The organism is Tardiphaga sp. 37S4 (genome assembly GCF_021044645.1).
Taxonomy (GTDB): domain Bacteria; phylum Pseudomonadota; class Alphaproteobacteria; order Rhizobiales; family Xanthobacteraceae; genus Tardiphaga; species Tardiphaga robiniae.
The window spans coordinates 2788818-2844434 of the sequence record NZ_CP088008.1 but is presented as its reverse complement, the minus strand read 5'-3'; the positions used below and the strand labels follow the sequence as shown (position 1 = coordinate 2844434).

The 55617-nt window shown below is 62.0% G+C and carries 56 protein-coding genes and 1 tRNA gene (2 of these 57 running past the window's edge); 37 read left to right on the top strand and 20 right to left on the bottom strand.

Annotated elements, in window-relative coordinates; translation table 11 throughout:
* From LPB73_RS13895 to LPB73_RS13875, 5 genes are all read left to right on the top strand, one after another.
* On the top strand, nucleotides 1–1063 hold the 3' portion of the coding sequence (locus LPB73_RS13895; RefSeq protein ID WP_256461306.1) for a CaiB/BaiF CoA transferase family protein. The gene continues 161 nt to the left of window position 1, outside the view; only the last 1063 of its 1224 coding nucleotides appear in the window; its start codon lies beyond the left edge, outside the window; its stop codon occupies nucleotides 1061–1063.
* 3 nt (nucleotides 1064–1066) lie between these two features.
* Complete coding sequence (locus tag LPB73_RS13890) at nucleotides 1067–2233, top strand: acyl-CoA dehydrogenase family protein (RefSeq protein ID WP_120291106.1); 1167 nt, start codon at nucleotides 1067–1069, stop codon at nucleotides 2231–2233.
* A gap of 187 nt (nucleotides 2234–2420) precedes the next feature.
* On the top strand, nucleotides 2421–3557 hold the full coding sequence (locus tag LPB73_RS13885; protein ID WP_231080899.1) for a thiolase family protein: 1137 nt from the start codon (nucleotides 2421–2423) through the stop codon (nucleotides 3555–3557).
* Entirely contained in the window at nucleotides 3554–3922 is a 369-nt protein-coding gene (locus tag LPB73_RS13880; RefSeq protein ID WP_231080898.1) for a Zn-ribbon domain-containing OB-fold protein, read from the top strand. The genes LPB73_RS13885 and LPB73_RS13880 overlap by 4 nt, the downstream gene beginning before the upstream one ends.
* The gene (locus LPB73_RS13875; protein ID WP_231080897.1) at nucleotides 3919–5997 is read left to right on the top strand and encodes an acetate--CoA ligase family protein; all 2079 of its coding nucleotides are present in this window, start codon (nucleotides 3919–3921) and stop codon (nucleotides 5995–5997) included. The genes LPB73_RS13880 and LPB73_RS13875 overlap by 4 nt, the downstream gene beginning before the upstream one ends.
* A gap of 157 nt (nucleotides 5998–6154) precedes the next feature.
* Here the strand turns inward: LPB73_RS13875 and LPB73_RS13870 are convergent, their stop codons facing one another.
* Nucleotides 6155–7282 carry an S-(hydroxymethyl)glutathione dehydrogenase/class III alcohol dehydrogenase gene (locus LPB73_RS13870; RefSeq protein WP_089267214.1) on the bottom strand — a complete coding sequence of 376 codons (1128 nt, stop codon included), beginning with the start codon at nucleotides 7280–7282 and terminating at the stop codon, nucleotides 6155–6157.
* 101 nt (nucleotides 7283–7383) lie between these two features.
* On the opposite strand from LPB73_RS13870, the gene LPB73_RS13865 reads away from it, so the two are divergent.
* Nucleotides 7384–8304 carry a DMT family transporter gene (locus tag LPB73_RS13865; protein ID WP_231080896.1) on the top strand — a complete coding sequence of 307 codons (921 nt, stop codon included), beginning with the start codon at nucleotides 7384–7386 and terminating at the stop codon, nucleotides 8302–8304.
* A gap of 48 nt (nucleotides 8305–8352) precedes the next feature.
* Here LPB73_RS13865 and LPB73_RS13860 read toward each other — a convergent pair whose 3' ends face one another.
* From LPB73_RS13860 to LPB73_RS13850, 3 genes are all read right to left on the bottom strand, one after another.
* Complete coding sequence (locus tag LPB73_RS13860) at nucleotides 8353–8715, bottom strand: hypothetical protein (RefSeq protein ID WP_068730647.1); 363 nt, start codon at nucleotides 8713–8715, stop codon at nucleotides 8353–8355.
* 74 nt (nucleotides 8716–8789) lie between these two features.
* Nucleotides 8790–10286, bottom strand: coding sequence for a cryptochrome/photolyase family protein (locus LPB73_RS13855; protein ID WP_231080895.1), 1497 nt, complete (start codon nucleotides 10284–10286; stop codon nucleotides 8790–8792).
* A 340-nt stretch (nucleotides 10287–10626) separates the two neighbouring features.
* Nucleotides 10627–11286, bottom strand: a complete 660-nt coding sequence (locus LPB73_RS13850; RefSeq protein WP_089267220.1) for a peroxiredoxin — start codon at nucleotides 11284–11286, stop codon at nucleotides 10627–10629.
* A 67-nt stretch (nucleotides 11287–11353) separates the two neighbouring features.
* Between LPB73_RS13850 and LPB73_RS13845 the strand changes: the two genes are divergently transcribed.
* Together LPB73_RS13845 and LPB73_RS13840 are read left to right on the top strand one after the other, a co-directional pair.
* Entirely contained in the window at nucleotides 11354–11569 is a 216-nt protein-coding gene (locus LPB73_RS13845) for a hypothetical protein (RefSeq protein WP_231080894.1), read from the top strand.
* Between the two features lie 100 nt (nucleotides 11570–11669).
* Complete coding sequence (locus tag LPB73_RS13840; RefSeq protein WP_089267327.1) at nucleotides 11670–12236, top strand: hypothetical protein; 567 nt, start codon at nucleotides 11670–11672, stop codon at nucleotides 12234–12236.
* Nucleotides 12237–12306: 70 nt separating this feature from the next.
* On the opposite strand, the gene LPB73_RS13835 is transcribed toward LPB73_RS13840, so the two are convergent.
* Nucleotides 12307–14136, bottom strand: a complete 1830-nt coding sequence (locus LPB73_RS13835) for an alkaline phosphatase family protein (protein ID WP_231080893.1) — start codon at nucleotides 14134–14136, stop codon at nucleotides 12307–12309.
* A 156-nt stretch (nucleotides 14137–14292) separates the two neighbouring features.
* Between LPB73_RS13835 and LPB73_RS13830 the strand changes: the two genes are divergently transcribed.
* The 3 genes from LPB73_RS13830 to LPB73_RS13820 are packed head-to-tail and all read left to right on the top strand — an operon-like array spanning nucleotide 14293 to nucleotide 17471.
* Entirely contained in the window at nucleotides 14293–16308 is a 2016-nt protein-coding gene (locus LPB73_RS13830; protein WP_231080892.1) for an acetyl-CoA carboxylase biotin carboxylase subunit, read from the top strand.
* Nucleotides 16305–17171: an isocitrate lyase/PEP mutase family protein gene (locus tag LPB73_RS13825; protein ID WP_256461305.1), complete on the top strand. Its 867-nt coding sequence runs from the start codon at nucleotides 16305–16307 to the stop codon at nucleotides 17169–17171. Before LPB73_RS13830 ends, LPB73_RS13825 begins: the two co-directional genes overlap by 4 nt.
* The gene (locus LPB73_RS13820) at nucleotides 17172–17471 is read left to right on the top strand and encodes an acylphosphatase (RefSeq protein ID WP_231080890.1); all 300 of its coding nucleotides are present in this window, start codon (nucleotides 17172–17174) and stop codon (nucleotides 17469–17471) included. It abuts the gene before it with no gap.
* Nucleotides 17472–17486: 15 nt separating this feature from the next.
* Here LPB73_RS13820 and lipB read toward each other — a convergent pair whose 3' ends face one another.
* On the bottom strand, nucleotides 17487–18215 hold the full coding sequence (gene lipB, locus LPB73_RS13815; RefSeq protein WP_175367326.1) for a lipoyl(octanoyl) transferase LipB: 729 nt from the start codon (nucleotides 18213–18215) through the stop codon (nucleotides 17487–17489).
* An 81-nt stretch (nucleotides 18216–18296) separates the two neighbouring features.
* On the opposite strand from lipB, the gene LPB73_RS13810 reads away from it, so the two are divergent.
* The 3 genes from LPB73_RS13810 (at nucleotide 18297) to LPB73_RS13800 (ending at nucleotide 19499) form a co-directional block, all read left to right on the top strand.
* Nucleotides 18297–18539: a FliM/FliN family flagellar motor switch protein gene (locus LPB73_RS13810; RefSeq protein ID WP_068730739.1), complete on the top strand. Its 243-nt coding sequence runs from the start codon at nucleotides 18297–18299 to the stop codon at nucleotides 18537–18539.
* Between the two features lie 101 nt (nucleotides 18540–18640).
* Nucleotides 18641–18725 (top strand) — tRNA-Leu (locus tag LPB73_RS13805).
* Between the two features lie 366 nt (nucleotides 18726–19091).
* Nucleotides 19092–19499: a hypothetical protein gene (locus LPB73_RS13800; protein ID WP_139285848.1), complete on the top strand. Its 408-nt coding sequence runs from the start codon at nucleotides 19092–19094 to the stop codon at nucleotides 19497–19499.
* A gap of 27 nt (nucleotides 19500–19526) precedes the next feature.
* Here the strand turns inward: LPB73_RS13800 and LPB73_RS13795 are convergent, their stop codons facing one another.
* Nucleotides 19527–19955 (bottom strand): hypothetical protein, encoded by a 429-nt coding sequence (locus LPB73_RS13795; protein WP_184515913.1) that lies wholly within the window; start codon nucleotides 19953–19955, stop codon nucleotides 19527–19529.
* 124 nt (nucleotides 19956–20079) lie between these two features.
* Nucleotides 20080–21276 (bottom strand): MFS transporter, encoded by a 1197-nt coding sequence (locus tag LPB73_RS13790; protein WP_231080889.1) that lies wholly within the window; start codon nucleotides 21274–21276, stop codon nucleotides 20080–20082.
* Nucleotides 21277–21725: 449 nt separating this feature from the next.
* On the opposite strand from LPB73_RS13790, the gene LPB73_RS13785 reads away from it, so the two are divergent.
* On the top strand, nucleotides 21726–22097 hold the full coding sequence (locus tag LPB73_RS13785; RefSeq protein ID WP_184515917.1) for a hypothetical protein: 372 nt from the start codon (nucleotides 21726–21728) through the stop codon (nucleotides 22095–22097).
* Between the two features lie 11 nt (nucleotides 22098–22108).
* Here the strand turns inward: LPB73_RS13785 and LPB73_RS13780 are convergent, their stop codons facing one another.
* Nucleotides 22109–23407, bottom strand: coding sequence for a polysaccharide deacetylase family protein (locus tag LPB73_RS13780; protein ID WP_231080888.1), 1299 nt, complete (start codon nucleotides 23405–23407; stop codon nucleotides 22109–22111).
* A gap of 117 nt (nucleotides 23408–23524) precedes the next feature.
* A complete protein-coding gene (locus LPB73_RS13775; protein ID WP_231080887.1) occupies nucleotides 23525–24337 on the bottom strand; it encodes a polysaccharide deacetylase family protein in 813 nt (270 codons plus the stop codon).
* Between the two features lie 136 nt (nucleotides 24338–24473).
* On the opposite strand from LPB73_RS13775, the gene mgtE reads away from it, so the two are divergent.
* Nucleotides 24474–25904, top strand: a complete 1431-nt coding sequence (gene mgtE / locus LPB73_RS13770) for a magnesium transporter (RefSeq protein ID WP_231080886.1) — start codon at nucleotides 24474–24476, stop codon at nucleotides 25902–25904.
* A 248-nt stretch (nucleotides 25905–26152) separates the two neighbouring features.
* Nucleotides 26153–27376, top strand: a complete 1224-nt coding sequence (locus LPB73_RS13765; RefSeq protein ID WP_231080885.1) for a CaiB/BaiF CoA transferase family protein — start codon at nucleotides 26153–26155, stop codon at nucleotides 27374–27376.
* Between the two features lie 209 nt (nucleotides 27377–27585).
* Here the strand turns inward: LPB73_RS13765 and LPB73_RS13760 are convergent, their stop codons facing one another.
* Both LPB73_RS13760 and LPB73_RS13755 read right to left on the bottom strand, forming a co-directional pair.
* A complete protein-coding gene (locus LPB73_RS13760) occupies nucleotides 27586–28443 on the bottom strand; it encodes a hypothetical protein (RefSeq protein WP_231080884.1) in 858 nt (285 codons plus the stop codon).
* 12 nt (nucleotides 28444–28455) lie between these two features.
* The gene (locus LPB73_RS13755) at nucleotides 28456–28752 is read right to left on the bottom strand and encodes a hypothetical protein (RefSeq protein ID WP_231080883.1); all 297 of its coding nucleotides are present in this window, start codon (nucleotides 28750–28752) and stop codon (nucleotides 28456–28458) included.
* A 600-nt stretch (nucleotides 28753–29352) separates the two neighbouring features.
* On the opposite strand from LPB73_RS13755, the gene LPB73_RS13750 reads away from it, so the two are divergent.
* The 5 genes from LPB73_RS13750 to LPB73_RS13730 all read left to right on the top strand — a co-directional run bounded on the left by LPB73_RS13750 (nucleotide 29353) and on the right by LPB73_RS13730 (nucleotide 33104).
* The gene (locus LPB73_RS13750) at nucleotides 29353–29838 is read left to right on the top strand and encodes a lysozyme inhibitor LprI family protein (RefSeq protein ID WP_231080882.1); all 486 of its coding nucleotides are present in this window, start codon (nucleotides 29353–29355) and stop codon (nucleotides 29836–29838) included.
* Between the two features lie 186 nt (nucleotides 29839–30024).
* Nucleotides 30025–30687, top strand: coding sequence for a hypothetical protein (locus LPB73_RS13745; protein WP_231080881.1), 663 nt, complete (start codon nucleotides 30025–30027; stop codon nucleotides 30685–30687).
* Between the two features lie 292 nt (nucleotides 30688–30979).
* Entirely contained in the window at nucleotides 30980–31300 is a 321-nt protein-coding gene (locus tag LPB73_RS13740) for a helix-turn-helix domain-containing protein (RefSeq protein WP_231080880.1), read from the top strand.
* A 95-nt stretch (nucleotides 31301–31395) separates the two neighbouring features.
* Entirely contained in the window at nucleotides 31396–32214 is an 819-nt protein-coding gene (locus LPB73_RS13735; protein ID WP_231080879.1) for an aldo/keto reductase, read from the top strand.
* 86 nt (nucleotides 32215–32300) lie between these two features.
* Complete coding sequence (locus tag LPB73_RS13730) at nucleotides 32301–33104, top strand: YdcF family protein (protein WP_231080878.1); 804 nt, start codon at nucleotides 32301–32303, stop codon at nucleotides 33102–33104.
* A 4-nt stretch (nucleotides 33105–33108) separates the two neighbouring features.
* Here LPB73_RS13730 and LPB73_RS13725 read toward each other — a convergent pair whose 3' ends face one another.
* Nucleotides 33109–33420 (bottom strand): DUF3253 domain-containing protein, encoded by a 312-nt coding sequence (locus LPB73_RS13725; RefSeq protein WP_231080877.1) that lies wholly within the window; start codon nucleotides 33418–33420, stop codon nucleotides 33109–33111.
* A 116-nt stretch (nucleotides 33421–33536) separates the two neighbouring features.
* Here LPB73_RS13725 and LPB73_RS13720 point away from each other — a divergent pair, with 116 nt between their 5' ends.
* Nucleotides 33537–34463 (top strand): hypothetical protein, encoded by a 927-nt coding sequence (locus LPB73_RS13720; protein WP_231080876.1) that lies wholly within the window; start codon nucleotides 33537–33539, stop codon nucleotides 34461–34463.
* Here the strand turns inward: LPB73_RS13720 and LPB73_RS13715 are convergent.
* On the bottom strand, nucleotides 34438–35154 hold the full coding sequence (locus LPB73_RS13715; RefSeq protein ID WP_081421764.1) for a DUF599 domain-containing protein: 717 nt from the start codon (nucleotides 35152–35154) through the stop codon (nucleotides 34438–34440). The genes LPB73_RS13720 and LPB73_RS13715 overlap by 26 nt on opposite strands.
* A 128-nt stretch (nucleotides 35155–35282) precedes the next feature.
* Here LPB73_RS13715 and LPB73_RS13710 point away from each other — a divergent pair, with 128 nt between their 5' ends.
* The 10 genes from LPB73_RS13710 (at nucleotide 35283) to LPB73_RS13665 (ending at nucleotide 44709) form a co-directional block, all read left to right on the top strand.
* Entirely contained in the window at nucleotides 35283–35939 is a 657-nt protein-coding gene (locus LPB73_RS13710) for a glutathione S-transferase family protein (protein WP_120290250.1), read from the top strand.
* A 226-nt stretch (nucleotides 35940–36165) separates the two neighbouring features.
* On the top strand, nucleotides 36166–37119 hold the full coding sequence (locus LPB73_RS13705) for a hypothetical protein (protein WP_231080875.1): 954 nt from the start codon (nucleotides 36166–36168) through the stop codon (nucleotides 37117–37119).
* Between the two features lie 50 nt (nucleotides 37120–37169).
* The gene (locus LPB73_RS13700; protein ID WP_116664113.1) at nucleotides 37170–37607 is read left to right on the top strand and encodes a DUF1489 family protein; all 438 of its coding nucleotides are present in this window, start codon (nucleotides 37170–37172) and stop codon (nucleotides 37605–37607) included.
* Between the two features lie 1030 nt (nucleotides 37608–38637).
* The gene (locus tag LPB73_RS13695; protein ID WP_231080874.1) at nucleotides 38638–39786 is read left to right on the top strand and encodes a thiolase domain-containing protein; all 1149 of its coding nucleotides are present in this window, start codon (nucleotides 38638–38640) and stop codon (nucleotides 39784–39786) included.
* Nucleotides 39786–40172 carry a Zn-ribbon domain-containing OB-fold protein gene (locus tag LPB73_RS13690; protein WP_231080873.1) on the top strand — a complete coding sequence of 129 codons (387 nt, stop codon included), beginning with the start codon at nucleotides 39786–39788 and terminating at the stop codon, nucleotides 40170–40172. Before LPB73_RS13695 ends, LPB73_RS13690 begins: the two co-directional genes overlap by 1 nt.
* Nucleotides 40173–40320: 148 nt before the next feature.
* On the top strand, nucleotides 40321–41181 hold the full coding sequence (locus tag LPB73_RS13685) for a MaoC family dehydratase (protein WP_231080872.1): 861 nt from the start codon (nucleotides 40321–40323) through the stop codon (nucleotides 41179–41181).
* Nucleotides 41182–41373: 192 nt separating this feature from the next.
* On the top strand, nucleotides 41374–42252 hold the full coding sequence (locus LPB73_RS13680; protein ID WP_231080871.1) for an SDR family oxidoreductase: 879 nt from the start codon (nucleotides 41374–41376) through the stop codon (nucleotides 42250–42252).
* 4 nt (nucleotides 42253–42256) lie between these two features.
* The gene (locus LPB73_RS13675; protein ID WP_231080870.1) at nucleotides 42257–42721 is read left to right on the top strand and encodes a GNAT family N-acetyltransferase; all 465 of its coding nucleotides are present in this window, start codon (nucleotides 42257–42259) and stop codon (nucleotides 42719–42721) included.
* A 69-nt stretch (nucleotides 42722–42790) separates the two neighbouring features.
* The gene (locus tag LPB73_RS13670) at nucleotides 42791–43747 is read left to right on the top strand and encodes a dihydrodipicolinate synthase family protein (protein WP_231080869.1); all 957 of its coding nucleotides are present in this window, start codon (nucleotides 42791–42793) and stop codon (nucleotides 43745–43747) included.
* A 161-nt stretch (nucleotides 43748–43908) separates the two neighbouring features.
* Nucleotides 43909–44709: an NUDIX hydrolase gene (locus tag LPB73_RS13665; protein WP_231080868.1), complete on the top strand. Its 801-nt coding sequence runs from the start codon at nucleotides 43909–43911 to the stop codon at nucleotides 44707–44709.
* Between the two features lie 140 nt (nucleotides 44710–44849).
* Here LPB73_RS13665 and LPB73_RS13660 read toward each other — a convergent pair whose 3' ends face one another.
* A complete protein-coding gene (locus LPB73_RS13660) occupies nucleotides 44850–46418 on the bottom strand; it encodes a long-chain-fatty-acid--CoA ligase (protein ID WP_231080867.1) in 1569 nt (522 codons plus the stop codon).
* Between the two features lie 312 nt (nucleotides 46419–46730).
* Between LPB73_RS13660 and LPB73_RS13655 the strand changes: the two genes are divergently transcribed.
* Nucleotides 46731–48842: a PQQ-dependent dehydrogenase, methanol/ethanol family gene (locus LPB73_RS13655; protein ID WP_231080866.1), complete on the top strand. Its 2112-nt coding sequence runs from the start codon at nucleotides 46731–46733 to the stop codon at nucleotides 48840–48842.
* A gap of 102 nt (nucleotides 48843–48944) precedes the next feature.
* A complete protein-coding gene (locus LPB73_RS13650; protein WP_231080865.1) occupies nucleotides 48945–51626 on the top strand; it encodes a PAS domain S-box protein in 2682 nt (893 codons plus the stop codon).
* A gap of 9 nt (nucleotides 51627–51635) precedes the next feature.
* Here the strand turns inward: LPB73_RS13650 and LPB73_RS13645 are convergent, their stop codons facing one another.
* Nucleotides 51636–51995, bottom strand: a complete 360-nt coding sequence (locus tag LPB73_RS13645) for a GrlR family regulatory protein (protein ID WP_089267259.1) — start codon at nucleotides 51993–51995, stop codon at nucleotides 51636–51638.
* Nucleotides 51996–52396: 401 nt separating this feature from the next.
* On the opposite strand from LPB73_RS13645, the gene LPB73_RS13640 reads away from it, so the two are divergent.
* Complete coding sequence (locus tag LPB73_RS13640; RefSeq protein ID WP_089267260.1) at nucleotides 52397–52849, top strand: hypothetical protein; 453 nt, start codon at nucleotides 52397–52399, stop codon at nucleotides 52847–52849.
* A gap of 4 nt (nucleotides 52850–52853) precedes the next feature.
* Here LPB73_RS13640 and LPB73_RS13635 read toward each other — a convergent pair whose 3' ends face one another.
* On the bottom strand, nucleotides 52854–54053 hold the full coding sequence (locus LPB73_RS13635) for an MFS transporter (protein WP_231080864.1): 1200 nt from the start codon (nucleotides 54051–54053) through the stop codon (nucleotides 52854–52856).
* A gap of 496 nt (nucleotides 54054–54549) precedes the next feature.
* Between LPB73_RS13635 and LPB73_RS13630 the strand changes: the two genes are divergently transcribed.
* The gene (locus tag LPB73_RS13630) at nucleotides 54550–54789 is read left to right on the top strand and encodes a hypothetical protein (protein ID WP_231080863.1); all 240 of its coding nucleotides are present in this window, start codon (nucleotides 54550–54552) and stop codon (nucleotides 54787–54789) included.
* Here the strand turns inward: LPB73_RS13630 and LPB73_RS13625 are convergent.
* The 3 genes from LPB73_RS13625 to LPB73_RS13615 form a co-directional block, all read right to left on the bottom strand.
* Nucleotides 54758–55036 carry a hypothetical protein gene (locus LPB73_RS13625; protein ID WP_231080862.1) on the bottom strand — a complete coding sequence of 93 codons (279 nt, stop codon included), beginning with the start codon at nucleotides 55034–55036 and terminating at the stop codon, nucleotides 54758–54760. The two genes, LPB73_RS13630 and LPB73_RS13625, sit on opposite strands and share 32 nt — an antisense overlap.
* A gap of 104 nt (nucleotides 55037–55140) precedes the next feature.
* Nucleotides 55141–55359, bottom strand: a complete 219-nt coding sequence (locus tag LPB73_RS13620) for a hypothetical protein (protein WP_093759133.1) — start codon at nucleotides 55357–55359, stop codon at nucleotides 55141–55143.
* Nucleotides 55360–55518: 159 nt separating this feature from the next.
* Nucleotides 55519–55617: the end of a pilus assembly protein PilZ gene (locus LPB73_RS13615; protein ID WP_089267262.1), read on the bottom strand. Its footprint extends 213 nt past the window's final position; 99 of the gene's 312 nt are visible here — the last part of the coding sequence; its start codon lies beyond the right edge, outside the window — the gene reads right to left on this strand; it ends in the stop codon at nucleotides 55519–55521.

Sequence of the window (55617 nt, the reverse complement as noted above, 5' to 3'; positions counted from 1 at the left end):
CATGGGCCCGATTTTCCTGAATACCAATCGCAGCAAGCGCTGCGTCTGCATCGACCTCAAGAAGGAAGAGGGCCGCGCGGCACTCCTGAAGCTGGTCGAGACCGCCGACGTGCTGGTCTACAATGTCCGCCCGGCGGCGATGGCTCGCCTCAATCTCGGCTATGACGTCATGGCCAAGGTCAATCCACGGCTGATTTATGCGGGCGTGTTCGGCTTCAGCCAGGCCGGCCCCTATGCCGCCAAGCCCGCTTATGACGACCTGATCCAGGGCGCCACCGCGCTGCCCGCGTTGAATGCGCGCATCAGCAGTGACGGTGTGCCGCGCTATGTGCCGAATGCGTTGGTCGACCGTATCGTCGGTCTCACTGCACTGGGCGCCATTCTCGCCAGCGTCGTGCATCGCGACAAGACCGGCGAGGGCCAGCGCGTCGATATCCCGATGTTCGAGACCATGGCGAGCTTCATGATGGGCGACCACATGGGCGGCCTCACTTACGATCCGCCGCTCGACAAGGGCGGCTACGGCCGTCACCTCTCGCCGGACCGCCGGCCGTACCAGACCTCGGACGGCTATATCTGCGCGATGGTCTATAACGACAAGCAGTGGAAGAGCTTCCTCAAGCATGTCGGCCGCGAGGAGCTGTTCGACGATCCGCGCTTCGCGACCTTCCCGCAGCGCATCCAGCATATCGACACGGTGAATGCCGAACTGTCGCGCATCTTCAAGACCAGGACGACGGCGGAATGGGCCAAGCTGCTCGATGACGCCGACGTGCCGTCAACCCCGATGCACACGCTGGAAAGCATGATGCAGGATCCGCATATGCTGGCGACCGACTTCTTCCAGCAGGTCGAGCATCCGACCGAAGGTGCGATCCGCAGCATGAAGGTGTCGGCGACCTGGTCGAAGACCCCGGTCAATCCGACGCGCCTTGCCTCGCATCTCGGCGAACAGAATGCCGAAGTGCTGGCCGAGGTCGGCTATACGGCCGAGCAGATCGAGAAAATGCACGAGGATGGTGTGCTCAGGCAGGCCGCTATCCCAGATACGTCGGAGCTGTAACGCATGGATTTCGCCCTCGACGCCAATCAGGAATCTATCCGCGACGCTATCGAGAAGATCTGCGCGCGCTTCGACGATGCCTACTGGCTGAAGAAGGACAAGGAGGGCGGTTTCCCCATCGACTTCCACAAGGCGATGGCCGATGCCGGCTGGCTCGGCATCTGCATCCCCGAGGAATATGGCGGCTCGGGCTTGGGGATCACCGAGGCCGCGATCATGATGCGGGCGATTTCGGAATCCGGTGCCGGCATGTCGGGTGCGTCAGCCGTGCATATGAATGTGTTCGGCCTCAACCCCGTCGTGGTGTTCGGTACGCCCGAACAGTGCGCGCGCATGCTGCCGCCGATTGTCGATGGCACCGAGAAATCCTGCTTCGCGGTGACCGAGCCCAATACCGGTCTCAACACCACGCAGCTCAAGACCCGTGCCGTGCGCAAGGGCGATCGCTACATCGTCAACGGCCAGAAGGTCTGGATCTCCACCGCGCAGGTCGCCGAAAAAATCCTGCTGCTGGCGCGCACCACGCCGCTGGAAGACGTCAAGAGCCCGACCCACGGCCTCAGTCTGTTCTACACGGATCTCGACCGCTCCAAGATCGCCGTGCACGAGATCGAGAAGCTCGGCCGCAAGGCCGTCGACTCCAACGAGCTGTTCATTGCCGATTTCGAGATTCCGCTGGAGGATCGCATCGGCGAGGAGGGCCACGGCTTCGAATATATCCTGCACGGCATGAACCCCGAGCGCATCCTGATCGCGGCGGAAGCCGTCGGTCTCGGCAAGGCTGCACTGAGGAAGGCGGCCGACTACGCCAAGGTGCGCAACGTGTTCAACCGCCCGATCGGCCAGAACCAGGCGATCCAGCATCCGCTCGCCAAGAACTGGATGGAGCTCGAAGCCGCCTGGCTGATGGTGCTGTCGGCCGGCTGGCAATATGACCAGGGACTGCCCTGTGGCCCCGCCGCGAATTCGGCGAAGTATCTCGCGGGCGAAGCTGGCTATCACGCCTGCGAGCAGGCAGTGATGACCCATGGCGGCTTTGGTTACGCCAAGGAATATCACGTCGAGCGCTATTTGCGGGAGTCGCTGATCCCGCGTATCGCACCGATCAGCCGCGAACTGATCCTGAGCTTCATCGCCGAAAAGGCGCTCGGTTTGCCGAAGTCGTATTGACGATGACGATAGTGGTCGCGTCGCAACACCGGCCTCTCGATTCCCTCCCCCCTTGTGGGGGAGGGTCAGGGAGGGGGGTAACCACAGTCGACGTCATCCGCGGCTACCCCCGCCCCCGACCCGTCGCCGCCTTGCGAAGCTTCGCTTCGCTTGGGGGGAGGGGAGCACTGCTGCCGGAGTGTTTGTCATGAGCTACATCACCGGCGTCGGTCTGCTTCCCTACGGCAAGCACGAGGGCTCATCGACCATCGACCTGATGAGCCGCGCCGCCGAGCTCGCGCTCGCCGATGCTGGCCTCAAACGCGGCGATATCGACGGCTTCCTGTGCGGCTATTCCACCACCATGCCGCATATCATGCTGGCGACCGTGTTCGCCGAGCACTTCGGCATCACGCCATCCTATGCCCATGCGATCCAGGTCGGCGGCGCCACGGGGATGGCGATGGCGATGCTGGCGCATCAGCTGGTCGAGAGCGGCGTCGCCAGACACGTCCTCGTGGTTGGCGGCGAGAACCGGCTCACCGGCCAGAGCCGCGATGCCTCGATCCAGGCGCTGGCCCAAGTCGGCCATCCCACCTATGAAGTGCCGCTCGGCCCGACCATCCCGGCCTATTACGGCCTCGTTGCTAACAGATACATGCACGAATACGGCGTGACGCAGGAAGACCTCGCCGAATTCGCCGTGCTGATGCGCAAGCACGCGCTGACCCATCCCGGTGCGCAGTTTCACGACCCGATCACCGTCGCCGACGTGATGGCATCGAAGACCATCGCAACGCCGCTGAAACTGCTCGACTGCTGTCCGGTGTCCGACGGCGGCGCGGCCTTCGTCGTCAGCTATGAGCCGACCAGCCCAACCAAAATCCGCGTCCGCGGCGCTGCGCAGGCGCATACCCACCAGCACATCACCGCCGCGCCGGCGCTGTCCGAACTCGGCGCCGAGATTGCCATCGCGCGCGCGAAGAGGGCGACGGGCATCGAAATCTCCGACGTGCGCTATGCCGCGGTCTATGACAGCTTCACCATCACACTGGCGATGCTGCTGGAAGATCTCGGTCTCGCCGGCCGCGGCGAGGCAGCGGCGCAAGTGCGTGCCGGCCATTTCGGCCAGCACGGCGCGATGCCGCTCAACACCCACGGCGGTCTTCTGAGCTACGGTCATTGCGGCGTCGGTGGCGCCATGGCGCATCTCGTCGAAACACATCTGCAGATGACAGGCAGGGCCGAGAACCGTCAGGTCAGGGATGCTTCCGTCGCGCTGCTGCACGGTGACGGCGGTGTGCTGTCGTCCCATGTCAGCATGTTCCTGGAGCGCGTGTCATGAGCGAGCTCAAACCCGCTGCCGACTGGACCACCGGCACTGAAGCGATCGGCTATCAGTCCTGCCGTGCCTGCCAATCGATCCAGTATTTCCGCCGCAGCTTTTGCGCCGCCTGCGGGTCGTCCGATCTCGACGACAAAATCGCAAGCGGCGAGGGCACCGTCTATGCGACATCGCTCGTACTGCGCGCTGGGACGCCGGAAGCGCGCGAGCATGTGCCCTATAATATTCTGCTCATCGACACCGCCGAAGGCTTTCGCATGATGGCCCACGGCGCCAACGATCTCGTGATCGGCGACAAGGTAAAAGCCGGCTATCGGCAATTCACCGGCCGCCTCGTACCGTTCTTCGAAAAGACTCCTCAATGAGCCGTCTGCGCTTCGCCCTCGATCCGAAATCCGTGGCCATCATCGGTGCCTCGGAAAATCCCAACAAGGTCGGCGGCCGCCCGGTCCATTATCTCCAGAAGTTTGGCTTCAAGGGCAAGATCTACCCGATCAATCCGTCGCGCACGGAGATCCAGGGCGAGAAGTGCTACAAGAGCCTCGCCGATCTGCCGGAAGCGCCGGAAATGGTGATCGTCGCCGTCGCCGGCGACAATGCCATCGGCGCCGTCGAGGATTGCGCCAAGGCTGGCGTCAAGATCGCACTGGTGATGGCCTCGGGCTTTGGCGAAGTCGATGCGATCGCCGGCAAGGCGAAAGAGCGCCGCATGGTCGCGATCGCGCATAAACACGGCATGCGCATCGTTGGTCCAAATACCCAGGGCCTTGCCAATTTCGGCACCGGCGCCATCGCGTCCTTCTCCACCATGTTCATGGAATTCGAACGCGTTGAAGGCCATGTCGCCATGCTCAGCCAGAGCGGCGCGCTGTCCACCGTGCCCGTCGGCTTCCTCAATCCGCGCGGCATCGGCGTCCGCCACAGCCATGCCACCGGCAATGACAGCGACATCACTGTGGGCGAACTCGCCATCGCGGTCGCCGAGGATCCGGAAGTGAAGCTGATGCTGCTCTACCTCGAGAGCATTCCGGAGAAGAAGTATCTGGAGGAACTCTCCGAAGTCGCGCTCCATCGCAACCTGCCGATTATCGCGCTGAAATCCGGCCGCACCGATGCCGGCAAGGCGGCGGCGCAGTCGCATACCGGTGCGCTCGCCAATGAGGATCGCGTCGTCGACGCCTTCCTCGAACATCACGGCATCTGGCGCGCGCCGGATATGCGCGGCCTGGTCGAGGCCACGGAGCTTTATCTCAAGGGCTGGAAGCCGCAGGGCCGTCGCCTGGTCGCGATCAGCAATTCCGGCGCCGTCTGCGTCATGACCGCGGATGCTGCTTCGACCGTCGGCATGCCGATGGCCAAGCTGGCACCCGAGACCGACAAGAAGCTGAAGGGCATCCTGCCAAGCTTCGCCACCACGACCAACCCGATCGATCTCACCGCGGCGCTGCTGTCGAACAGCCGGCTGTTCGGCGACATCCTGCCGGTGATCGCCGAAGATCCTGCGGCCGATGCTTTTGTCATTGGCGTGCCCGTGGCGGGCCCGGGCTACGACGTCCCGGCCTTCGCGCGCGACAGTGCCGCTTTCGCTGAGCAGACCGGCAAGCCGCTGGTGGTCGCTGCGACGCAGCCCAGCGTCGCCAAGGAGTTCCAGGCGCAGGGTGTCTCGGTATTCCCGACCGAGGTCGAGGCGGTCACCGCGCTGAATCAATATGTGTCGCATCATGAGCTGATGGCGCGCGTGAAGGCGCGCAAGCGTGGTCCGTCGTCGGCGTTGATCTCGGCTGACAAGACCATGATGCTGAATGAGGCCGACAGCCTCGCTCTGCTGGCATCGCGTGGCATCCCGGTGGTGCCGTATCGGCTCGCGCATTCCCGGGCCGAAGCCGAGGCGGCATTCGATGCCATCGGCGGCAAAGTCGTGGTGAAGGGCTGTTCGGCTGATATCGCCCACAAATCGGAACTTGGTCTGGTCAAGCTTGGCGTCGCCTCGCGCGAGGCGGTCGGCGACGTCTATGCCGAGATGGAAGAGATCATCCGCAAGCAGGGCGCGCGCTTCGACGGCGTCATCATCGCCGCCATGACCGGCGGTCGCCGCGAGATCGTGATCGGCGCGCATCGCGATCCCGTGTTCGGCCCGGTGGTGATGGTGGGCGACGGCGGCAAATATGTCGAGGTGTTCAAGGACACCACGCTGTTGCTGCCGCCATTCACCAGGGACGATGCCAAGCGCGCGCTGGCGAAGCTGCGCATCGCGCCACTGTTCGAAGGCGTCCGCGGTGAGCCGCCGATGGATGTCGATGCGCTGGTCGATGCGATGGTTCGGATCGGCGAGCTGATGGCGGATACGTCCGCCAGGGTGATGAGCATCGACCTCAATCCGGTGATGCTGAATACGAACGGCTGCGTCGTGGTGGACGCCGTGGTGTTCAAGGGCGAGTAGGGATGCTCCGTTAAACCCTCCCCCTTGCGGGGAGGGTGGCCGCGCGAAGCGCGGACGGGTGGGGGTGCCCACGGTAGGACGGAGTGTGGGGCACCCCCACCCCGGCCTTCGGCCGCCCCTCCCCGCAAGGGGGAGGGTTAAGCAAGTCGACGCTCTATCAGAACGTCACTACGCCGCGGATACTCTCCCCGCGCTTCATCAGATCAAACCCCTTGTTGATGTCCGCCAGCGGCATCACGTGGGTGATCATCGGGTCGATCTGGATCTTGCCCTGCATGTACCAGTCGACGATCTTCGGCACATCGGTACGGCCGCGGGCGCCGCCGAAGGCCGAGCCGCGCCAGACGCGGCCGGTCACCAGCTGGAACGGACGCGTCGAAATCTCCGCACCGGCAGGCGCCACGCCGATCACGATGGATTCGCCCCAGCCGCGGTGGCAGGCTTCCAGCGCCTGACGCATGACAGTGACATTGCCGGTGCAGTCGAAGGTGTAATCGGCGCCGCCGATCTGGTCTGCACCGCGTTTGGTCATGTCGATGAGATGCGGGACCAGATCCTTGCCCAGCTCTTTCGGGTTGACGAAGTGGGTCATGCCGAAGCGCTCGCCCCACGCCTTGCGGTCATTGTTGATGTCGACGCCGATGATCATGTCGGCGCCCGCAAGCCGCAGGCCTTGCAGCACGTTGAGACCGATGCCGCCGAGACCGAACACGATCGCCTTGGCGCCTTGCTCGACCTTGGCGGTGTTGAACACCGCGCCGATGCCGGTGGTGACCCCGCAGCCGATATAGCAGACCTTGTCGAACGGCGCGTCCTCGCGGATTTTCGCCACCGCGATCTCCGGCAGCACGGTGTAATTGGCGAAGGTCGAGGTACCCATATAGTGGTGAACAGGCTTGCCCTCGAGCGAGAAGCGCGAGGTGCCATCGGGCATCAGGCCCTGACCCTGCGTCGCGCGAATGGACGTGCAGAGATTGGTCTTGCGCGACAGACATGACGGGCACTGGCGACATTCTGGCGTGTAGAGCGGGATGACATGGTCGCCCTTCTTCACCGAGGTGACGCCGCGGCCGACATCGACGACGACGCCGGCACCTTCATGGCCGAGGATCGCCGGAAACAGACCTTCGGGATCGGCGCCGGACAGCGTGAACTCGTCGGTGTGGCAGATGCCGGTGGCCTTGATCTCGATCAGCACTTCGCCGTCGCGCGGGCCTTCGAGCTGAACGGTGGTGATCTCCAGCGGCTTTCCGGCACTGATGGCAACGGCGGCGCGAACGTCCATGGCAAATTCCTTCGATAATGGTCTCGGTGTCGTGATGTCAGGCGGCAGGTCCGCGCAAACAGCCATTGCCGCTTAGCACATGATGGGGCAGTGAGCAGCCTATGAAACAGGTTCAGAAAAGCGATCTTGAAATCCTGATCGGACGCGCCGCACCCATCGTCTTCGTGCTGCTGTGGAGCACCGGTTTCATCGGCACCAAATATGTGCTGAACGGCGCTGAACCTCTGACCTATCTGACCGTGCGCATGATGCTGGTGGTCGCGATCATGGCGGTGATCGTCGCATGGGTGCGACCGGCGTGGCCGGATCGCGCGGGCATCGGCCACAGCATCGTCGCCGGGCTGCTGGTGCAGGGGCTTTATCTCGCCGGTACCGTGTTTGCGGTCGCGCACGAGGTCCCGGTCGGTCTGTCGGCACTGATCCCGGGTCTGCAGCCGATCCTCACCTCGATCCTCGCCAGTCGGTTTCTCGGTGAGCGCGTCACGCCGCTGCAATGGGGCGGGGTGGCGCTCGGTCTCGCCGGCGTGTTGCTGATCCTGCATGGTCGGCCGATGACGGGCGAGGCGGGCTGGGGCTGGTTCGCGTCCGCCATTTCGCTGATCACGATCACCGTCGGCACGCTCTATCAGAAGCGCTATTGCGGCGGCATCGACTGGCGCGCGGGCAGCTTCATTCAGCAACTCGCAGCAATGGTCATGCTCGGCATCGGCGCGTGGGCCCTTGAGACCAATGTGATCCACTGGTCGGCGGAGTTCGTGCTGTCGGTGGTGTGGCTCGCGGTGGTTCTGTCGATCGGCACCGTCGGGCTGCTCTACTGGCTGCTGCGGCGCCAGGCCTCGAGCCAGGTGGCGAGTCTGTTCTATCTTGTGCCGGCCGTGACGGCGCTGATGGCGTTCGTTCTGTTTGGTGAAAAGCTCGATGCCGTTGCCATCATCGGCATGATTGCCTGCGGCGCTGCGGTATTGCTGGTCAACCGCGCAGGGCCTGACGCCATCCTGCGTCAATCCAGACCCCGGACATGAAAAAGCCTCCGGGCTTGGACCCGGAGGCTTTCACATCTGCGAAGAAGCTTACTTCTTCTTGGCAGCCTTCTTGGCCTTCTTGGCCTTCTTCGGAGCGGCCTTCTTGGCGGCCTTCTTCACGGTCTTCTTGGCAGCCTTCTTCACGGTCTTCTTGGCGGCCTTCTTGACGGTCTTCTTCACTGCTTTCTTAGCCATTGGTCTCGCTTTCTGGGTTTTCTTCTTTGAAGATTTCTTCGCAGAAGTTTTCTTGGTGGACTTCTTCGTCTTCTTAGCCGGGGTCACTTTCTTTGCGACTTTCTTTGCGGCCTTCTTGACCTTCTTCGCCACCGAGGTGGCGACTTCCTTAGTCGCGTCGGCTGCGCTGCTAAGCGCGTCCGTCACTTGCTCCAGGACTGGAGTGTCGTCGTTCATAGCATCCCCCAACATTGTCGACTTTTTCACGTTAGTCCGATTCGGGCGCGTGTTGAAGAGTGTGTTATCGACAGTCAACTATTTCGTATCGTTGTGTACGCCTTTAATGCGCGCTCGCGACCGACTTTGTGATCGACGATCGGCGACGGATAGTCTTTGCCTAAAGTGATTCCCGCGTTTTTGAGTTCGAGCGGTGAAGCTGTCCAAGGCTGATGAATATGTTTTGTGGATAGTTCTGTCAGTTCGGGTATCCAGCGCCTGACATAGACACCACCGGGATCGAACTTCTCACCCTGCAGGATCGGATTGAAGACGCGGAAGTAGGGTGCTGCATCCGCGCCGGAGCCTGCGACCCACTGCCAGTTGGCGGGATTGCTGCCCGCATCGGCGTCGACAAGCGTATCCCAGAACCACTTCTCGCCCTCGCGCCAGTCGATGAGCAGATGTTTGACGAGGAAAGATGCGACCACCATGCGTACGCGATTGTGCATCACACCGGTGTGCCAGAGCTCGCGCATGCCCGCATCGACGATCGGATAGCCGGTCAGACCGCGTTGCCACGCGCGCAGCGCCTTGCGATCGGTCTTCCATGGGAACTCATCGAAGGATGATTGCAGATTGCGCGTGGCCAAATCAGGAACATCGAACAGCAGATGGCGGCAGAACTCGCGCCAGCCGACTTCGCTCATGAACTTTGCGATGTCGCTGCTGTGCTTCGGATGTTCTGCAGCTGCGAAATGCGCGGCAGTCCAGATCTGTCGCGGAGTGATCTCGCCGAAGCGTAGATGCGGCGACAGGCGCGACGTGATCTCGCGGTCAGGTCGATCGCGGTCGCTGCTATAACCCGCGATCTCCTTGAGGAAACGCTTCAAGTGCTTCTGCGCGGCGGCTTCGCCTGGCGTCGACGTCTCGCGCAGACCGCCGGCCCAGTCGGGCTTCGATGGCTCTAGCGCCCAGTCGGCGAGCTTGTCGCTCTTCACTTTCGATGCGGGTATGAGTTTCTTCGGCGCCGGAAGCGGCTTCGCCGGTTCGCCCATCGCCTGAACGCGCCGCCAGAACGGTGTGAACACGCGCAGGCCGCGGCTCTCCTTGGTGCCGGTCTCCTTGGCGCGGATTATCGCAGGATGCGCCAGCAGGTCACCCGGAAAGCTCTGCGTGCCGATATCGAGATCGGCGAGCGCTTCGGTGACGCCATCGGCGACCGCGAGATGCGGCGCCTGCGCGATCTCGTTCCAGAAGACGTGGCTGGCATCGACCGCGCGCGCCACATCGACGATGACATCGGCCGCAGCGCCCTTGCGCAGCACCAGCGTGCCGCCGATGGCGTCGAGGCTCGCGCTGAGTGCGCGCAGCGACTGCGCCAGCCACCATCTCGTCGCGCGGCCCATCGGCCGCGCCTGCGGTGGCTTCAATGCCTTGCTCTGTTCATCGAGGATGTAAAGGCAGATCACCGGCGCATTACGTCTGGCTGCGGCATGAAGGGCAGGGTGATCGGACAGACGAAGGTCGTCGCGAAACCAGACGACGATAGGTGCCTGCGTCGGTGTTGAGGTCGAAGATTGATCGGTCATCACTCATCCAACGCGGATGTCGGGTGATTGATCCGGCCGCGAACCGCGAGAGTCTTTGCAACCCTGCGCTCATGGGCGCCTAGTATCAGGATATTTATTACCGAATTGGTACTCGAAGCGGTTTTGAAGCGATACGCGATTCGCTACGCGACGACGTTCGCCGCCATGCTGCCGCTGGGTCTGCTCTTCCTCGGCATCGTTGCGAGAGCTCCTCGCAAGGACGTGGAGAAGGGACCCATGACGACGGAGAGTGCCTGCAGCATCGATTGGACGAGTCAAAGAAAAGAGGCGCCGCGATCTCTCGCGGCGCCTCTTTCGTTCTTGCAAATCAGTCGCAGCGTTACTTCGGCTGCGGCACGATGCGGATATAGGGCTTCGGTTCTTTCCAGCCATTCGGATAGATCGTCTTGGCCTCGTCGTTGGTGACGGAGCCGGCGATGATGACGTCCTCGCCATGCTTCCAGTCTGCCGGCGTGGCGACGCGATGCTTGGCGGTCATCTGCAGTGAATCGATCACGCGCAGGATTTCCTGGAAGTTGCGGCCGGTGGTCATCGGATAGACCAGCACCAGTTTGATCTTCTTGTCCGGCCCGATGATGAAGACGTTGCGCACGGTGGCGTTGTCCGCGGCGGTGCGGCTGTCGGCATCGCCCGCCACGTCGGCGGGAAGCATGTTGTAGAGCTTCGAGACCTTGAGGTCGGTGTCGCCGATCATCGGGAAGGTCGGGCGGGCGCCCTGGGTTTCGTTAATATCGTCGACCCACAGCGCGTGCTTGTGCACGGGGTCGACGCTGAGGCCGATCAACTTGACGCCGCGCTTGTCGAATTCCGGCTGCAGCTTGGCAAGCGCGCCGAGCTCGGTGGTGCAGACCGGGGTGAAGTCCTTCGGATGCGAGAACAAAAGAGCCCAGCTATCGCCGATCCAGTCATGGAACTTGATGCGGCCAGCCGTGGTTTCGGCCTCGAAATCGGGGGCGACGGCGTTGATCTGGAGCGTCATGATGGACCTCATGTCATTCTGATTACAGATGAATTTCGTGGGCCATTATAAAGGCGCACGCTGGTAAATGGAACTGTCCGGCAAAAAGGACAAGAACTTTCTTCAAATTTGGCGCGCACTGGCATTCAGTTTCACGCAAGGCGGCTGCGGCAAAATACCCACGCAACATGATGTTATCGGATGCCGTGATGTTGCCTCCCGCGCGGCGCAATCCCGCCTGACCGCATCGCCACATCTGATCGAACCCAGCAGCGTCTCGGCGCGACTGAACTGCAACGGTTAGGGATAAGAAGAACTCCTGTCCATCTCTTAACCGAGCGTTAAGTCGCCCATGGAATTGCTGGGCTATGTTGAGAAATATGCTGCAAACAGAAGAGCTTGAAATGTCATCCGCTGCCGCTGCCGACGTATTCGGTGCCATCGAAACGTCCTCCATCAACGATCATCGCGCTGCGGCGCAGGCCCTCGCCGTCGTGCGCGACGGCGTCATCACCGGCGAAGGCCCGACCACCCGTGGCCGTATCCATTTCTCCCGTGCGCTCGATGCCGATGACGCCGCCTGGTGCGAGCGCATCCTGGGTGCGTCGGCACTGGCCAGCCAGCCGGTCAGCCGCGACGAGGCCGAGGCACTGTTTGCGATCAACGAAGCGGCGGCCGAGCGCAGCGATGACGGACGTTTCGACGACCTGTTCGCGAAGGCTGTCGTGCATCACGCTGCGTCCGCGTCGGGCCTGCCGGTGCCGCCGCGTGCGGTGGCGCTGTCGCCCGATGTTGCCATCGAGACCTGGGCGCCGACCAAGGCCGTTGGCGTGAATATCGAAGTGCTCGAATGGATCGCGTCGCAGATGCGCGCCAAGCGCGTCAGCAATGCCGCCGTCATGACACTGGTCACGACCGTGGTCGGCGCCGCGACGCTGCAACTGCCGAACGTGTTCGACATCGGCATGTAAGCCGGTCGCAGATCGTCAAAATACGAAAACGGCGGAGCATGGCTCCGCCGTTTTTTGTTGGGGCTGTCGCTTACTTCGCGTCGAGTCCGACAGTCCGGCCCGGGAAGCCGGCGACATCGAAATATTTTTGTTCGCCGACCTTCTGCAGTTGCAGCACCGTGACCAGACCCTGATCGTCGGGCGCCGAACGCATCACATCGGTGGTTGCCGTCGGCGTCTCGCCAGTCACCGTCGCTTCACTCATCACGCGGCCGATCAGGCTGCCTTTGGACTCGCGCTTGAGACCGAGCAGATGCGCGGCAGTCATGCCGGTATCGGCATTGCTGACCGGCAGGGGATCGACGAAACCGGCTTTGAAGTCCGGGCCGATCGCCGCTATGAAGTTGTGGGTATCGCCGCGCCCGAACGAACCATGCATGCCCTGGCCCTGACGCAGCACGGTGTCGGCGACCTCGACCTGGCACGCCGCCGGCTCTTCGCAGCCCTCCGAATAGGAGCGGAATGAGACGACGATCGCGGGATGCGGCGTGACGGCTTTGCCGGACAGATTGATCGACGACAGTGGCAGCGCGCCGGGGAAGGAGCCAAGCGAGTCCTCAACGAAGATGCCGCTGATGTAATCCTGTTTCAGCAGCGCCTTTACGGTGCGGTCGGCGAGGTCCTTGTCGCCGGTCGGCAGATAGATCAGGTCAGAGCCGCCATTGGTGGCGATGATCAGCTCGGGCTTGTCCTTGTCCTTGCCGATATAGGCGTTGCCGGCCTTCGGATACGCATTGTCGGCAACGGCGGCGAATTTGTCGTTGGGATCGAACAGCGGCATCTCCAGCGACTTGGCGAGATCGATGGCCAGGAAGCCCAGCGGCAGGAAACCTTCCGGCGTATCCGCATATGTGCCCTTGATGGTCGCCGAGGTCTTGCTCTCCTTGGAGATCGTCGAGAAGCCGTGATCCGCCGAGATCATGATGTTGGTATTGGCGGCGAGGCCGAGATCGTCGAGCGTCTTGCGCAGCTGCGCAAGATTGTCGTCGGCATTCTTGATCGAGGCCAGCGAAGACGGGCCGTTGATGCCGGGCGTCACCTTGTTGAGGCTGTCGCCCTGATTGTGCTGCGTGCCGTCGGGATCGCGCGACCAGAAGATCAGCACGAACGGCTTGTTGCGTGCCTTGAACATCGGCAGCACCACTTTGCTGGCGACATCGGCCATATAGGCTTGCTGCTTGATATTGGCTTCCGTGGTGCCGGGCGTCTTGGCGTCGCCCGCCTTGCCATTGTCACCGCGACCCGGTGTTTCCACCGCGAGGCCAGCCTTGGCCAAGGCGTCCTTCATCTCGTCCGACAGGGGAATGCCGAGCAGCTTGCCTGATTTGTCGATGCCGCCGGTCTGGTCGTCGATGGTGATCGTCTCCTTGCCGGTGCGTTCGGTGTGATCGAACATCAGGGTCGGGCCGACCTTGCCGATCGCTGCGGTGGAATAGCCGGCCTTGCGCGCGGCCTTCAGCAGCGTTTCCTCATTGAGGTAATCGCCGTTGAATTGCTCGTCGAGATCGCCGAGCACCTGATCATGTTCGATGAAGGGGATCGGGCTGTTGTTCTGCACCGGGGTGGGGTGGCCGGTATAGATCGAGTTCGAGAATACGCCGGTATCGCCGAGATAATGGCCGGACGCCATGCCCGACGCATTGGCCATGGTGAAGGTCGGAAACAGCGAATGCGAGTTCCGGAAATTGACGCCCTTATCCCGCACTGCGGACATCGCGGGGGCCGTTTCCGGCGTCACTTTCAGCGCCCGAAGCCCATCAGGTACGAACAAAATGAGGTTGCGGGGAGGGCTGTTTTGGGCGAAAGCCGTTGTTGCGGATATAAGAGTAAGACTGAGGGAGAGGATGGTGGCGCAGCGCATGAAAAACCTCGCTTCGAAAGAACTCGGCCGATCCGGTCCAGACGTCTTCTCTAGTTTTTGTCCGCGACAGAATTGTTACGACTGCGGCGCCATGCCACATTGTACCGTCGACCCCATCTTTCCGATCCCGCCTCAAGGTTGCAAGTAAGACAGCTCATGTTCAAAAAAATTCTGATCGCCAATCGCGGCGAGATCGCCTGCCGGGTCATCAAGTCCGCCCGCAAGATGGGTATCAAGACCGTCGCCGTCTATTCCGAAGCCGATCGCGATGCGCTGCATGTCGAGATGGCCGACGAGGCCGTGTTCATCGGACCTCCGGCCGCGGCCGAGAGCTATCTCCTGATCGAGAAAATCGTCGAGGCCTGCAAGAAGACCGGCGCCGAAGCGGTGCATCCCGGCTACGGCTTCCTGTCCGAGCGCGAGGCTTTCCCACGCGCGCTGGAGGCCGCCGGTATCGTGTTCATCGGCCCCAATCCCGGCGCCATCGCCGCCATGGGCGACAAGATCGAGTCCAAGAAAGCTGCCGCAAAGGCCAACGTCTCCACCGTGCCGGGCTATCTCGGTGTTATCGAGGATGACAAGCATGCCGTGAAGATCGCCGACGAGATCGGCTATCCCGTGATGATCAAGGCGTCCGCTGGCGGCGGCGGCAAGGGCATGCGCATCGCGCATTCGACTTCGGAAGTGGTCGAGGGTTTCAACCTCGCCAAGGCCGAGGCGAAGTCGTCGTTCGGCGACGACCGTGTCTTCATCGAGAAGTTCATCGTCGATCCCCGCCACATTGAAATCCAGGTGCTCGGCGACAAGCACGGCAACGTGATCTATCTCGGCGAGCGCGAATGCTCGATCCAGCGCCGCAACCAGAAGGTCATCGAGGAGGCCCCGTCGCCGCTGCTCGACGAGACCACCCGCCGCAAGATGGGCGAGCAGGCCGTCGCGCTGGCCAAGGCCGTGAATTACGACTCTGCCGGCACCGTGGAATTCGTCGCCGGTCAGGACAAGAGCTTCTACTTCCTCGAAATGAATACCCGTCTGCAGGTCGAACATCCAGTGACTGAGCTCGTCACCGGCGTCGATCTCGTCGAGCAGATGATCCGTGTCGCTGCCGGCGAGAAGCTGCAGCTTGCGCAGAAGGACGTCACCCTGACCGGCTGGGCTGTGGAGTCCCGCGTCTATGCGGAAGACCCGTTCCGCAACTTTCTGCCGTCCATCGGCCGCCTTGTGAAGTATCGTCCGCCGGCCGAGAGCAAGTCCGACAACATCACCGTGCGCAACGACACCGGCGTGCAGGAGGGCGGCGAGATCTCGATCTATTACGATCCGATGATCGCCAAGCTTGTGACCCACGCCCCGTCGCGCGCCGCCGCCATCGAGGCGCAGTCTCATGCGCTCGACGCCTTCTATATCGACGGTATCCGCCACAATATTCCGTTCCTGTCGGCGCTGATGAGCCATCCGCGCTGGCGCGAGGGCAATCTCTCCACCGGCTTCATCGCCGAGGAATTCCCGAAGGGCTTCGCCGCCAGGGCGCCGGAGGGCGAAGTCGCCCGCCGTATCGCCGCGGTGGCCGCGGCCGTCGACTCGATCTACGGCGAACGCAAGCGGCAGATTTCCGGCCAGTTGATCGGCCGTCCGGTGACCCGTGCGGGTCGCCGCGCCGTGTGGCTGGAGCGCGAGGAGATCGCGCTCGACGTGGCCCGTGACGGCGATGTCGTGACGGTGGCCTTCGTCGGTGCTGACGGCAAGACGGGTGTGCCGCATAAGCTCTCGTCGTCCTGGAAGCCGGGCGTGCCGGTCTGGGAAGGCACCATCGACGGACACAACGTGGCCATGCAGGTGCGCCCTCAGACGTCGGGCATCCGCATCGCGCATCAGGGTTATGAAGTCGCGGTCAATGTCTTCACCGAGGCGGAGGCTACCGCTGCGCGCCTGATGCCGGTGGGCGTCAAGGCCGACACCGGCAAGAAACTGCTGTGCCCGATGCCGGGCCTCGTGGTCTCGATTGCCGTGACCGAAGGTCAGGACGTCAAGGCCGGCGAGACCCTCGCCGTTGTGGAGGCGATGAAGATGCAGAACGTGCTCCGCGCCGAACGCGACGGCACCGTCAAGAAAATCCATGCCGCTGCTGGCGCAACGCTGGCGGTGGATGCGCTCATTCTTGAATTCGCGTGACGACGTTCCGGCAACGCCGTTACGGCCTCCGGGCGCTTCTGTCCGGCGATCGCTGCATGCGTCCGGGATCGGTCTATGACGCGATCTCGGTGCGTATCGCCGAAGACCTCGGCTTCGAGGTCGGCATGTTCGGCGGCTCGGCGGCGTCGCTCGCCATTCTCGGCGATCCCGACATCGCGCTGATCACGCTGTCCGAACTCACCGAGCAGATGCGGCGGATGTCGCGCGCCGGCTCGCTGCCGGTGCTGGTCGATGCCGATCACGGCTATGGCAATGCGCTCAATGTCCGCCGTACGGTGGAAGAGCTGGAAGCCGCCGGCGCCGCCGGCCTGACCATCGAGGACACGCTGCTGCCCGCCGCCTTTGGCGAAGCGAAGGCGCAGCTGATCTCTCCGGAAGAGGGGCTCGGCAAGGTCAAGGCTGCACTGAATGCGCGACAGGATCCGGCGCTGGTGATTGTGGGGCGTACTGGTGCTGCATCGATCACCTCCGTGGATGACGCGATTGCGCGAGCCAAATCTTATGAAGCCGCCGGCGTCGATGCAGTGATGTTCACCGGCCTCAAGAGCCGCGCCGAGCTGCAGGCGGCGTCAGCCGCGACCACGCTGCCCATCGTGCTGGGCAGTCCCACCGATGACATGGATTGGGATTTCCTCAGCGCCCAGCGCGTCCGCCTCGCCATTCAGGGCCATGCGCCGATCTCCGCAGCGACCGCTGCCGTCCATGCGACTCTTAAAGCAGTACGCGAAGGTGCGGGGCCGAAGGAGCTGAAGAATCTTGCCTCAAGCGAGTTGATGGACAGCGTCACCCGTGGTGCCGTCGTGAAACAGCGCGGCATCGATTTCCTGGGACTCAAGAAATAGATGAGTGGCGTGATCCGTCACGTGATGATCCTCGGCCGCGTGCAGGGCGTTGGCTATCGCTACTGGGCCGGCCAACAAGCCTCGTTGCTCGGCCTTGAAGGCTGGGTGCGCAACCGCCGCGATGGCAGTGTGGAAGCGGTGTTTGCGGGGCCGGCCGATACTGTCACTGACATGATCGAGGCGTGTCACCGTGGTCCAACGGCCGCGCGCGTCGATAGCGTCGTGACAAGCGATGCCACGCCCGACATGCTTGCCCTACGCGTCAACGGCGAGGTGTTCTCGCAATTGCCGACGCTGTAATTCGGATTGCGTCGCTCAGACCGCCGCTTCTGCCGCGAACTGCTCGCTCTCGCCGAACACTTCCCCAAACGCATGCCGCAGTGCCACGTCCACATCCGTCATGGCTACCGGCAGGCCGAGATCGACTAGGCTGGTGACGCCGTAGCGCGGATCGACCACGCCGCAGGGCACGATGGCGTCGAAATGCGCGAGGTCCGGTTCCACATTGATGGCGATGCCATGGAACGAGACCCAGCGCCGCAGCCGCACGCCGATGGCGGCGATCTTGTCCTCATATCCTGCGCCCTTGTCGGGCCGGGCGACCCAGACGCCGACCCGGTCCTCGCGCCGTTCGCCCTTCACGTTGAAGGCGTCCAGCGTCCGGATGATCAGGTCTTCTAGCGCCGCCACATAGGCCCGAACGTCCGGCCGGCGCGCCTTCAGGTCGAGCAGCACATAGGCCACCCGCTGGCCGGGGCCGTGATAGGTCACCTGGCCGCCGCGGCCGGTCTCGAACACCGGATACCGGGCATCCAGCAGGTCGTCAGACTTGCCTGACGTGCCGGACGTATAGAGCGGGGGGTGTTCCAGCAGCCAGACCAGTTCCGGCGCGGTGCCGTCGGCAATGGCCGCCGCCCGGGCTTCCATCTCGGCCACGGCGTCCGGATAGGGAATCGGACCATCGGATACCCGCCATTCCACCGGCCGGCCGGGGAGGCCGCGAGAAAACACTGTTAAATCGAGGGTTTGGCGATCATTAACCATTGGCTAACCATAACATGTTGATCTCGCAGGCACCGCAATCTTGCATCTGTGCGATCCTGCATCTGGGAATTTGAGGCCGACGTGCCAACCCTCGATAAAATTACCGTCGATATCATGGTGGTCCTCGGCACCACGTCGATGCCCGTTCATCAGGTGATGCGGCTGAGCCGCGGCGCCATCATCGAACTGGATGCCACAGAGCAGGACGAGGTCAAAATTCTTGCCAATAACCTGCCCGTTGCGTCAGGCGTGGTGATGGTCGATCGCAACCGGATTGCGGTCGAGGTCAAGCAGATGCTGCCACGGTCGCCTGACCACAGATAGGTAGCCCGGAGAGGCCAAGAGGCCTTGTCTCCCCATCATTGGTTTGTTACATCGGCGCCGGTTGATCCGGCCGGGCGATTTGCCCTCGCCGGATTTCTTTAGCGCTCGTGGCGGAATTGGTAGACGCGCTGCCTTGAGGTGGCAGTCCGTAACAGGGTGGGGGTTCGAGTCCCTCCGAGCGCACCACACCTCACACACATCAAAAGACTGCTGCCATATCGGGTAAACGAGCCGGCTTTTCTCATCGTAGGATGATAAGCTGAGATTTGTATTGCGCCCTGACAACTCCGTCCGGGCGACGGCCAGGACCTCGCGCCGTCGGAGCAGGAGCCAACATTCGGTGGTGGTGTGACGTCGCTGTAACTACTAGCGATAGTTTATTAGGACGGAATCGTATAGGTTGGCGATTGGGAGTTTCGTAATCGGAAATCCTTAAAATCGCCGTTGTGGTGATTTGTTCTGCAAACACTTTGAACGTGTACTGTTGCAAGAAAGTGACAAGACTGGACGGATTCTTGCTTTAATCTAGGTTGTGGCTCTGAGGCAGGTCGAATGCAACTTCCGCACAAAATGATTCGAGACCGAGCCTATTTCATCGCTGGTCGCCCGGCCGCCAGTCGCAAATCTCATGATCCGAATATCGAAAGCGCGATCAGGGACGCCGAGTACTATCTCGATAGCCTTCCCGACAATTTCTATCGCCCGTTGATTTCAGGGGCGACGGCAGCGTCACAAGAACAAATATTGGTTCTGACGTGGCTCGTCCAAATGCATGATGAGATGAAAGCGGTCGAAGTGGCTTTTTTGGGAAATGGCATGTGCCGCGTGATGTGGCCGAGCGCCTCATTGACCCGAGAGGTTGAACGGCTATCGGTGAAAGACCTGCTTTCCTTGCATCTTGAAGAAATGGTCAGTCAGTATCGTACTGCTCGTGATCCGGATGAGTGGCTTGTGCAATGAAGGTTTGCTTGAGCTAGTCGCAAAAGGCTAGTTGCAGCCATAGGCCTTCCACAAGTCGCGAAGCGTGCCCTCTGGTAGCTTCCCGCTATTGTGCAGCTTGATGCTGCCCAAGCCGCTACACACACATACTGCCGCGGCACGGTCGGCCTTGTCCTTGCCAGCCTGATTCTTGGCTTTCTTGCGTGCTTCGACCTGTCGGTCCACGCAGCCATTGATCTCGGACACGAGTTGATCAAGGAGTTGGCCTGGGATGATGACAATCGATTTGATTGCGCTGTCGCTTCCCTTCATCGCCAGCACCTCTGCGTTGGTCCCGGATGCGTTTCCCTTAAATTTGTCCAGTGCCTGATCTGTGCTGAGGTTCTGGGTGGCCATCAGGTCTTTCACTGAACGCCCGATGCTGAGCAGCGATGCAAGTATTGAAAGTCCCGAAGCTGCAATGGGCAATTCCAGCATTTCCGTCCTCCAAAAGATTGTCGCTTAAAAGTGTACCTCTCCATCCAATATCAACCAGAAGGAGAGGGCAAGTGCGGCTGTCGATCTTGAGGGAGGGGTGATGCGCAAATGCCGTCGCGAGCTCTCAGCCTGACATCGCCAGCACCAGCGCACAGATAGCCGCGACAGCGCCGATCACGAATGTCGCGCCATAGCCGAACACGCCTGCCGCATATCCAACTGCCGGTGCCGTCAGACCGATCGCGAGATCGAAGAAGGCGATGAAATTCGCCACGGCGCGGCCGCGTTGTTCGATGGGCACGCGGCGCGTGGCCTCGACGCCCATCGACGGGAAGATCAGCGAGAAGCCGATGCCGGTGACCAGCGCGCCGAGCAGTGCGAGCATCGGACTCGTGGATAGCCAGATCAGCGCCTGGCCCAGTGCCTCGATGGCCAGCGATGTCATCGCGACGCGCGCGCCGCCGAACCGGTCGGGCAGGTGGCTGCCGACCAGGCGCACGAAGATGAAGCCGGTCGAGAAGGCGGCGAGCGCGATGCCGGCGCCGGACCAGCCGCGTTCGACATAGGTCAGTGCCAGAAAGCCGGTGATCCCCGCGAAGGGAATGGTGGCCAGAAACAGGACCGTGCCGGAACGCCAGATCAGTCCGATCACCTTGTAGAACGGCGTGCGTTCGGTATTGCCCGACACAGGCACGTCAGGGATGGCGTAGGCGATCCCCAGCGCGATCAGTGGCGAGATGGCCGCAAGCGCGCCGACGCCGGCAAAGCCGATCGAAGCGTAGACAGCGAGCCCGATCGGTGCGCCCAATCCAATAGCCGAATACATGGCAATGCCTTGCCAGGACATCACGAGACCGGTGCGGTGCGGGCCGAGCCGTCCGATGCACCAGCTCATGGCGCCGGTGATGAACAGGCTTTCGCCAAAGCCGAGCGCGACGCGGCCGATCAGCGGCAGCGTGAGCTTGCCTTCGGCCGGCAGCGGCAGGGTGGCAGCAAGCAGATAGAACAGGCCGGCCAGCGCTGAGAGCGGCAGGCCGAGCCGGATCGCGTAGCGCGCGCCGTGATGATCGCTCAGCGTGCCGGCGCGGTGGCGGGTGAGCACGGTCACTACCGACTGGATGCCGATGGCGAAGCCGATCACGCCGGCCGAAAAACCGAGCTGGTCATGGATGTAGAGCGAGATCGGCGGCAGCGGCAGGCCGACCGAGAGGAAGCCGAAAAAGACGATCAGCACCTGCTTGATCAGGCTCTTGCGGTCGTCACGGCTGAGAGGCGCAGGTCTGGACGCAGCTTTGAATTTTGGAGGAGCGTTCTGGTTCATGTCGACGTGCTTTCGAGGCGGCCAGCCACGTTGGGGCTGTCCGGAGCTGAGCACGTTGAGTGACGTTAACGCTTACGGCTGGGAGATACCCTGCAAGCGGCTGGTTACGGCGAAGCAGGTTCCTCTGTCAAGGTTGTATAGCGCGGGAAGCGCTGCCGCACGGTCGCGCTTATGGCACGGTGCCCGAACATGACGACGTGATCTTGCTACCGAAGCCGCCGCAGACATCATCGCGCCGGGCCGAGCGTGCCAGTCGCTCCTCGGCCGGCCGTACCGCGCTGATTGACACGCGCCGTTGTTTGACAAAAGTCCGTTGGCGCGTTGCGGGTAAATCTCCAGATGCGTTGCAGTTGTCATCATCCTTTAGTGCTCAGGTAACGACTTGCCAGTAGCAACGCCGCCGTCCGGCAGCTAGACATGGCCGGTAGCGTCGATCTTCCGGAGCGGACATGAAATATCTGAGCTATGCCTATCGTTTCATCTCCAACTTTGCCTTTCTGGCGCTGGTCTATTTCAGCCTGAACTTCGTCGGCGCCTATCAGCAGCGCGCCATCGTGGCGGCGCTGGTGCTGGCCTATGCCGGCATGCGGGCGATCTCGGCGATGCGCTCCTTCGTCTTCTTCAAGGCGATCGAGAAGCTCGAACTCGAAGCACGCCGGCTTGGTGGATTGGCCGGTGAAGGCCCTTCTGCCGTGTCGTCGCGCAAGGCTGTCGTGAAGGACGTGGTCGAGCAGCGCCAGGCCGGCGAGATGAAGTCCTATATCGACCTGCTGTTCCTCGGCATCATCGTGGTGCTGTGCATCGCCAAGATCGTCAGTTGATCCCGGCGCGCTCAGCGCGGGGCGGCAACTGCCGTCGGATGCAGGCCCGGCGGAATGGCGCCGGGGATGGTGCGTTTGGCAGCGCTGGCATCGATCGAGATCAGTTTCGCAATCGCGTCTGAATCGCTGCCGCGGGCAGGCGCCGTCTGTTGTGCGTGATGTGGTAGCTGCACGAGTGCCTTGATCGGCTTGCCGTGACGTTCGGCGAGCTCGAACAGGGTCTTTGCCGGCACCGGTAATGTGGCTGTGTCGGTCATCGTCTGCAGCGGTGCTTCACGTGGCCATGGTGCCTGTTCGGGCTGCGGCACGGCATTGCGCGGCCGACGCATGCGATCGAAATTCTCGGTCAGTGACAGCATCTGGTCGGATGCCGAGATCGCCGGCGCGGGCAGCATGTCGTCATGGGCAAAGGCGAATGTCGGCACCTTGTGCCAGCGCGTGACGGCCACGGTCTCCGACACCGGATGCAACTGCCACTGCTGCGGCTCCGTGGGCGTCTTGGGCTTGTCGGGCGTCGCCGCCTCGACATGGACGATGCGATAGCCGCCGGCCTTGAGGTCGCGCAGGATGCCGGGCAGGGCGGCGACGGTGCGCGGCTGGATATCGTGCAGCAACAGGATGCCCTTGCCCTTGGCGGCGATGCGCGAGATCGCGAGGTCATGGACTTTCTGCGACGACACATGGCGCCAGTCGTCGGCGGGGAAATCGGCGCTCCAGGTCTGGATGCCGCGCGAGGCAAGATAGTCCTCGACGACGCTGGCGCGCAGCAGGCCGGGAATCCGGAAGAATGGCGACAGCAGCGCGGGATCGCCGAGCGCCGCGGTGGTGTTGGCGATGCCGTCCTCGATTTCCTGCTGCGCCTTCTCGATCGGCATGCGGTTCATGCTGAGCGGATGGTTCTGGCTGTGGGTGCCGACGGTGTGGCCGAGCGCGATCAGCTTGCGCACGCCTTCGGGATGTTCCTTCGCCATCCGGCCGATGATGAAGAACGTCGCCTTCACGCATTCGGAGGCCAGGATATCGAGGATCGCGTTCGAGTGTTTCGGGATCGGACCGTCGTCGAAGGTCAGCACGACCTCCTTGTCCTGGAGCGGCAGCGTCTCGGCATATTGCATGGTGCCGATCTTGGGGTGCTCGCGGGGATCGACCACGATGGTGCGCGAGGTGCCGAGCGCGCCGGGATTGCCCGGGCACGCCTCGGCCGACAGAGCGCTGGTGGTGGAGGCTGCGGCGGCGGTGAACAGGGTCAGGCCGGTGAGCAGGCTCAGGCGTAGAAGGCGTCGTGCCCGGTCAGTCGTCGCCTTGTTCATTGGTCGATCCGTCACTCGCTTTGATGTCGGCTGTGAAGTTACCGGGGCGGCTGTGAACGCAATGTTAATCATGTCGGCCCGCCGACGGTATTTTCCGCATCCTGATGATCGCGCGTTCTACTGGGAACTGGAGCGGGCGGAGGACCCTGCGACCGGCGGCACGATATGCACGACCCGGTAGCGGTTCTCCCGGAGATAGCGCAGGAAATCGGGCAGCATCGCGGCCGTCTGCGCCTTGGTGTCGTGAAACAGGATGATTCCCCGCCCGGCGGCCTTGAGCCGGCCGGTAATCAGCTCCAGTTGCTGCTGCGGGGTCATGGGATTCCAGTCGCTGGCCCAGAAATCCGCGCCGAACACCGCGATCCGGCGGGATTGCAGCATGCCCAGCAGGGCCGGTGTCGACTCGAAATAGGGGAAGCGAAAGAACGGCGTGGTCGGCACGGTGGTGGCCTTGCCATTCAGCGCCATTTCGTCGGCGCTGATGCCGCGGTCGATCTGTTCGACGGCCGCCGCATTGCTGATCTTCTTGAGGTCGGCATGGGCGAGGGTGTGATGGCCGATAGTGTGGCCCTCGGCGGCCATGCGCTTCACCAGCGCCGCATTGGCCTTCGCGCTGTTGCCGATCAGGAAAAAGGTCGCGCGAACACATTCGCGCGACAGCGCCGTGAGAATTTTCGTCGTGGTCGGCGCGTTCGGGCCATCGTCGAAGGTCAGCACGACCTCGCGATCTTCCAGCGGCAGCGTGTCCGGAAAACTCTGCGTTCCGACCCGCGGAGTGGTCTTGGGATCCACGGTGAGAATGCGTGCGGTACCGAGCGTGTCCTTGCGCGGGCAGTCTTCGGCATGGGCGACAACGGTCGATGCAATCAAGGCAAGAATGGCGGCCTTCAACACGATCACGACACTTTCCCGGCCGCTGATTTCGCGCACCGCATTTTTCCGATTGCATCAGGCATTGCGCATTGGGTAATGCCTGATGCGAGCTTCCGTTCACAGATGGATTAGCGCATTTCCGACAGGATAGCGCTAGCTCCGTCACCCCCCAAACAAGCAGGCGAGGTGCGGCATGGCCGATGACGTCGATCTCGCCCAATCGGTCGCTCCCGAGGAATTGTCGGCGCTCGACAGGATGCCGATGCGCAACGATGACGGCGACATTCGCCCCGAATTTGTCGAGGCGATCTCGCACGCGGTTCAGGTTGCCGATACCGCATTTCTCAAGGAGATCGTCGGCGAGCTCCACGAGGCCGATCTCGGTGACCTGATCGAAGCCCTCGATGCCGACGAGCGTGCGCCACTGATCGAGCTGACCGGCGCCGATTTCGACTTCTCGGCGCTCAACGAGGTCGACGACACCGTCCGCGAGGAACTGCTCGAGGAACTGGAGCCGGAAACTGTCGCCGAGGGTGTACGCGAACTCGATTCCGACGATGCCGTCGAACTGCTCGAAGGCGTCGACGAGGAGGTCCAGGACGAGATTCTCGAGAAGCTGCCGCTGTCCGAGCGCGTGGCGCTGGAGCGGAGCCTCACTTACCCGGAAAACTCCGCCGGCCGGCGGATGCAGACCGAATTCATTGCGGTCCCGCCGGACTGGAATGTCGGTCAGGTCATCGACTATATGCGCGAAACGCCGGACCTGCCGGATCGGTTCTACGAGATCTATTCCGTCGGCGCCGATCAGCGCTGGCAGGGCGCAGTGTCGCTGGACGCACTGCTGCGCGCGCGCCGTCCGGTGCTGCTGGCTGATCTGATCGATGAGGACCGCCGCCGCGTCTCGGTGTTGGACGATCAGGAGGAAGTGGCGCGGATGTTCGGCAAGTACAATCTTGTCGCGGCGCCTGTGGTCGATACCGATGACCGGCTGGTCGGCGTCATCACCATCGACGACGTCGTCGACGTCATCGAGGAGGAGGCCGACGAGGACCTCAAGGCGCTCGGCGGCGTCACGTCGGACGAAGAACTGTCGGACAATTTCTGGACCATCGCCAAGGGCCGCTTTACCTGGCTGCTGATCAATCTCGCCACCGCCTTCATCGCGTCGTCGGTGCTGGGCCTGTTCGAGGACCAGTTGCAGCAGATGGTGGCGCTGGCGGTGCTGGCACCCATTGTCGCCAGCCAGGGCGGCAATGCCGCAACCCAGACCATGACGGTTGCGGTGCGCGCATTGGCGACGCGGCAGCTCAACCCCAACAACGCCATGCGCATCGTGATCCGCGAAGGCCTTGTCGGCCTGATCAACGGACTGGCCTTTGCCGTGATCACCGGCATCGCAGCCTATGCCTGGTTCAAGACGCCCGGTCTCGGCATCGTCATCGGCCTTGCAATGATCTGCAATCTGATCGCCGGCGCACTCGGCGGCATCCTGATCCCGATGGTGCTCGAACGCGTCAAGGCCGATCCGGCCGTGGCTTCCGGTACATTCGTGACCACCGTGACCGACGTGGTCGGCTTCTTCGCGTTCCTGGGGATCGCGACGCTGTGGTTCGGGCTGAAGTAGGGATCATTCGCGACGTTTCAGCCGTCTTGATCCATCTTATGCTCAATTGCCCTTTGCGACTGCCGTGCCATCGGGCTGTGCAAGCCCGATGTCCAGATAAGCCTCTATCTGCTTCACGAGCTGTGCCCTCTTGAATGGGATACCCCTCATGCTCACAAAGCGGTGCACTCGGGGTGATTTTCCTGTAAGCGCTCGCTTGACACGTTCTCCGTGGCCGACGTGACGAATGAACATAACAGGAGGAATACATGCCGGCTCTGCCGCTCTCGGGCATCAAGGTTATCGATATGACGCGGGTGCTTGCCGGCCCGATCGCGGGTCAGATGCTTGGCGATTTCGGCGCCGAAGTCATCAAGATCGAACGCCCTGGAACCGGCGACGATTCCCGCGCATTCGGCCCTCCCTATCTGAACGACCCGGACGGCAGCAGGCGAGACAACTCCTTCTATCTTTGCGCCAATCGCAACAAGAAATCGGTCACGGTCAATGTGGCCAAGCCTGAAGGCCAGGAGATCATTCGCGAGCTCGTCAAGACGGCCGACGTGTTGCTGGAGAACTACAAGGTCGGTGACCTCAAGCGTTATGGCCTCGACTACGACGCGATCAAAGCCATCAACCCGCGCATCGTTTACTGCTCGGTGACGGGCTTCGGACAAACCGGTCCCTACGCCACACGCGCCGGCTATGATGCGATCCTGCAGGCGATGGGTGGTCTCATGAGCGTGACGGGCCATCTCGATGGCGAGCCGGGCGAGGGCCCCATGAAGGTCGGTCCCTCGATCGTGGACTATATGACCGGCTTGAATGCCACCATCGGCGTGATGTCGGCGCTCTATCATCGCGATGCCGGCGGCGGCGAGGGACAGCAAATCGATGCTTGTCTGTTCGATACGGTGATCGCCTCCCTTTCACATTGGCTCCAACCCTATCTCATCAGCGGAAAAGTCCCGCCGCGGCGCGGAACCTGGGGCAATGGCGGCATGCCTGCCGGTGTCTTCCGTTGCACCGATGGCGAGTTGATGCTCGTGAATGGCAATGACGGCCAGTTCCAGCGGACATGCGAAGTGCTCGGAGAGCCGGACCTGGCCAAGGATCCGCGCTTCCTGAAGAACAACGACCGTGTCGTTCATGGGAAGGAGATCATGGCCATCTTCGCCGGTCTTTTCCTGAAGCAGCCCGTCGCCTACTGGCTGGAGCGTCTGGAGGCGGTCGGCGTACCGTCCGGCCCGATCAACGACTTCGATCAGGTTTTCGCGGACCCTCATGTGAAGTCCCGCGGTATGCGCGTGAGCTCAAACCATCCCTTCGAGCCGGCGCTTTCGCTCGTACGAAATCCGCTGATGTTTTCGGGCACGCCGATCACCGAATATCGCGCGCCGCCGTTGCTCGGCGCCGACACGGACGACATCCTGTCCACCATCGGCTACGACGGCGAACGGATCAGTGCGCTTCGGAAGGCGGGCATGGTCTAGGCCGGTCAGGGCAGGCGATCGATCGCGTCACGCCTGTCTTCGCTCTCATCTCCGACCGACCGCGAGTCGGTTGGGGCGGCCAAGCCACATCTTAGCTAAACGCCGTCGGACAACTAACTGCGCTCGGTCTTGGGCAATACTGAATGGCCGCTTATGCGCGCAAAGCGGACTTGAGCGGTATTCGCAACTAGTAGTCACGCCTTTATCTACTAAGGAACGAGTCTCCTTCGGCCAAGCGACGAATTGAGCTGGTTCGTCAAATGTTGACTGAAAGAGATGTCCGACGGCGTAAATCCGTTGGGGCCCGTCGGTCCGAAGGTCAGAAGCAGCTCGTGCGTCCGCGTTCGGTTGACATTTAGTATCGGCGTTCCGCCGCCCGAAAGCGGAATGAGCTTGAATTGTGGACTGACGCCGCCGCTTGAGACCACGACGAATTTCAGATCATAGCTGTATACGTCCACTTTTTCTGGCTTCTTATCGCCGCGCGGCTTCGACGAATATAGCAGATCCGCCGCCTTCACATGATCGCGCAAAAATCGCTCGATTCCCAGGTCGGACTTCACAAACAGGGAGCTGACATTCTGTTCAATCGGCCAATCTTCCACGTCGCACATTTTCTTGTTCTTGCCGGGGCCAGCGATATTGGCGACGCCCCAATAAGAATAGGTCGTGTCCGTGCGCGTCGCCGTCGATGATAGTTCGCCCGAAAGACCGATGCCCCAGTTGCGGCCGATCGAAACGCCGGATTCCATGCCGTCCGTTAGCGTGCGGTTGTAAGTGAGATTAGGGGTGACAGCCGAGCTTTCCGCGATGGTGAGCGTCATCTGCAGTTGCACGCCATAGTCCGGAGGTATCGCCGCTCCGAAGCTTGTGGGAGTCTTATTGACTTCGCGAATAGCTCTGATGGTCTCGCAGAAAATGTTTCGCTTGATGTTGAACACCATGTTAGTGCCGATGTCGTGCGCTTCCCACGCCTCGGTAAGCCTCGGTGATGTGAAGCCGCAAGCGCCAAGCGGGAGCGTCAAGACAAGCGCCATCGCGGCCGCCCTGAAGGACAGACTGGACATTTGTTCGGTGCCTTATTCGGGCAGCTCGACGCCGGAATCGGGCTTGAGCTGCTTCAATAATTCGTTGGCTTCGCCACGCGGCAGCGCCTTGATGGTTACTTCAAAGCCAGGATCGGCTTTCTTGACGACAAGATGGCCCTGGCCGCCGGCAGACTTCGCGAGTTCGGGTAAAAGTTCGCTAGGTACGTCGCCGAGCACGAAATCAAAATTGTCGCCGGACCTCATAATGCGGATCGCGTCGATCTTGGGATAGCACAGGCTTCCCCACAGTCGTTCATCGGGTAAACAGGGCGGCGGATGCGGAGGCAACGTTCGTCTCCTCAAAAATTTCCCTTTGCAATCGATGCAATCAGGCCACGAGCCACTTTGCTTTTGCAAGCGGATCCACTGGCTCGTTTAATAAAATCTATGGATGTATCTAAATTACAACACAACGATTGCGGGCAACGGTAAATCGCTGCGCTCGTTGAGCCGGGCGGCAAGTGCCGCTCCGGCAAACGATATAGAACGCCGCCGATGTGCCCAGGTCAGAACTGCTTCGAGCCAAGCCCCTTTCGAAATGCGGTCGAGCTTTGTGATGATGCGCCAGATACGTACGGATACTCTTCCAAGCGTATCCAAAGCGAGAGATCACGACTTCTGCTCATCGCGCAAAGTGGCCTCGCTCGCCGAGACATGTTTCACGCGATTTCAGCGAGAGCGCCAACAAATCCGTGCTGCTGCCAGCCATAAAGAGCACTGAAGATGGTGGCCGCTCCAAGTGCAGATATTGTCCATACAACTTGAATTGCGATCTTCAGAGCCTTCACATCGGCGCTCCCATTCCACACTCAAATGAACCAATGCTGGGCCTTCGATGACCAAAGTTGCATGTGTCCCATATTTTGATGCGCCGAACGGAGATATCAAATGAAGCTCAAACTTTCCGTCGCGCTGCTCGCCGCAAGCCTCTCGCTCTCGTCGATAGCTTTCGCCCAAGGCACCGCGCCCGCCGACGTTGCAGTGATCGATGCTTGCCTGAAGACCGCAGGGGAAACCGGCGGTTTGGGCGGCGCGTGCGTCGGGCTCGTCGCCGACCCCTGCATCAAAAAGGCGGAGGGCGTGAATGACGACGTCGCCAAATGGAAAGCCTGCGCGTCGCGCGAACTCGCCATTTGGACGCAGAAAACCAATGAGGCGCTAAAGAAGGTTGAGGCCGGCGGGTTCGCCGATGTGATCAACGCGGTCAAGGACTCGCAGAAAACCTTCGCCGCGTCGCGTGATCGCTTCTGCGCGGTCTTCGACAAAGTCGAGCCCGGCATGTACCGGGGCGACGCGAACTACTGCCGCCTGCGCGAGACCGCGAACCGCGCGCTGAGCCTGATCAAGCTCGGCGCTGCGGTCAACGAGCACTGAGACCTCTTAGTCCCACTCTCAATTGTCTCTCGCATCGGCGTATCGTCGATGTGGGGACAGAGCGCGAGAGCTTTCCGCTGTTTTTGCAAACGACGTGACAGCCCTTCGAACAAAACCTGAAGTACCTCTTTCGTCACGATTTTATATGGTTCGACCATCCTTGTTAAACGAGAGAAGCTATTGCAGATGCGCTCAATTTCTAATGTAAGCCAATACGGAGTTGATGGTCGAAAGTCGCTCTTCTTGCTCCTGCTTTTATTTGCGATCCCCTCGGATGACTGCTCCGCGCAGACACCGCCGCCCCCAATCAACCAACGTGCATTCGAGCGCGTGCCGCCGACAGTCGTAACGAGGTTGGCGACCCGCTTTTCGCTAGGCTCATTTGCGGGCCGCTTCGAGGAGACGCGGCTCGACGCGGTTCGCGAAGCCCTGGGCGAAGGGACCATCCAACACCGAGGCGACGCTGGAGATAGTATCTATTGGCTGTGTTATCGGCGCGCGCAGCATCGATTGTGGGTCGTGTCCGGCGGGGAGATAGGCGGCCCGGATCATCTCGTCACGGAAATCGTTGAAGAGCTCACCGAGAAAGACGCCGGGGCTTCGACCGATTGCGGCATTATCCCGGAAAAATTCTCGCCCGTCATCTTCGACGGCAAGCTGCATTTAGGTATGTCGCGTCAGGAGGTAATCACGGCGTTGGGACCGCCGTCGAAGTCGGAAGCTGCTCAGATCGTGTATTCGCACGAGGGAAAGCTCGCAGACGGTTTCGATGAGACCGCTTGGCTCATTCTCCGATTTCGTGAAAACAAGCTTGTGTCCATGCGCGGCGGCAAGACCACAACGAATTGAAGTGGCTGCGAGCAGCGTCCGCGCTTTGCGACGGATGGGAGCGAGCCATGCCCGCTCCCGCACGACCTGCATCACATACCCGAGCCGAATGCCTATCGATGCCCGGATGGCGGCTCATGGTTCAAAGCGGCCTCGCTCGCCGAAGCATGTTTCACGCGGTTTCAGCAACAAGGGTGCCCGGCCATCCCGCATCTCTTGGGGCCGACGATCGCCAACACCGGGATCGCCGGCTCACTTGTCTTCACGGCTCCTTAACGGTAATCGACGACCATCACGCGCAATGAGGTCGAACATGCGCTTGCGGTTGAAGGCTGACGGACGGATCGTCGAATTGCGGGACGGGCACGAGGTGCCGCTGGTTCCCGAGTTGCCTGTCGTGCCGGAGCCGGTCGCGGTGCGACCCGGCGAAGCCGAAGTGCGCGATCTGCGCCGCCGTGCGCAGCTGACCCAGATGGAATTTGCCGCGCGTCTTGGCGTTCCCGTCGAGACGATCCGCAATTGGGAGCAGGGCAAGCGCATGCCGCGCGGTCCGGCCCGTGCCTTGCTGGCGGTGATCGCACATGCACCGGACACGGTGTTTGCGGCGCTCGCGCCGGTTGCCGCGGACGCCTGAACGATCACTGTGGATCATCGCCTGCGCTGACGCGCCGGCGATGTCCTGGAAAGCTTGTCGGCGTTCGTATCGTTCCTCCGTCAGAGGAGAAGATGATGCAGTTCGTGGAAGCAAACGGCGCCCGCATCCCGGCCATTGGCCTCGGGACATGGGAATTGCGTGGCCGCATTTGTGCACGTGTCGTCGAGCAGGCGATCCGGCTTGGCTATCGCCACATCGACACCGCACAGATCTATGAAAACGAGCGCGATGTCGGCGAGGGCATCCACGCGGCGCACATTCGCCGTGACGAGATGTTCGTCACCACCAAGGTCTGGACCACGCATTTCGCGCCTCACAATCTCGAACGCTCGGTGAAGGAGAGCCTGACGCGGCTGCGGATGACCGAGGTCGATCTGCTGTTGCTGCACTGGCCGAACCCGCAGGTGCCGCTGGAGGAAACGCTCGGCGCACTGGCGCATGCCAAGCAGATGGGCCTGACCAGACATATCGGCCTGTCGAATTTCACCGTGGCGCTGATCGAACAGGCGGTCGCTGTGTGCCCCGAGCCGCTGGTCTGCGATCAGGTCGAATACCATCCCTATCTCGACCAGGTGAAGGTGCAGGGCGCCTGCCGGCAGAATGGTCTGGCCATGGTCGCCTACAGCCCCATCGCCCAGGGCAATGTTCGCGGCGATGAAACGCTTGCCGAGATCGGCAAGGCACATGGCAAGAGTGCAGCACAGGTTTGCCTGCGCTGGCTGGTCCAGCAGGGCGCGGTGGCGATCCCGCGCACCTCCAAGGTCGAGCGTCTGTCGGAGAATATCGATGTGTTCGATTTCATGCTGTCCGAAAACGAGATGTCCCGGATTTCGCATCTGGCGCATCCGAAGGGGCGGCTGACCGACTACGGCTTCGCGCCGAAATGGGATTGATCCATCAGGCCGACCGGCATTTGCCGCATTGATCTTGTGGACGGGATGGCTCATGCAGTGACACCGTCCGGCAAGCCAAGGGCCTCATGTTTTTCACGTTCTCCAAGATGCTCGGCTTCTTCACGGAGCCGTCCAATGCGATCGCCATCATCTGCGTGGTCGGCATTGTGCTGGTGCTGTTGCAGCGCCAGCGTGTCGGAACATTGCTGGTGACCTTTGGCATCCTGTTGCTGCTGCTGTTCGGCTATTCGCCTCTCGGCAATGTGCTGATGCTGTCGCTGACCGAGCGTTTTCCGAAATGGCAGGACGATGGCCGTGCACCCGATGGCATCATCGTGCTCGGCGGCGCCATCGATTCGGATTCGTCTGCGGCCCGCGGCTCGCTGGAGATCAATTCGGCCGGCGAGCGGATAACGGCGATGCTGGAGCTGGCGCGCCGCTATCCGCAGGCGCGTATCGTCTTCACCGGCGGCGCCGGCAGCCTGATTGAAAAGTCGCTGTCCGAAGCGCCCGTTGCCGGCGAGCTGCTGCAGCGTTTCGGCGTGGCCCCCGAACGCGTCACGCTCGAAACCGCTTCCCGCACCACCGACGAAAATGCCGCCTTCACCGCAGGTCTGGTGTCGCCGAAGCCCGGCGAGCGCTGGCTGCTGGTGACGTCCGCCTGGCATATGCCGCGCGCGATCGGCGCGTTCCGCAGGGTCGGCTTCGATGTCGAAGCCTATCCGGTGGACTGGCGCACGCGCGGCTGGATCGACGCCACCGAGACCTTCGATTCCGCCAGCGCCGGCCTTGGCCGGAGCGATATCGCGGTTCACGAATGGGTGGGGCTGATCACCTATTGGCTCGCGGGCCGGAGCAGCGAATTGCTGCCGGGGCCAAAGAAGCGGTGATGCGTCACTCCGCCTTTGGCAGCCCCAGCCGATACACGCCGCGGAAGTCGTTGGGATCCTCGACCGGCTTGCCCTTGCGATAGATCACGAGGCGATCGGCGAGCGCTAGCGTCACGGCGGCGCGGCGGATCGGCATCAGCAGCGCGTGCCAGTCGCCCTCGGGCTCGATCACATGCGCAATCTCAGGAGGGCTCAGCGTGCCCGCGCCGTTGCGGGTGAGCGCGTCGAGGATCGCCTCGTCGAGCGGCAAGGGCTTCGGTTTTGGGGCCAGCTTGGCGGCTGACGGCTTCGGGGTCTTCGAACTGGATTTGGACATGCTCTGCCATGACCGATCAGGCAGCACGACGCAAGCTGTGGCATGGCGGTCATGGCGCGGGGCAGGGCACGACGCTATGATCGGGCCAGTCGGCGTACAGAAGTCTCATTAGCCCCATGGAACCAAGGCACCTCATCCGCGCAGCGATCGCCGTCTCGGTGGTCGGCCACCTCGCTTTGGCGGCGGGGGTCTATTTCGCCGATGCGCGTCCGATGGAGCAGCACGAGGAGAGCGTTGCCGTCGATCTGGTAACGCCGCAGCAGCTCGCAGAGGCGGAGAAGAAGGCCGAGGAGACGCCGCCGGAGCCCGAGAAAAAGCCAGAGAAGAAGCCTGAGCCGGAATTTCGGCTGCCCGATTTGACCAACAAGCCAACCCTGGAAGAGCAGAAGACGCAGGCCGTCGCCGCCAAACCGCAGTCATCGGCGCAAAACACCCCGCCGCAGCCGCAGAAGACATCGCCGCAGCAACCCGCACCGTCACCGCAGCAACAGGCCGCCCAGCAACCTCAGCAGCAAGCCCAGCAACAGCCGCAGGCCATACCCGCAACGCCGCCTCCGTCAGCGCCTCCCGCTACGCAGCCGCCGTTGCAGCAGCAGGCTGCGCTGCAGGCTCAGCCGCCGGCGCCGCAACCGGGCCCGCAGCAGGCGCCGCCGCAGCCCGAGGCCGATATCACCGTGAAATACGGCGTCATGCTGGGCTTGCCTGAAGGCTTCGGCGGCGGCGCATCGGAGCAGGCGGACCTGTCCAAGCTCGACATCGCCGCTTTCCGGCGGCATCTCAAAACCTGTTCGAAATTGCCCACCACCGTCGCGCGCGGCGATGACGCCAAGGTCAAGCTGCGCGCCGTGTTCTCGCCGGATGGCCGGCTGGTTGCCGAGCCCACGGTGATCGAGGTCCGGCGGCCGGCCAAGGCCGCGCTCTTGATGCAGGCGGCCAAGCAGGCGCTGGAAGCCTGCCAGCCCTATGCGATGCTGCCGGCCGACAAATACGACGAGTGGAAAGTGCTCGATCTCGATTTTACGCCGCAGGATTTCGCGGGGTAACCCTTATTTCGGCGTCAGGCGCCATGGCCTGCCAGGCATTGGAGGCGAACTGCCGGCGCCAGGTCACGATCACCACGGCAGCCGTCGAGACCAGAAACACCCAGGGGCTGACGAACCAGCCGAGATAGCCGAGCGCGAAGAAGAAGGCGCGCTGCCCGCGGTTGAAGTGCCGGGCCGCCGCGCCAAACATCCGCGTGGTGCGCACCACATGCGCTTCGGCCTCCGGTGTGTCGCGCTTCGAGGCCAGCGGCATCGCACCGATCAGGATCGCGACGTAGTTGAACAGCCGGTACGACCAGGCGAATTTGAAGAACGCATAGACGAAAATCAAAATCAGCCCGAAGCACTTGATCTCCCACATGCCGGGCGTCGTGTTGAAGCCGAGCGGCAGGTTCTGCATCATCGGCATCACTTCGTTGGTGGCGCGCAGCAGCGCCAGCGAGCCGCCGATGGCGATCAGCGTGGTCGAGGCGAACCACGCGGTGCCGTTCTGCAGCGATGTCATGATATGGGTATCGACGATGCGCGCCTCGCGTTCAAGCAGACGGCGCATCCAGACCTCACGATAGGCGTGCATGCGTGCGGACAAACTGTCGCGGCCGTATTTGGTGTGCTCCAGCGTGATCGCATAGGTCGTCCACTCCAGGATGAAGAAGCCCAGCGCGAAGACGTCGACCCAGGAATAGTTGATCATGAAGCACCTATTGTATCAGTTGGCACTTCTGACACGCATGCCGTGATGCAGCAACAAGCCTGTGTACGCGGCTTGCTTGCAGAGGCGTATGCGTGGCAATTTACCGGTGTCGCAAGGAGTGGTTGATGTCGCTGTCGCTGGTGATCGGAAACAAGAATTATTCGTCCTGGTCGATGCGGCCATGGGTTGCGCTGAAGGCCTGCGGCATCCCCTTCGCGGAGGTGTTTGTCCCGCTCTACACGGATGCCGCCGACAAGCAGCGCATTCTCGATGTGACCCCGTCCGGTAAGGTGCCGGCGCTCGTCGATGGCGAGATCACGGTGTGGGATTCGCTGGCGATCATCGAATATGCCGCCGAGCGTTTTCCGGATGCAAAGCTCTGGCCGGAAGACCGGGCCGCGCGCGCCCATGCGCGTTCGGTGTCCGCCGAGATGCATTCCGGCTTCATGCCGCTGCGCAACGAATGCGGCATGAACCTGCACCGGCCGGTCCGGGCGAAGGCGCTGTCCGACGATGCCAAGGCCAATATCCGGCGCATCCAGCAGATCTGGGCCGATTGCCGCGCGCGTTACGGCAAGTATGGACCGTATCTGTTCGGCGCCTTCAGCGGTGCGGATGCCATGTATGCGCCGGTGGTGCACCGGTTCCTGACCTACGACATCGATGTCACGCCGGAAGCCCGTGCGTATATGGATACGATGCAGGCGCTGCCGGCGTTCCGGCAATGGACCGACGAGGGCCTTGCCGAAACCATCGTCATTCCGCGCTTCGAGGATGACTAAAGCGTTTTCGAGCGAAGTGGACAGCGGTTCGCGTCCAGAAAACGCGTCAAAATAAAAGATCGGGCCAAGGTTCTGATTTCATCAGAATCCAGGCCCGCGCCGCCACGATTTCGTCATGACCGGGGCCGTGCCATAACAACCGCATATTGCGGGTTCATGGCAGCCCGACTTTCTTTGGAAGCATTTTCTTCGGAAGTATGGCTTCCACATATGCGGGGACGACTCGATGAACGGGGTATGGGCGAATTCGCTCGATCAAATCTGGCGCGCGCCGACGCTCCCGATGTGGCTCGCGCTGGCTGCCTCCATCTTCTTCGCCCTGATCGTGCTGGCAACGCTGCTGCGCGCCGAGAAGTCCGTCGCCAATGGTGCGCTGACCGTGATCACGCTGCTGGCGATCGGCGTTGCTGCTGCGGCGACGCTGCGCAAATCCGAAACCGCAGGGCAGGACGCATCGCACGCCGTCGTTGCAATGCCTCAGGTGAATGCCTCGCTGCCGGCGCTGTCCTGCCTCGACGATCTCGCCGGCGATATGGTGCTCGCGGGCTGCGAGAAGGTGCTGTTTGGCTCGGCGGATTCGGTGGCGGCTGCCGTATCGGCCTCGGCTGCGCAGATCAATCGTTTGACGTCGTATGGCGATGTCGCCGCAGCGAATAAATCCATGACGCCTGAACTGGCGGGGCTGCGCCGCGCGATCGAGCGCGATCGCTACGGCCTGATCGCCTATGTGCTGCAATCGCGCGATCGCTGCATGCCGGAGAGCTGCGCTGCCTATGCCGCGCTGACCGATCGCAAGCGGATTGCTGCGAATATGGAAGAGCGGACCTATGAGGGCCTCGTGACGCGCTATGCGCCCGGCTGGAACGCGCCGCCTGCGGCTGCGGCCGCTGCGACAGGCGCGCTGGCCGGATTACCGGCGTCGGTTCCGACCGGCAAGCCGACCACGGCCGATTTCCCGTCCTCGTCCTCGATCCCGCCGATCTCGATCATGACGGAAACGCCCGTGAAGCCACCGGCGGCCGCCAATGCGCAGGCGCCTGCACCGCGCGCCGCGGCGGCAACGCCGCCACCTGCTGCCGCGAAGAAGCAGCCCGCACCGAAGACCGCCGCTCGTCCACAGGCGCCTGCCGCCCCAGCGCCCGTGCAGCTTGCACCGGAGGCTCCGCCGGCCGATAACTGAGCGGTGGATAACGCCTTGTAAAACCGCGTCGCACTGCCGATTTCTGACCCATGCCCCTGCATCTCATCAAGCTCGCCGTTGGCTGCGAATCCATCGCGGATTTCAAGAGCTATCTCTCTGAACGGATGCGCGCAGCAAAAGCGCGCGGCGCACCCCAGCATCACATCCACATCACCCGCATGGTGCCGAAACGCGATGCCGAACTGCTCGATGGCGGTTCGCTCTATTGGGTGATCAAGGGCGAGATCGCCTTGCGCGAAAAGATTCTTGCGATCGAACCGTTCCGCGACAGCGACGGTATCAATCGCTGTCGCCTGGTGATGCAGCCGAAACCGGTCACGGTCGCGCCGCGCCCGCTGCGCCCGTTCCAGGGCTGGCGCTATCTCACCGACAAGGACGCCCCGCCGGATCTCGGCAAGGCTGCCGCGAGTATCGAGGCAATGCCGGAGCCGATGCGGCGCGAACTGCGGGAACTGGGGCTGCTGTAGTCCACAATCGTCATTCCGGGGCAGGCCGGGCCGCGCAGCGGACCGGAATGAGCCCGGAATCCCAAAGTGTTTTGCGCGATCGGAGACTCCCATGTCGGGATTCCGGGTTCGTGTCCGGCAAGTGCCGGCCACGCCCCGGAATGACGAGTGTGGGGTTGGAAGACGCTAAACATTTTTTCTATCTCACGTTGACAATATACCTATTCGGTTTATATTCCCCTCCGTCCTGCCCCACCGAGAGGGGCGATCGCGATCGTCACGTTCGCGGGGTGGGATGCGGTGGACGCCGGAGATGCGGCGTCACGCGGTTCATGGGGAACGTCTGTCTTCGGGCAGGACGGATCTGCGCCAGCACTGCCACTGGCAAGGAGACGGCCGACCTTGGGATGGAAAGAGCCCTGGACAGTGTGACGGACGACCAAATCGAAACGCGTTCGGCTTACTCGCTTGAGGCTCCCTTCCCATCGCCTTGGGACTTTAATTCGCGATCGGAGCGTTCGTCGAGGCAAAGTGCAAGCAACCGAAAAAACACCGCAGGCGGAACGTCGGGCACTTGCCTGACGCCTCCGAAAGTCCTGATGCACTTTAAATTGCGGAAGACCGCATTCGCATCAGGCCCAAGGGTGCAACGGGCACCCGGCGTTCCGCACGCCCTCTCACAAGAGGGTGGGAATGCAAAACACGACGGCGCCCCCGCGCCGCAAACAATGGGGGCGATGACGCATGTCTGCAGAGCAGTGGCTGTTTGACAGTTGAATCCGCATTGAACGTCGCGGCCTGCGCGTAACGCGCACTGTCGTCGGCACCGTCCAGCCCACCACTTCCGGAAATCCTGACCTCCGCTTTTGTGAGAGCTCCGCTGACCAGATTGGTAAACAGCTAAATCACTGCGAAAAAGCTCCCCGGCTGTGTTGCATCCATTCCGCTCTGTGAAATTCACGTCCGCAGCGTGAAATGTTGTCGCTTGCCAAGGCTGCCGTGAAAGGTCACAAAAAACTGAACTGGGACGAAACACCAATCGGAGAGACGTTTGAGCATCAAGGGCAAGGCATATATCGCCGGCATCTACGAACACCCGACCCGGCATGCGCCGGACAAATCCATCGCGCAGTTGCATGCCGAAGTCGCCAAGGGCGCGCTCGAGGATGCAGGTCTCACGCACAAGGACGTCGACGGCTATTTCTGCGCGGGCGATGCGCAAGGGGGCCTGTGGCCGATGGTCGACTATCTCGGCCTCAAGCCGCGTCACGTCGATTCAACCGAGACCGGCGGCTGCTCCTACATCATCCATCTCGGCCATGCCGCGCAGGCGATCGCTGCGGGCAAGTGCTCGATCGCACTCGTCACACTGGCCGGCAAGCCGCGCACCGGCGCGATGCCGCCGCGTCTGCAGGGCGCCGAAGCCGATTTCGAGACCGCTTACGGTGCGACCACGCACAATGCCTATGGCATGTGTGCCATGCGTCACATGCACGACTACGGGACGACCAGCGAACAACTCGCCTGGATCAAGGTCGCAGCCTCGCATCACGCGCAGTACAACCCGCACGCGATGCTCAAGGACGTCGTCACCGTCGAGGACGTGCTGAACTCGCCGATGATCTCCGATCCGCTGCACCGCATGGATTGCTGCGTCGTCAGTGACGGCGGCGGCGCCATGATCGTCACCACGCCGGAAATCGCCAAGAGCCTGAAGAAGCCGCTGGTCCGCCTGATCGGTCACGGCGAAGCCATGAAGGGTCCGCGCGGCGGCAAGGATCTCGACCTCACTTACTCGGCCGGTGTGTGGTCCGGTCCGCGTGCGTTCGAGGAAGCGGGCGTGACGCCGAAGGACATGAAGTATGCGTCCATCTACGACAGCTTCACCATCACCGTGTTGATGCAGCTCGAAGACCTCGGCTTCTGCAAGAAGGGCGACGGCGGCAAGTTCGTCTCCGACGGCAACCTGATCTCGGGCGTCGGCAAGCTGCCGTTCAACACCGATGGCGGCGGCCTCTGCAGCAATCATCCCGTCAATCGCGGTGGCATGACCAAGATCCTCGAAGCCGTGCGCCAGCTGCGCGGCGAAGCCCATCCCAAGGTGCAGGTGCCGAATTGCGATCTGGCGATCGCGCATGGCACCGGAGGCCTGCTCGGCGTGCGTCACGCCGCATCGACCGCTATTCTGGAGCGCGTGTAATGACTGAAGCCAAGTATCCGACCCCCGCCGGCAATCCTGAATCGCAGCCGTTCTGGGATGCGGCCAAGGACGGCAAGTTCATGATCAAGCGCTGCACGACCTGCGGCGAAGCGCATTTCTTCCCGCGCGCGATCTGCCCGTTCTGTTTCTCCGACAAGACCGAATGGGAACAGTCATCGGGCGAGGGCGAGATCTACACCTACAGCCACATGCGCAAGTCGGCGACCGGTCCTTACGTGATCGCCTATGTGACGCTGAAGGAAGGCCCCTCGGTGCAGACCAACATCGTCGATTGCGATCCGGGCAGTCTGAAGATCGGCCAGAAGGTGAAGCTGGTGTGGAAGCCCACCGACGGCGCACCGCTGCCGTTCTTCACGCCGGCGTAGCGACACACTCAAACTGTCATCACCCGCGAAAGCGGGTGATCCAGTAAACGCCGAAAGGCCTGTGTGTACTGGATCGCCCGGTCAAGCCGGGCGATGACAGTCGGAGAGAAATCAAAACAACGAACAAGAATTTTGGGAGCGAGAGCTAATGCCCATCAACTACGAAGCCCTGATGGCGATGAAGAACATCGGCCAGAAGTATGCCTGGACCGATCGCGAAGTGATGCTCTACGCCTATGGCATCGGCATGGGCGCCGATCCGATGGGCGAGAAGGAACTGGCTTTCGTCAACGAGGGCACCTACACGCGGCGTCCGCTGAAAGTCGTGCCGACCTATGCATCGGTTGCTGCATGGGGCTCGGGCCCGGGCGAGATGGGTCTCAACAAGCTGCTTGTCGTCGATGGCGAGCGCGACATCACCTTCCACAAGCCGCTGCCGGTGGCGGCGAAGATCACCGCCGATAGCAGCGTGCTCGGCGTGTTCGACAAGGGCGCCGACAAGGGCGCCGTGATCCTGCATCAGACAATCCTGCGCGATGAAGCCGGTGAAGCGCTGGCGACTTTGGTAGCCTCACGTTTCGCCCGCGGCGATGGCGGCTTCGGCGGCAAGTCCGAGGGCCAGCCCGAGCCGCATGCGATGCCGAAGCGCGCGCCGGACAAAACCGTCGATATCACCACGCGGCCCGATCAGGCGCTGATCTATCGCCTCTGCGGCGACCGCAACCCGCTGCATTCGGACCCCGAATTCGCCAAGCGCGCCGGCTTCCCGCGTCCGATCCTGCATGGCATGTGCACCTACGGCATCACCTGCCGCGGCGTGTTGCAGACCTATGCCGACTACGATCCATCGGCCTTCAAGCAGCACGCAGTGCGCTTCTCGTCGCCGGTTTATCCGGGCGAGACTGTCACCATGGAGATGTGGAAGGACGGCAACGTGGTGTCGTTCGAGGCGAAAGTGAAAGAACGCGGCGTCACTGTGATCAAGAGCGGCAGGACGGTGCTGGCTTAAACCTCTCGGCTGTCGTCCCCGCGAAGGCGGGGACCCATAGCCTCAGGCAGCGCGGTCGAAACGGCGGAGCCACCACGACCTCGCTTCAACTAGCGCTACGGCGTGTATGGGTCCCCGCCTTCGCGGGGACGACAAAACAAACGCAACGTCGATTGCGTAGTAGAAGACAAAAAACCACGCAGGGAGAACGTCATGGGTCTTCTCGACGGCAAGGTTGCCATCATCACAGGCGCCGGCGGCGGCCTCGGTGAAGCCTACGCAAAACTGTTCGCACGCGAAGGCGCATCCGTCGTGGTCAACGACCTTGGCGGCCCGCGCGACGGCTCCGGCTCCGATCTCTCCATGGCGCAGCAGGTCGTCGACGCCATCAAGAAGGAAGGCGGCAAGGCCGTCGCCAATGGCGCCGACATCTCGACCATATCAGGCGGCCAGTCGGTGTTCGACGATGCCATCAAGGCGTTCGGCAAGGTCGACATCCTCGTCAACAATGCCGGCATCCTGCTCGACCAGACCTTCGCCAAGGCGTCCGAGGCGGCGTGGGACAAGGTGATGAAGGTGCATCTCAAAGGCACATTCTGCGTCACCCAGCCGGCCTTCAAATGGATGAAGGAAAACGGCGGCGGTGTCATCGTCAACACGTCCTCGACTTCCGGCCTGATCGGCAATTTCGGCCAAAGCAATTACGGCGCGGCCAAAGGCGGCATCTGGGGCTTGTCCAATGTGCTGGCCATCGAGGGGCGTAAATACAATATCCGTGTCTGGACGCTGGCGCCGGGCGCGCTGACGCGGATGACCGCGGACCTGCCGCGCTATATCGAAAATCCCGGCGCGGCGCTGGGTCCGGACGGTATCGCGCCGGCGGTGCTCTACATGGTCAGCGATCTCTCCGGCAGCCAGACCGGCAAGGTGCTCGGCGTGTCCGGCCCGCGCGGCGTCCGCGAGATGAAGATGATGGAAATGGAAGGCTGGAAACCGCCCCATGACGGCTGGAGTGCGCAGGACGTGGTGACCCATGCCGGCGAGATCTTCTTCTCGGAGGAAGATACCAAACACGGCGCGCGGCGGTTCTAGGTCCATGACCTCAGGGATGCTCACGCTGCGCGCAGCGCATCCCGACGAGGCCGCAGCGCTGACCGAACTCTGCCTGCGCTCCAAGGCCGTCTGGGGCTATGACGCTGCCTTCATGGCGGCGTGCCGTGATGAACTCACGCTGACGCCTGAGACTTTTGGCAGCTCGCTACTTCAGGTCGCCGTCCGCGACGGACGCGTGATCGGCATGGTTCAGGTCGGGATCGCGGGCGAAGTCGCCCAGCTCGACAGACTGTTCGTCGAGCCGGATCAACTGCGATCGGGAGCAGGGCGCATCCTGCTGGACTGGGCAAAGGCAGCAGCGCGCCAAGTGGGTGCCGTGGTCATGATCATTGAGGCTGATCCGGGCGCAGCCGGGTTTTACCGCCGTGAGGGTGCGGTGGATGCGGGAACGGTCGCGTCCGGCTCGATACCGGGGCGATGCATTCCGAAGCTGTCTCTCGCACTTTGAAGCCTTGTTGATGGATGATAGTGTCCGGCCAGAATGTCCGTTCCAAGCGCCAATATCCAGAGAGTAACCATGAGACTGACGTCCAAAGCCGCAGGCACCTTCGCCATCGCACCGACCCCGTTCCTCGACGACGGCCGCATCGACGACAAATCGATCGACGGCCTGACGGATTTCTATGCCCAGGTCGGCTGCAACGGTGTGACCGTGCTCGGCATCATGGGCGAGGCGCCGAAGCTGGAGGGGGCCGAGTCCGAGGCCGTGGCAACCCGCTTCATCAAGCGCGCCGGCGACAAGATGCAGATCATCGTCGGCGTGTCCGCGCCCGGTTTCGCCGCCATGCGTTCGCTGGCGCTGAAGTCGATGGATGCGGGGGCTGCCGGCGTCATGATCGCCCCGCCGCCGCATCTGCGCACCGACGACCAGATCACCAACTATTTCAAGCAGGCGGTGGATGCCATTGGCGATGACGTGCCGTGGGTACTGCAGGATTATCCGCTGACCCTCACCGTGGTGATGACCCCCGCCGTGATCCGCAAGATCATCATGGACTCCAAGTCCTGCGTGATGCTGAAGCACGAGGACTGGCCGGGCCTCGAGAAGATCACCGCGCTGCGCAACTTCCAGAAGGACGGCAGCCTGCGCGAAACCTCGATCCTCACCGGCAATGGCGGCGTGTTCCTGGATTTCGAAATGGAACGCGGCGCTGATGGCGCGATGACGGGTTATGCTTTCCCTGAGCTGTTGATCGACGTCGTCAATCTCCAGAAGAAGGGCGAGCGCGACAAGGCACATGATCTGTTCGACGCTCATCTGCCGCTGATCCGCTACGAGCAGCAGCTCGGCATCGGCCTCGCGGTCCGGAAATATGTACTGCAGAAGCGCGGCGTTATTGCATCAAGCGCGCAGCGCAAGCCGGGTGTGGCGATCACGGCGCAGGCGAAGGCGGAGGTCGATTATCTCCTCTCGCGCGTCGCGCGCTACGACAAACGCGCGAATATCGCACCGCAGTCGAGCGCTGCGGGTTAATAACTCCCCAGAAGTGTCATGGCCGGGCTTGACCCGGCCATCCATCTTCAGGGTTGCCAAGTAAAAGATGGATGCCCGGATCAAGTCCGGGCATGACAAACGAGAGGTCGGCGATCGCCGGCACAACAGGCATCACAGAATGCCGATCAGGGAGAAACTGAATGCCAAGCGAGCCCGGCGTTGTGCGTCCTGCGTCCACCATTCTCCTGCTGCGCAAGGGGGCAACCGACGCCATCGACGTTTTCATGATGGTGCGGCACTATCAGATCGAATTCGCATCGGGTGCGCTGGTGTTTCCCGGCGGCAGCGTCGATGCCGGAGATCGCGAGATCGGCACACAGTCCGAGCTCTATAGCGGCGGTGACGGTCTCGATCCCGATATGCTGGCTTTCAAAATCGCCGCGATCCGCGAAACTTTCGAGGAAAGCCGCATCCTGTTGGCGCGGCCGCGCGGCTCTAACGACCTGATCGCCGCGACGAAGGCGAGCGCCATCGCCGATCAGCATCGCGACGCGCTGAACGAGGGCAAGGTCAAATTCGCCGATATCATCGCCGAGAACGATCTCGAACTCGCGCTCGATCTGCTCGTGCCATATGCGCACTGGATCACGCCGGAGGGCATGAAGAAGCGGTTCGACACATGGTTCTTCCTCGCCGAGGCGCCGCCCGAGCAGGTCGGCATGCATGACGGCAAGGAGTCCACCGACTCGATCTGGCTGTCGCCACGCGAAGCTTTGGAGGGTGGCGCATCGGGCCGTTTCACGCTGCCGTTCCCGACCACGCGCAATCTGATCAAGCTCGGAAAACAGGAGAGCGTCGGCGCAGCGCTGGATGATGCCAAGCGCAGCACCATCGTCAGCGTGACGCCGATCGTCACCAAGGATGGCGACAAGCGCCAGTTGCGGATTCCGCTTGAGGCGGGCTACGATGGCGAGGTATTCGAACTGACCGGCGCGCCGTAACAGTCAGACACGGCTTACGCAGTTCTCTCCGTCATGCCCGGCCTTGTGCCGGGCATCCACGTCTTTGGCGTCGTCAGAAGGAAGACGTGGATGGCCGGGACAAGCCCAGCCATGACAGAGTATGTTGATGGGCTTGTTGACTATCCCGCCCTGGCTTGCGGCGCTGCTGCGGCGTTCTCCCAGAATGGCCGCCGCAACTCGCGTTTCAGCACCTTGCCTGCACCCGACAGCGGGAACGGTTCGTTGCGCACGTCCACGCTGCGCGGGCACTTGTAGCCGGCGATCTTCTCCTTGCAGAAGGCGATGATCTCGGCTGCATTGACACTCGCACCGGGCTTCGGAATGACGAACGCATGCACGGTCTCGCCCCATTGCGGATCTGGAATGCCGATCACGGCGCATTGCGCCACGGCCGGATGTTGAGCAACGACGTTCTCGACCTCGGTGGAATAGACGTTCTCGCCGCCTGAGATGATCATGTCCTTCATCCGGTCGACGAGATAGATGTAACCTTCATCGTCCATGTAGCCGCCGTCGCCTGTATGCATCCAGCCATCGATCACGGCCTTGGCGGTTTCCTCCGGTCGCTCCCAATAGCCCATCATGACGTGCTGGCCGCGGACCGCGACCTCGCCGACTTCACCATTCGGCACAGGCTTGCGATTGGCGTCGACGATACGCGCCTCGCAGCCGATCGCCGCGCGGCCACAGGCGCGTTGACGGTTCTTGGCGGTGGCTTCCTCGCCGAAATGTTGATCCCACGGCAGGTGCGTCGCCAGCGGCGACAGTTCGGTCATGCCATAGAGCTGATGGAATTCGGTGCCCGGCATGCCGGCCATCGCACGCTTCAGCAGCGCGTCGTTGATCGGCGAGGCGCCATACATCATGATTTTCAGCGATGACAGATCGGCGGTCGCGAAAGCGGGGTGATCGACCAGCATCTGGATCATGGTCGGGACGATCAACGTCGCCGATACTTTCTCGCGGGCGATGGTCTGCATTACCAACTCCGGATTGAACATCCGGACGATGACATTGGTGCCGCCAGAGGCCAGCGAGGTGAACATCACGCCGCCATTGGCGACGTGAAACATCGGTGCGGCGTTGAGATAGACCGAGCCGTAAGGCAGCAGGCCTTCGCTCATCATGTGCAGCGAGTTGCTCATGATATTGCCGTGGCTCAGCATCACGCCTTTGGAACGGCCTGTGGTGCCGCCGGTGTAAAAGATACCCGCGAGATCCTCGCGTGTCCGCATCGCATCCAGCACGGGTTCTGTCGATTGGACCAGCTCATCGTAGTTGTGCGCTTCCGCGGGACCTTTTTCGTCGTCCGCATAGACCAGCGTGAGTGGCATCGCTTTGGCAAGTTCGACGCCCATGGCGGCGAAGGCGCTGTCGACGACAAGCGCCGTGGCACGGCAGTCGAGCAGGGAGTCGAGAATTTCGGCCTGGCTCCAGCGCACATTGGTCGGCACGATCACAGCGCCGGCCCAGGCGATACCCAGATAGAGTTCGAGATAGCGGTCGGAGTTCAGCATCAGCACCGCCACGCGGTCGCCGTGCTTGACGCCAAGCTTTTGCAGCGCACCCGCAAGGCGGGCAACACGGTCACCAACCTCGCGCCATGTTCGGCGGCGGTCGCCGTCGATGGTGGCTATCGTCTGCGGGCTGGTTTGCAGCGCACGGCGCAAGCCCTGCGTGATGTTCATGGCGCTTCCCCTCGGTATTGCGGATGCTGCGTGCATCTCTGTCGTGCGATCATAGCGATGGGTGAGGGGCGGGCAAGCGCGGTTGATCGCTTATATCTCGCCAGATGGTTCAAAAGATCTCCGCGAGCTTTGCGATGCAAAACACGTCAGAGAAAAATCTGGAACTGTTCTCATCTGTTGACGATTCAACTCCTGCGCGTAACATCGCGACAGGCCCGCCAGAGGCCATTGGGAGTGAAATGCATGAGACAGCTTGCTCGTCGGGGCGCGCCCTTGCGTCCATTTTTCAACGGGACACTTAACTCACATACAATGCTGCGCCGTTGGCTCCGAACATCCATCGCAGCAGCGCTTGGCGCGACGTTGTTAGGCGGTGCCGCCAACGCACAGACGAAGGGCACACCGGATCATATCAAAGCGGTTACATCGGCAATTGATAGTGCAGCGATCACGGCCAATACGGCGACGTCCAAGGATTGGCCGACTTACGGCCTCGATTATGCCGAGACGCGCTTCAGCAAGCTCAATCAGATCACCGCCGAGAACGTCAAAGATATCGGCCTGATGTGGACCTACAATCTGGAATCCATCCGCGGCGTCGAAGCGACGCCGCTTGTGGTGGACGGCATCATGTATGTGTCGGCGCCATGGAGCGTGGTGCATGCCGTCGATACCCGGACCGGCAAGCGGCTATGGACCTTCGATCCCGGCGTAGATCGCGAGAAGGGCTATCGTGGCTGCTGCGATGTCGTGAATCGCGGCGTCGCGCTTTACAAGGGCAAGGTGTTCGTGGGGGCTTATGACGGCCGGCTGGTCGCACTGGATGCCGCGACCGGCACGAAGGTCTGGGAGAAGGACACCGTCATCGACCGCAAGATGTCCTATACGATCACCGGCGCGCCGCGCGTGTTCAACGGCAAGGTCGTCATCGGCAATGGTGGCGCCGAATATGGCGTGCGCGGTTACGTTACGGCCTATGACGCTGAGACCGGCAATCAGGCATGGCGCTGGTTCACGGTGCCCGGCGATCCGGCCAAGCCGTTCGAGGACGACTCGATGGCTGCCGCGGCGAAGACCTGGGATCCGGCCGGCAAATACTGGGTCAATGGCGGCGGCGGCTCGGCCTGGGATACGATCACCTTCGATCCCGACCTGAACATGGTCTATATCGGCACCGGCAACGGCTCGCCGTGGAATCGCAATCTGCGCAGTCCGGGAGGCGGCGATAATCTCTATCTCGGCTCCATCGTCGCGCTGAATGCCGATACCGGGAAATATCTCTGGCACTATCAGGAAACGCCCGGCGACAACTGGGACTATACCTCGACGCAGCCGATGATCCTGGCCGATCTCACCATCGACGGCGCACCGCGCAAGGTGGTGCTTCACGCGCCGAAGAATGGCTTCTTCTTCGTCATCGATCGCACCAACGGCAAGTTCATCTCTGCCAAGAACTTTGTCGATGTAAACTGGGCCACCGGCTACGACGCCAGCGGAAGACCGATCGAGGTGCCGGAAGCCCGCTCGCCGGACAAATCCTTCGACAGCATTCCCGGACCGTTCGGTGCCCATAACTGGCATCCGATGTCGTTCAATCCGCAAACCGGGCTGGTCTATCTGCCGGCGCAGGGTGTGCCTTTGAACCTCACGGGCGAGAAGGCGCTGGTGCAGAATGCGCAGGGCTCGAACAAGTTCGGCGGTACCACGGGCTGGAATGTCGGCTTCTCGCTCAATGCCGAGCCGCCGAAGAACCCGCCATTCGGTCGCCTGATTGCGTGGGATCCGGTGAAGCAGAAGGAAGCGTGGCGCGCTGAATACATCGCGCCCTGGAATGGCGGCACGCTCACGACGGCCGGCAATCTCGTGTTCCAGGGCTCCGCCGATGGCCGCTTCATCGCCTATAACGCCAAAACAGGCGAGAAACTCTGGGAGACGCCCGTCGGCACCGGCGTGGTTGCGGCGCCTGCGACCTATGTGGTCGATGGCGTGCAATACGTGTCGGTGGCGGTCGGGTGGGGCGGCGTATTCGGCATCACCCAGCGCGCCACCGATCGCGAGGCGCCCGGCACGGTCTACACCTTCGCCATTGGCGGCAAGGCGCCGTTGCCAGCCTTTACCAAGTACCAGATCGGCAATCTGCTGACCGGGGTCAAATACGATCCCGCTCACGTGCCGGAGGGGACTTCGATCTACGTTAATGCCTGTGCGACCTGCCACGGCGTGCCCGGCGTGGATAAGGGCGGCAATGTGCCCAACCTGGGCTATGTCTCCACCGAGACCATCACCAACCTGAAGGACATCGTGTTCAACGGGCCATTCAAGGACAAGGGCATGCCTGATTTTACCGGCAAGCTCACGGAAGCGGATGTGGTCAAGATCCAGGCCTTCATCCAGGGTACAGCCGACGCGATACGGCCGAAATAAACACCATGCTGGACGGTTCGGCCCGATCGGGCCGTCCAGCATGTTCCCCCGGCGGCTGAAGTCAGGATATATTGGGACGCTCTGAAGTCCGGTCCCACAACCATGTCCTCTGCCATTACGGCATTCTTTCAGCGGGTCCGATCGTCCTCGCTCTCGATCGGCCAGCTGACCTTCAGCGGGTTCCTGCTGGTGCTGACGGTGATCCTGATCACCAGCATCGCCAGCGTGGTCGCGATCCGTCATATCGACAATACCTTCGCCGAGCTTGAGCGGCTGCAGAGCGTTGGCGATCTGGCCGAAAACATCGACCGCCGCCTGATCAGCCTGCGGCTGGCAGCACGCGATTTCGTCACCGATCCCGATGCACAGCCGGAAAAGGTCTCGCAGGCTGCCACGGCGCTCGGCGATCTCCTGAAGAAGACCCGGATCGAGCTTGCGCCCGAGCAGCGCGACATGATCGACGGTGTCGACGCGCGGTTGACCAAGTACCGCGAAGGGATTGAGCGCGTCTCATCGCTGATCGCACGTCGCTCCGCTATGCTGGCGACGCTCCCGCCGCTCCGCGAGCAATTCGAGAACGCCGTTCCGGATGTGACGAATTCAAATGCCGCCAAGGCCATGTTCCGGGCGCAGAACGAGATCGCGGCGGCTTTGCTGGCGCGCGATCCGATCGGAGCCGAGCAGGCCGCCCAGCGCATGCGTGCGCTGCCGATCAGCACGCCCGCGCTTCGTGCGGCCGCCGATGCGTACACCGATGCAATCATTTCGATCTCGGAAACCGAGAGCGAGATCGCCGATCTCGACAGGGATGTGCTTGGCGCCGAAGGCCGATTAATCGGGCGGGTGACCGAATTGTTGCGCGAGCTTAGCGCCCGTCGTGGCCGGGTGCTGTCGCGTGAGTTCGCGCGCACGCTGACCGAGGCAAGATGGCAAAGCATCATCCTTGGCACGGCGGGCGTTCTGGTCGGGCTGCTGGCGGCACTGTTCGTGGTGCGGCGGATCGTGAAGCCGCTGAAGGCGATTGCCAAGTCGATCCGTGCGCTAGCTGGTGGCGCCAAGCACACGCCGATCCCGGCCATGGATCTGGAGAATGAAATCGGTGACATCGCGCGCGCCGCGGAGGTGTTCCGCAAGACGCTGGTCGATGCCGATGCCGCGCGCGAGGCGGCCTTGCATGCGTTGGCCGAGCAGAGGCTGGCGGAAGAGAGTTATCGCAAGCTGTTTGAAGGATCCGTCGACGGCATCTATGTGACGACGCCGGCAGGTGCGCTGCTCAATGCCAATCCGGCACTGGCGCGGATGATGGGGTATGATTCACCGGAAGACCTGATCCGCGCCACGCTGGATATCTCGCGCAACATCTATGTCGATCCCGCGGCGCGCGCCGAGTATCAGCAGCGCATGGCAAGCGACGGAATGGTGCGCGAATTTGAGTATCAGGTCCGTCAACGGCACGACACGGTCCTCTGGCTGTCCGACAGCGCCACGGCGGTCCGCGACGAGAATGGCGAGGTTGTGCGCTATGAGGGAACAGTCCGCGACATCACCAACCAGAAACATGCCGAAGCCGCGATCAGGGAAGGTCGCAGGTTGCTGCAGCAGGTCATCGATACCGTTCCTGCCGTCATCAACGTAAAAGACACCGATCTGCGATACGTCTTGATGAACCGGTATATGGCGGGGATTTTCGGCATCGAGCCCGGTGAGGCGATCGGGAAAACCACTGGCGAGTTGATGCTGCGCTTTGGCGCGTCGAAGACCGACTCGCCTGACAAGATGGTGCTGGCGACCAGGAAGGGCCTCGGTTTCTACGAGGAAGAGTACAAGGACGCTGCCGGTGTGATGCGGCAGTGGCTGGTCAACAAGCTGCCTTTGCTGACGGCCGATGGTGATATCCAGAACATCGTGACCGTGGCCCTCGATATCGGCCAGCGCAAGCGCAGCGAGCAGGAGATGCTCAAGGCCAAGGATGCCGCCGAAACGGCGCTACGCAATCTGCGTGAGACGCAGAATTCGCTGATCGAGGCGGAGAAGCTCGCGGCGCTTGGGCGGCTGGTTGCCGGTGTGGCCCATGAGGTCAATAATCCCGTCGGCATCAGCCTGACCGTGGCGTCATCGCTGGAACGCAAGATCGCGCTGTTCGGCGAGGAGGTTGCGCGCGGCGAACTGCGTCGCTCGACCCTGACCGAATTCATCGAATCCAACCGCGATGCGGCGGCACAATTGGTCGCCAATCTCAATCGCGCGGCTGAGTTGATCCAGTCGTTCAAGCAGGTTTCCGCCGACCGCAATTATTCCGACCAGCGCGTCTTTGATCTCGCCGATCTCACCGAGCAGGTGGTGATGAGTTTGAAGCCGGGATTACGAAAACAGAAGCTGGCGCTTTCGGTCGACTGCAAGCCAGGACTGACGATGAACAGCTATCCGGGTCCGTATGGTCAGGTGCTGACCAATCTGTTCCTCAATTCCGTCGCTCATGCATTTCCCGATGGCAATGGTGGCTCGGTCGAGATCAAGGTGCAGGAAGCCGGCAACGATCATGTGGAAATTCTTTTCGCGGATAACGGTGTCGGAATGAGCCCTGAGGTCCGGCGGCGTGCTTTCGACCCGTTCTTCACGACGCGCCGGGATCAGGGCGGCACAGGCCTGGGCCTGCACATCGTCTACAGCATCGTCACCAGCCGCCTCGGTGGTCGTCTGCATCTGCAGTCCGATCCGGGGCAGGGAACGCGCATCCAGATCATCCTGCCGCGCGTCGCGCCGCTGGAGATGGCTGCGGAATAGCGGACGCTGCTACTGCTGAAATTCCGCAAGCTTGCGCAGTGTCGCGCGGAATATCTGGCTGTGCTTGCCGACGAGCGCTGTGCCGTTCATCGTCGCCGACGTATCCGTGAAAGTACCCGACAGACCGATGCCGACCGGTTGGCTCTGGCCACCGAACAGTGGACTCATGTCAGGGCTGGGCGTGTGCTGCATGACGGAAACCTCGCCCTTGAAGGTGCCGGCTTCCTTATTGAGAACATAGGTACCGACGTAGAACAGGTACGCGTCGCCGCCGAGCAGTTCGCCTTCGCGAAAGGTTACAACACCGCTGCCCTTGCCTGAACGCCCGTCGAGAAGCTCGACATGGATCGAGTAGAGTCCATTCTTCATAATAGCCCGATGGCGCAAACCCGTCCCTTGGTTGCGCAATCAGAAGTATTGCAAAGACCGTATACCAACGTCAACGCATTCGCGGGCGCTGTTGGTGCACGAGCGAAAGACCGAGTGACGCAGGTGCGCTCGCTTGCCGCCTTGGCACTTCGCGACGAGGGCGTTCTTAAATACCTCTGCCATTGAAGTTATCACCACAAATTCGCTGCAGTGCGAAGAGAGCCTGCCGGTGCTAATGGAGAATCGCCTATCGTTTGATTGGGCGTCTGTCGCGAAGTTGAAGCGCAGCCGTTCTTCGATAGTCGTATGATGCGCTTTGCGTGAGTGACTACGGAAGAGGCGGGTACTTTGCCCGCGACAAACCTGAACATCATTGTGCCGGCCGGGGCTGGAGCAAGCAAATGAGCGACTGGATGACTTCCGGCGCCGACGCGCCGTGTTCGCCAACTACTATCTCTCACGATCGACGCGTCCGGCGTCGTGCAGGCTGGCTGAAGCTGGGAGCGCCGACCTTGTGTATTGCGGTTCTGTTATCAGTGCCGCTGATGCAATCGGTCGCTGCGCGCGATCGCGGACAATTCGCCAATACCAGCCCCGATCTGAAAGCCTGGTTCGATAGTCTGCGCAGCGGCAAGGGTCCGTGTTGTTCCGATGCAGACGGCAGCGCCGTCAGCGATGTGGATTGGGAATCCAACAGTGGACACTACAAGGTGCGGATCGACGGGATGTGGCTCGACGTACCTGACGAAGCTGTCATCACGGTGCCGAACCGCGTCGGTCGCACCATGGTGTGGCCAATACAGGGTTCGTCCGGCACAGTGATCCGTTGTTTCATGCCAGGTAGCATGACATAGCTGGTCACAACGCCCGGCGGACCGATGCGAGCGCGGCGATCAGCGAGATCGCCGCGAGGACAATGACCGCGGCGCCATAGATATCGAGCGTGAGCGGCAGGCCGAGCGTCGGGGTCGCCAAGCCTGCAACGATAGTCGGCAGGCTGAAGGCGAGATAGCAGATAATGAAAATTACGGAGAGCAATCCAGCGCGTTCATGCGCGGGGACCAGCGGCACAACGGTCCGGATGCTACCGAAAAATCCGGCGCCGAAGCCAAAGCCGGCAATGACCGTGCCGACCAATAGTTGTGGGACGCTTTGTGTGTAGACCCCGCCCAGTGTGATCAGCACGCCGAGAATAAGACACGCCATGCTGCGGATCAGAATGGTGGTGCCAGGCCATTTGTGTGCCACCAGCATCGAGGCGGCACCGCTCAAGGTCAGCGCTGTCACGGCGAGTCCACCAAGGAGAGGCGAATTCGATCCGGTGATGAGCCGGAGCAGCGAGGGCATCAGCGACAAGTAGAATCCGCCCAACGCCCAGACGGCAATGTTGCCCGGCGAGACCAGGGTCAAGGGTTGTCGCACGTGAGGCGGTACGGTCACGATCGGCCGGAGCGACGCCCATGCGCCGGGACGACGCGCAACCGTTTCCGGCATCCACCACAGCAGAATGGCTTGTATGAGCGTTGCTACGAGGAGCAGCAGATAGACCAGTTGGGTCGGCATTGGCGCGTAGCTGACGAGTACGCTGGATAGCAACGCGCCGATCCCTGTGCCCGTGACGGGCGTCAGGCTGTTCATCAGCGATCCGTGCGCGCGGTTCAGATCGAGCATGGCAGCACCGATGGTGCCGAAGGCAATGCCGGTCGCAAATCCCTGAATGGTGCGGGCGGTGATCAGTGCCACGACGGAATCTGCCGTAATGAAAACCAGCAGCGCCAGGACATTCAGGATCAGCGCCGAGAACATCACGGGCCGGCGACCGATATAATCCGACAATCCCCCGACCGTCAGCAGCGCAACCAGCAGACTGAGCGCATAGGCGGAGAACACCGTCGTGACCATGACCGGCGAGAGGTGCCAGTGGTCCTGATAGATCCGGTAGAGTGGCGTCGGTGCGCTGGCGAACATGGCGACAGTGCCGAGCGTTGCGATCTGAAAAATAATGGCAGCGCGACGCGTCATCACGCCTTTCGGCCGGGCGTCGAGATTGCTGGACATCGGGAAGGGACCTAATGGACAAGGTGGGGCAAGCCCAACGGTCGCTTCCGTCCTTGATTGATTTTACCGCTGTCCAATGCTCGCTCAGGTGATGCGCGGAGCAACAGCAGAGAAAGATGATGCATGCATGGCCAAGCCTTCACAACGGCGGCTGGCTCGCGCGCCCTGTGCGAGATTGCATGGCTCGTCTGGATCGCGCCCCTTAACACGGCGCGAATCTTTCCTATACTCAGGCTGTCACGAACAATGAAAGGAGGTGGTCCAGTGTCTAATTCCAAGCGCTGTCACCTCGCTGAGGCCGCCCGCTAGGCTCACTCTTTGAGCTTCGGAAGGGCGTCTCGGCGCCTGGTTCAGCGAGAACAGGGAAGGGGCGCGCCGAGTTATCGGTGCGCCCTTTCTTCTGAGCGCAAACCTGTCGCGCCGTGAAACATGACGCTTGATCTGCCGGTCATCCGTGACAATCTATCAGACGTTGCTTGTGTACGGAGTAGCAGCAATGCCGGGAACCCCGCGCGATCTGGCGGAGAGAATGGCCGCGCGCCAGCAGCGGCGTGCCATCGCTGACGGCTATGTGCGCGAGAGCTTCACACAGCCACGCGAAAATGCCCGCAAGACGGCGCGGGCGTTTTTGGACCGGTTTCCGAAGCAAGCCTACATGAGCGAAGTTGAGCGCTGGCGCGAGCTGCCAGACGGCGACATTGAATTTACGATGCGGCGGCTGCGGACCGCTGATTGAGCTGACAGGCGGCGATCATCTGGTTGATGTCGTGCTCGCTCATGCCTGTAGCGGCCGATTTCTCGACTGGATCGGCAGCACATGCGTGGATCGCATAGCCGATATCGAGAAGACGGCGTGGCGGATCTTCCTCGCCCAGGCCGACTTCCATCACCAAGCCACTCTCGACGGCATGCCGCCAGACATCGGATTTGTTGGGGAAGGCCTTACTGACTTTGACCGAATTTGAAAACAGCGCGTAGGGCATGCGGCAACCTCCGTGATGAGGCGATAACGCGGAATATGGCATCTGGTTGCGCTGCAGCAAGCCCCACTTTCGTTATCCACGAGGTCGTGATGATCGGTCGGCCGTCAGTCCCGCTGGGTAATCCGCAATTCCAGCAGCGCCATGGTCTGGAGCATCGTGGGATCGCGTTCACCCTCGCTTGTGGTGCGCAGGATGCTTTCGGCGATGGATTGCACGTGAGCGGAGTTGACGGGATGCGGCAGCGTTGAAACAGCCCCGTCCAGCGCTTGTTTCATCACTGAGATTGTGTCTGGCGGAAACGCGGCATGGGAAAAATTCTTCACGGTGGCTCCCGGGTTCAAACGGACAAACGCACCCAACTGTTCACGGGATAACAAGAGTTCGGGCGCGCGAATGTTCCTGCCGCAAAGTTGGGCAGATCCGCGCAGCGGCGTCAGCCGCTGCGTGTCGGGTGCCAGGTTCCGGAAACGGTCGCAGGGATGTCAGGATTCGGTGTCAGCCGGCCGGGCGGCTTTCTTCTTGGCGCCCTGTCGCAGGAATGTCGCGCCGATCTCCTCGCCATTGACCCAGGCCAGCTCGCA

What these genes read in the sequence shown, in the direction of transcription:
- LPB73_RS13785 (WP_184515917.1), top strand. Translation starts at nt 21,726, where the DNA reads ATGAAATATCTGAGCTATGCCTATCGTTTCATCTCCAACTTTGCCTTT.
- LPB73_RS13850 (WP_089267220.1), bottom strand. Translation starts at nt 11,286, where the DNA reads ATGACGCTCCAGATCAACGCCGTCGCCCCCGATTTCGAGGCCGAAACC.
- LPB73_RS13835 (WP_231080893.1), bottom strand. Translation starts at nt 14,136, where the DNA reads ATGCGCTGCGCCACCATCCTCTCCCTCAGTCTTACTCTTATATCCGCA.
- LPB73_RS13760 (WP_231080884.1), bottom strand. Translation starts at nt 28,443, where the DNA reads ATGTCCAGTCTGTCCTTCAGGGCGGCCGCGATGGCGCTTGTCTTGACG.
- LPB73_RS13740 (WP_231080880.1), top strand. Translation starts at nt 30,980, where the DNA reads ATGCGCTTGCGGTTGAAGGCTGACGGACGGATCGTCGAATTGCGGGAC.
- LPB73_RS13830 (WP_231080892.1), top strand. Translation starts at nt 14,293, where the DNA reads ATGTTCAAAAAAATTCTGATCGCCAATCGCGGCGAGATCGCCTGCCGG.
- LPB73_RS13820 (WP_231080890.1), top strand. Translation starts at nt 17,172, where the DNA reads ATGAGTGGCGTGATCCGTCACGTGATGATCCTCGGCCGCGTGCAGGGC.
- LPB73_RS13675 (WP_231080870.1), top strand. Translation starts at nt 42,257, where the DNA reads ATGACCTCAGGGATGCTCACGCTGCGCGCAGCGCATCCCGACGAGGCC.
- LPB73_RS13625 (WP_231080862.1), bottom strand. Translation starts at nt 55,036, where the DNA reads ATGCCCTACGCGCTGTTTTCAAATTCGGTCAAAGTCAGTAAGGCCTTC.
- LPB73_RS13690 (WP_231080873.1), top strand. Translation starts at nt 39,786, where the DNA reads ATGACTGAAGCCAAGTATCCGACCCCCGCCGGCAATCCTGAATCGCAG.
- LPB73_RS13680 (WP_231080871.1), top strand. Translation starts at nt 41,374, where the DNA reads ATGGGTCTTCTCGACGGCAAGGTTGCCATCATCACAGGCGCCGGCGGC.
- LPB73_RS13640 (WP_089267260.1), top strand. Translation starts at nt 52,397, where the DNA reads ATGAGCGACTGGATGACTTCCGGCGCCGACGCGCCGTGTTCGCCAACT.
- LPB73_RS13790 (WP_231080889.1), bottom strand. Translation starts at nt 21,276, where the DNA reads ATGAACCAGAACGCTCCTCCAAAATTCAAAGCTGCGTCCAGACCTGCG.
- LPB73_RS13635 (WP_231080864.1), bottom strand. Translation starts at nt 54,053, where the DNA reads ATGTCCAGCAATCTCGACGCCCGGCCGAAAGGCGTGATGACGCGTCGC.
- mgtE (WP_231080886.1), top strand. Translation starts at nt 24,474, where the DNA reads ATGGCCGATGACGTCGATCTCGCCCAATCGGTCGCTCCCGAGGAATTG.
- LPB73_RS13685 (WP_231080872.1), top strand. Translation starts at nt 40,321, where the DNA reads ATGCCCATCAACTACGAAGCCCTGATGGCGATGAAGAACATCGGCCAG.
- LPB73_RS13795 (WP_184515913.1), bottom strand. Translation starts at nt 19,955, where the DNA reads ATGCTGGAATTGCCCATTGCAGCTTCGGGACTTTCAATACTTGCATCG.
- LPB73_RS13710 (WP_120290250.1), top strand. Translation starts at nt 35,283, where the DNA reads ATGTCGCTGTCGCTGGTGATCGGAAACAAGAATTATTCGTCCTGGTCG.
- LPB73_RS13890 (WP_120291106.1), top strand. Translation starts at nt 1,067, where the DNA reads ATGGATTTCGCCCTCGACGCCAATCAGGAATCTATCCGCGACGCTATC.
- LPB73_RS13730 (WP_231080878.1), top strand. Translation starts at nt 32,301, where the DNA reads ATGTTTTTCACGTTCTCCAAGATGCTCGGCTTCTTCACGGAGCCGTCC.
- LPB73_RS13860 (WP_068730647.1), bottom strand. Translation starts at nt 8,715, where the DNA reads ATGAACGACGACACTCCAGTCCTGGAGCAAGTGACGGACGCGCTTAGC.
- LPB73_RS13670 (WP_231080869.1), top strand. Translation starts at nt 42,791, where the DNA reads ATGAGACTGACGTCCAAAGCCGCAGGCACCTTCGCCATCGCACCGACC.
- LPB73_RS13650 (WP_231080865.1), top strand. Translation starts at nt 48,945, where the DNA reads ATGTCCTCTGCCATTACGGCATTCTTTCAGCGGGTCCGATCGTCCTCG.
- LPB73_RS13645 (WP_089267259.1), bottom strand. Translation starts at nt 51,995, where the DNA reads ATGAAGAATGGACTCTACTCGATCCATGTCGAGCTTCTCGACGGGCGT.
- LPB73_RS13720 (WP_231080876.1), top strand. Translation starts at nt 33,537, where the DNA reads ATGGAACCAAGGCACCTCATCCGCGCAGCGATCGCCGTCTCGGTGGTC.
- LPB73_RS13780 (WP_231080888.1), bottom strand. Translation starts at nt 23,407, where the DNA reads ATGAACAAGGCGACGACTGACCGGGCACGACGCCTTCTACGCCTGAGC.
- lipB (WP_175367326.1), bottom strand. Translation starts at nt 18,215, where the DNA reads ATGGTTAATGATCGCCAAACCCTCGATTTAACAGTGTTTTCTCGCGGC.
- LPB73_RS13735 (WP_231080879.1), top strand. Translation starts at nt 31,396, where the DNA reads ATGCAGTTCGTGGAAGCAAACGGCGCCCGCATCCCGGCCATTGGCCTC.
- LPB73_RS13700 (WP_116664113.1), top strand. Translation starts at nt 37,170, where the DNA reads ATGCCCCTGCATCTCATCAAGCTCGCCGTTGGCTGCGAATCCATCGCG.
- LPB73_RS13865 (WP_231080896.1), top strand. Translation starts at nt 7,384, where the DNA reads ATGAAACAGGTTCAGAAAAGCGATCTTGAAATCCTGATCGGACGCGCC.
- LPB73_RS13845 (WP_231080894.1), top strand. Translation starts at nt 11,354, where the DNA reads ATGGAACTGTCCGGCAAAAAGGACAAGAACTTTCTTCAAATTTGGCGC.
- LPB73_RS13840 (WP_089267327.1), top strand. Translation starts at nt 11,670, where the DNA reads ATGTCATCCGCTGCCGCTGCCGACGTATTCGGTGCCATCGAAACGTCC.
- LPB73_RS13725 (WP_231080877.1), bottom strand. Translation starts at nt 33,420, where the DNA reads ATGTCCAAATCCAGTTCGAAGACCCCGAAGCCGTCAGCCGCCAAGCTG.
- LPB73_RS13800 (WP_139285848.1), top strand. Translation starts at nt 19,092, where the DNA reads ATGCAACTTCCGCACAAAATGATTCGAGACCGAGCCTATTTCATCGCT.
- LPB73_RS13745 (WP_231080881.1), top strand. Translation starts at nt 30,025, where the DNA reads ATGCGCTCAATTTCTAATGTAAGCCAATACGGAGTTGATGGTCGAAAG.
- LPB73_RS13655 (WP_231080866.1), top strand. Translation starts at nt 46,731, where the DNA reads ATGCTGCGCCGTTGGCTCCGAACATCCATCGCAGCAGCGCTTGGCGCG.
- LPB73_RS13765 (WP_231080885.1), top strand. Translation starts at nt 26,153, where the DNA reads ATGCCGGCTCTGCCGCTCTCGGGCATCAAGGTTATCGATATGACGCGG.
- LPB73_RS13750 (WP_231080882.1), top strand. Translation starts at nt 29,353, where the DNA reads ATGAAGCTCAAACTTTCCGTCGCGCTGCTCGCCGCAAGCCTCTCGCTC.
- LPB73_RS13855 (WP_231080895.1), bottom strand. Translation starts at nt 10,286, where the DNA reads ATGACCGATCAATCTTCGACCTCAACACCGACGCAGGCACCTATCGTC.
- LPB73_RS13665 (WP_231080868.1), top strand. Translation starts at nt 43,909, where the DNA reads ATGCCAAGCGAGCCCGGCGTTGTGCGTCCTGCGTCCACCATTCTCCTG.
- LPB73_RS13875 (WP_231080897.1), top strand. Translation starts at nt 3,919, where the DNA reads ATGAGCCGTCTGCGCTTCGCCCTCGATCCGAAATCCGTGGCCATCATC.
- LPB73_RS13870 (WP_089267214.1), bottom strand. Translation starts at nt 7,282, where the DNA reads ATGGACGTTCGCGCCGCCGTTGCCATCAGTGCCGGAAAGCCGCTGGAG.
- LPB73_RS13885 (WP_231080899.1), top strand. Translation starts at nt 2,421, where the DNA reads ATGAGCTACATCACCGGCGTCGGTCTGCTTCCCTACGGCAAGCACGAG.
- LPB73_RS13630 (WP_231080863.1), top strand. Translation starts at nt 54,550, where the DNA reads ATGCCGGGAACCCCGCGCGATCTGGCGGAGAGAATGGCCGCGCGCCAG.
- LPB73_RS13705 (WP_231080875.1), top strand. Translation starts at nt 36,166, where the DNA reads ATGAACGGGGTATGGGCGAATTCGCTCGATCAAATCTGGCGCGCGCCG.
- LPB73_RS13880 (WP_231080898.1), top strand. Translation starts at nt 3,554, where the DNA reads ATGAGCGAGCTCAAACCCGCTGCCGACTGGACCACCGGCACTGAAGCG.
- LPB73_RS13660 (WP_231080867.1), bottom strand. Translation starts at nt 46,418, where the DNA reads ATGAACATCACGCAGGGCTTGCGCCGTGCGCTGCAAACCAGCCCGCAG.